Origin of the sequence: Ensifer sp. LC384 (assembly GCF_001695865.1) — a bacterium.
Classification (GTDB): Bacteria; Pseudomonadota; Alphaproteobacteria; order Rhizobiales; family Rhizobiaceae; genus Ensifer.
Genome location: NZ_MBST01000003.1, coordinates 1 through 56491, shown reverse-complemented (window position 1 = coordinate 56491; position 56491 = coordinate 1). Strand labels below are relative to the sequence as shown.

Annotated in this window: 56 protein-coding genes and 3 pseudogenes (1 of these 59 cut by a window edge); 40 read left to right on the top strand and 19 right to left on the bottom strand. The window is 62.3% G+C overall.

What is annotated here, in order from left to right; all coding sequences use genetic code 11:
* The 10 genes from BC363_RS04505 to BC363_RS04460 all read left to right on the top strand — a co-directional run.
* On the top strand, positions 1-1158 hold the 3' portion of the coding sequence (locus BC363_RS04505; protein ID WP_065785691.1) for an amino acid ABC transporter permease. Its footprint begins 498 nt before the window's first position; 1158 of the gene's 1656 nt are visible here — the last part of the coding sequence; its start codon lies off the left edge, out of view; its stop codon occupies positions 1156-1158.
* Positions 1159-1183: 25 nt separating this feature from the next.
* Positions 1184-1846: an SDR family oxidoreductase gene (locus tag BC363_RS04500; RefSeq protein WP_065785849.1), complete on the top strand. Its 663-nt coding sequence runs from the start codon at positions 1184-1186 to the stop codon at positions 1844-1846.
* A gap of 17 nt (positions 1847-1863) precedes the next feature.
* Positions 1864-4896, top strand: coding sequence for an aminotransferase class III-fold pyridoxal phosphate-dependent enzyme (locus BC363_RS04495; RefSeq protein ID WP_065785690.1), 3033 nt, complete (start codon positions 1864-1866; stop codon positions 4894-4896).
* Positions 4897-5098: 202 nt separating this feature from the next.
* On the top strand, positions 5099-6247 hold the full coding sequence (ugpC, locus tag BC363_RS04490; RefSeq protein WP_065785689.1) for a sn-glycerol-3-phosphate ABC transporter ATP-binding protein UgpC: 1149 nt from the start codon (positions 5099-5101) through the stop codon (positions 6245-6247).
* Between the two features lie 20 nt (positions 6248-6267).
* Positions 6268-7500 carry a sugar ABC transporter substrate-binding protein gene (locus BC363_RS04485; protein ID WP_065785688.1) on the top strand — a complete coding sequence of 411 codons (1233 nt, stop codon included), beginning with the start codon at positions 6268-6270 and terminating at the stop codon, positions 7498-7500.
* 19 nt (positions 7501-7519) lie between these two features.
* Positions 7520-8476 carry a sugar ABC transporter permease gene (locus tag BC363_RS04480; protein WP_065785687.1) on the top strand — a complete coding sequence of 319 codons (957 nt, stop codon included), beginning with the start codon at positions 7520-7522 and terminating at the stop codon, positions 8474-8476.
* Positions 8469-9281, top strand: coding sequence for a carbohydrate ABC transporter permease (locus BC363_RS04475; RefSeq protein ID WP_065785686.1), 813 nt, complete (start codon positions 8469-8471; stop codon positions 9279-9281). The genes BC363_RS04480 and BC363_RS04475 overlap by 8 nt, the downstream gene beginning before the upstream one ends.
* 3 nt (positions 9282-9284) lie before the next feature.
* Complete coding sequence (locus BC363_RS04470; protein WP_065785685.1) at positions 9285-11033, top strand: trehalase family glycosidase; 1749 nt, start codon at positions 9285-9287, stop codon at positions 11031-11033.
* 80 nt (positions 11034-11113) lie between these two features.
* A complete protein-coding gene (locus BC363_RS04465) occupies positions 11114-12148 on the top strand; it encodes a LacI family DNA-binding transcriptional regulator (RefSeq protein ID WP_065785684.1) in 1035 nt (344 codons plus the stop codon).
* A 128-nt stretch (positions 12149-12276) separates the two neighbouring features.
* A complete protein-coding gene (locus tag BC363_RS04460) occupies positions 12277-14289 on the top strand; it encodes a beta-galactosidase (protein WP_065785848.1) in 2013 nt (670 codons plus the stop codon).
* 45 nt (positions 14290-14334) lie between these two features.
* Here BC363_RS04460 and BC363_RS04455 read toward each other — a convergent pair whose 3' ends face one another.
* The 5 genes from BC363_RS04455 to BC363_RS04435 all read right to left on the bottom strand — a co-directional run bounded on the left by BC363_RS04455 (position 14335) and on the right by BC363_RS04435 (position 18417).
* Positions 14335-14829, bottom strand: coding sequence for an SRPBCC family protein (locus BC363_RS04455; protein ID WP_065785683.1), 495 nt, complete (start codon positions 14827-14829; stop codon positions 14335-14337).
* A gap of 1 nt (position 14830) precedes the next feature.
* Positions 14831-15214 (bottom strand): metalloregulator ArsR/SmtB family transcription factor, encoded by a 384-nt coding sequence (locus BC363_RS04450; RefSeq protein WP_141690218.1) that lies wholly within the window; start codon positions 15212-15214, stop codon positions 14831-14833.
* A gap of 343 nt (positions 15215-15557) precedes the next feature.
* Positions 15558-16763 (bottom strand): 3-oxoadipyl-CoA thiolase, encoded by a 1206-nt coding sequence (gene pcaF / locus BC363_RS04445; protein WP_065785682.1) that lies wholly within the window; start codon positions 16761-16763, stop codon positions 15558-15560.
* On the bottom strand, positions 16764-17546 hold the full coding sequence (locus BC363_RS04440) for a CoA-transferase subunit beta (RefSeq protein WP_065785846.1): 783 nt from the start codon (positions 17544-17546) through the stop codon (positions 16764-16766).
* A 10-nt stretch (positions 17547-17556) separates the two neighbouring features.
* Complete coding sequence (locus BC363_RS04435; RefSeq protein ID WP_065785845.1) at positions 17557-18417, bottom strand: CoA transferase subunit A; 861 nt, start codon at positions 18415-18417, stop codon at positions 17557-17559.
* Positions 18418-18669: 252 nt separating this feature from the next.
* Between BC363_RS04435 and BC363_RS04430 the strand changes: the two genes are divergently transcribed.
* Positions 18670-19425 carry an IclR family transcriptional regulator gene (locus tag BC363_RS04430; RefSeq protein ID WP_065785681.1) on the top strand — a complete coding sequence of 252 codons (756 nt, stop codon included), beginning with the start codon at positions 18670-18672 and terminating at the stop codon, positions 19423-19425.
* Positions 19426-19451: 26 nt separating this feature from the next.
* Positions 19452-19607: pseudogene (locus BC363_RS33235) on the top strand (sulfite oxidase-like oxidoreductase); the annotation flags it as partial.
* 80 nt (positions 19608-19687) lie between these two features.
* On the opposite strand, the gene BC363_RS04425 reads toward BC363_RS33235, so the two are convergent.
* The 3 genes from BC363_RS04425 to BC363_RS04415 all read right to left on the bottom strand — a co-directional run bounded on the left by BC363_RS04425 (position 19688) and on the right by BC363_RS04415 (position 21250).
* On the bottom strand, positions 19688-19891 hold the full coding sequence (locus BC363_RS04425; RefSeq protein ID WP_065785680.1) for a hypothetical protein: 204 nt from the start codon (positions 19889-19891) through the stop codon (positions 19688-19690).
* 422 nt (positions 19892-20313) lie between these two features.
* Entirely contained in the window at positions 20314-20775 is a 462-nt protein-coding gene (locus BC363_RS04420) for an acyl-CoA thioesterase (RefSeq protein WP_065785679.1), read from the bottom strand.
* A 196-nt stretch (positions 20776-20971) separates the two neighbouring features.
* Positions 20972-21250 carry a GNAT family N-acetyltransferase gene (locus tag BC363_RS04415; RefSeq protein ID WP_065785678.1) on the bottom strand — a complete coding sequence of 93 codons (279 nt, stop codon included), beginning with the start codon at positions 21248-21250 and terminating at the stop codon, positions 20972-20974.
* 392 nt (positions 21251-21642) lie between these two features.
* Here BC363_RS04415 and BC363_RS04410 point away from each other — a divergent pair, with 392 nt between their 5' ends.
* From BC363_RS04410 to BC363_RS04385, 6 genes are all read left to right on the top strand, one after another.
* Positions 21643-22902 carry an ABC transporter substrate-binding protein gene (locus tag BC363_RS04410; protein WP_065785677.1) on the top strand — a complete coding sequence of 420 codons (1260 nt, stop codon included), beginning with the start codon at positions 21643-21645 and terminating at the stop codon, positions 22900-22902.
* A 189-nt stretch (positions 22903-23091) separates the two neighbouring features.
* Complete coding sequence (locus BC363_RS04405) at positions 23092-24015, top strand: sugar ABC transporter permease (RefSeq protein WP_065785676.1); 924 nt, start codon at positions 23092-23094, stop codon at positions 24013-24015.
* Between the two features lie 2 nt (positions 24016-24017).
* On the top strand, positions 24018-24887 hold the full coding sequence (locus BC363_RS04400; RefSeq protein WP_139110235.1) for a carbohydrate ABC transporter permease: 870 nt from the start codon (positions 24018-24020) through the stop codon (positions 24885-24887).
* Positions 24888-24892: 5 nt separating this feature from the next.
* Entirely contained in the window at positions 24893-25954 is a 1062-nt protein-coding gene (locus tag BC363_RS04395) for an ABC transporter ATP-binding protein (protein WP_065785675.1), read from the top strand.
* Positions 25955-25961: 7 nt separating this feature from the next.
* The gene (locus BC363_RS04390) at positions 25962-26711 is read left to right on the top strand and encodes an SUMF1/EgtB/PvdO family nonheme iron enzyme (RefSeq protein WP_065785674.1); all 750 of its coding nucleotides are present in this window, start codon (positions 25962-25964) and stop codon (positions 26709-26711) included.
* On the top strand, positions 26690-27688 hold the full coding sequence (locus BC363_RS04385) for a ScyD/ScyE family protein (RefSeq protein WP_065785673.1): 999 nt from the start codon (positions 26690-26692) through the stop codon (positions 27686-27688). The genes BC363_RS04390 and BC363_RS04385 overlap by 22 nt, the downstream gene beginning before the upstream one ends.
* A 131-nt stretch (positions 27689-27819) precedes the next feature.
* Here BC363_RS04385 and BC363_RS04380 read toward each other — a convergent pair whose 3' ends face one another.
* A complete protein-coding gene (locus BC363_RS04380; protein WP_202618540.1) occupies positions 27820-29055 on the bottom strand; it encodes a sugar MFS transporter in 1236 nt (411 codons plus the stop codon).
* A 411-nt stretch (positions 29056-29466) separates the two neighbouring features.
* Positions 29467-30354, bottom strand: a complete 888-nt coding sequence (locus tag BC363_RS04375) for a helix-turn-helix domain-containing protein (protein WP_065785671.1) — start codon at positions 30352-30354, stop codon at positions 29467-29469.
* A gap of 114 nt (positions 30355-30468) precedes the next feature.
* Here BC363_RS04375 and pobA point away from each other — a divergent pair, with 114 nt between their 5' ends.
* On the top strand, positions 30469-31641 hold the full coding sequence (pobA, locus tag BC363_RS04370; RefSeq protein ID WP_065785670.1) for a 4-hydroxybenzoate 3-monooxygenase: 1173 nt from the start codon (positions 30469-30471) through the stop codon (positions 31639-31641).
* Here the strand turns inward: pobA and BC363_RS04365 are convergent.
* Positions 31620-32174 (bottom strand): GNAT family protein, encoded by a 555-nt coding sequence (locus BC363_RS04365; RefSeq protein ID WP_083223649.1) that lies wholly within the window; start codon positions 32172-32174, stop codon positions 31620-31622. The two genes, pobA and BC363_RS04365, sit on opposite strands and share 22 nt — an antisense overlap.
* Positions 32175-32261: 87 nt before the next feature.
* Complete coding sequence (gene pcaQ, locus BC363_RS04360; RefSeq protein ID WP_065785842.1) at positions 32262-33188, bottom strand: pca operon transcription factor PcaQ; 927 nt, start codon at positions 33186-33188, stop codon at positions 32262-32264.
* A gap of 93 nt (positions 33189-33281) precedes the next feature.
* On the opposite strand from pcaQ, the gene pcaD reads away from it, so the two are divergent.
* The 5 genes from pcaD (at position 33282) to BC363_RS04335 (ending at position 37039) form a co-directional block, all read left to right on the top strand.
* Entirely contained in the window at positions 33282-34094 is an 813-nt protein-coding gene (pcaD, locus tag BC363_RS04355) for a 3-oxoadipate enol-lactonase (protein ID WP_065785669.1), read from the top strand.
* Entirely contained in the window at positions 34087-34491 is a 405-nt protein-coding gene (gene pcaC, locus BC363_RS04350; RefSeq protein WP_053250145.1) for a 4-carboxymuconolactone decarboxylase, read from the top strand. The genes pcaD and pcaC overlap by 8 nt, the downstream gene beginning before the upstream one ends.
* 12 nt (positions 34492-34503) lie before the next feature.
* The gene (gene pcaH, locus BC363_RS04345; RefSeq protein WP_065785668.1) at positions 34504-35253 is read left to right on the top strand and encodes a protocatechuate 3,4-dioxygenase subunit beta; all 750 of its coding nucleotides are present in this window, start codon (positions 34504-34506) and stop codon (positions 35251-35253) included.
* The gene (pcaG, locus tag BC363_RS04340; protein ID WP_065785667.1) at positions 35253-35867 is read left to right on the top strand and encodes a protocatechuate 3,4-dioxygenase subunit alpha; all 615 of its coding nucleotides are present in this window, start codon (positions 35253-35255) and stop codon (positions 35865-35867) included. Before pcaH ends, pcaG begins: the two co-directional genes overlap by 1 nt.
* A 116-nt stretch (positions 35868-35983) precedes the next feature.
* A complete protein-coding gene (locus BC363_RS04335) occupies positions 35984-37039 on the top strand; it encodes a 3-carboxy-cis,cis-muconate cycloisomerase (protein WP_065785666.1) in 1056 nt (351 codons plus the stop codon).
* Between the two features lie 122 nt (positions 37040-37161).
* Here BC363_RS04335 and BC363_RS04330 read toward each other — a convergent pair whose 3' ends face one another.
* Genes BC363_RS04330 through BC363_RS04320 form a run of 3 tightly spaced genes read right to left on the bottom strand, consistent with a single transcriptional unit; the run spans position 37162 to position 38784 of the window.
* Positions 37162-37491, bottom strand: coding sequence for a tetratricopeptide repeat protein (locus BC363_RS04330; protein ID WP_065785665.1), 330 nt, complete (start codon positions 37489-37491; stop codon positions 37162-37164).
* 33 nt (positions 37492-37524) lie between these two features.
* Positions 37525-38115 (bottom strand): flavin reductase family protein, encoded by a 591-nt coding sequence (locus BC363_RS04325; protein WP_065785664.1) that lies wholly within the window; start codon positions 38113-38115, stop codon positions 37525-37527.
* 60 nt (positions 38116-38175) lie between these two features.
* Positions 38176-38784 (bottom strand): superoxide dismutase, encoded by a 609-nt coding sequence (locus tag BC363_RS04320; protein WP_065785663.1) that lies wholly within the window; start codon positions 38782-38784, stop codon positions 38176-38178.
* Between the two features lie 105 nt (positions 38785-38889).
* On the opposite strand from BC363_RS04320, the gene BC363_RS04315 reads away from it, so the two are divergent.
* Entirely contained in the window at positions 38890-39576 is a 687-nt protein-coding gene (locus BC363_RS04315; protein ID WP_083223648.1) for a metalloregulator ArsR/SmtB family transcription factor, read from the top strand.
* 112 nt (positions 39577-39688) lie between these two features.
* Here BC363_RS04315 and BC363_RS04310 read toward each other — a convergent pair whose 3' ends face one another.
* Both BC363_RS04310 and BC363_RS35035 read right to left on the bottom strand, forming a co-directional pair.
* Positions 39689-40456 (bottom strand): SDR family NAD(P)-dependent oxidoreductase, encoded by a 768-nt coding sequence (locus BC363_RS04310; RefSeq protein ID WP_065785662.1) that lies wholly within the window; start codon positions 40454-40456, stop codon positions 39689-39691.
* Position 40457: 1 nt separating this feature from the next.
* A complete protein-coding gene (locus BC363_RS35035; RefSeq protein WP_161952434.1) occupies positions 40458-40619 on the bottom strand; it encodes a hypothetical protein in 162 nt (53 codons plus the stop codon).
* A 143-nt stretch (positions 40620-40762) separates the two neighbouring features.
* On the opposite strand from BC363_RS35035, the gene queC reads away from it, so the two are divergent.
* The 9 genes and pseudogenes from queC (at position 40763) to BC363_RS04270 (ending at position 48137) form a co-directional block, all read left to right on the top strand.
* Positions 40763-41473, top strand: coding sequence for a 7-cyano-7-deazaguanine synthase QueC (gene queC, locus BC363_RS04305; protein ID WP_065785661.1), 711 nt, complete (start codon positions 40763-40765; stop codon positions 41471-41473).
* Positions 41473-41829: a 6-carboxytetrahydropterin synthase QueD gene (queD, locus tag BC363_RS04300; RefSeq protein ID WP_065785660.1), complete on the top strand. Its 357-nt coding sequence runs from the start codon at positions 41473-41475 to the stop codon at positions 41827-41829. The genes queC and queD overlap by 1 nt, the downstream gene beginning before the upstream one ends.
* Complete coding sequence (gene queE, locus BC363_RS04295) at positions 41826-42554, top strand: 7-carboxy-7-deazaguanine synthase QueE (protein ID WP_065785659.1); 729 nt, start codon at positions 41826-41828, stop codon at positions 42552-42554. The genes queD and queE overlap by 4 nt, the downstream gene beginning before the upstream one ends.
* A gap of 96 nt (positions 42555-42650) precedes the next feature.
* Positions 42651-42884: pseudogene (locus BC363_RS35775) on the top strand (glycosyltransferase family 2 protein); the annotation flags it as partial.
* A gap of 475 nt (positions 42885-43359) precedes the next feature.
* Positions 43360-44532: an ABC transporter substrate-binding protein gene (locus BC363_RS04290; RefSeq protein ID WP_065785658.1), complete on the top strand. Its 1173-nt coding sequence runs from the start codon at positions 43360-43362 to the stop codon at positions 44530-44532.
* 276 nt (positions 44533-44808) lie between these two features.
* Positions 44809-45675 carry a branched-chain amino acid ABC transporter permease gene (locus BC363_RS04285; protein ID WP_065785657.1) on the top strand — a complete coding sequence of 289 codons (867 nt, stop codon included), beginning with the start codon at positions 44809-44811 and terminating at the stop codon, positions 45673-45675.
* Positions 45676-45677: 2 nt separating this feature from the next.
* Positions 45678-46676, top strand: a complete 999-nt coding sequence (locus tag BC363_RS04280; protein ID WP_065785840.1) for a branched-chain amino acid ABC transporter permease — start codon at positions 45678-45680, stop codon at positions 46674-46676.
* On the top strand, positions 46676-47440 hold the full coding sequence (locus BC363_RS04275) for an ABC transporter ATP-binding protein (protein ID WP_065785656.1): 765 nt from the start codon (positions 46676-46678) through the stop codon (positions 47438-47440). The genes BC363_RS04280 and BC363_RS04275 overlap by 1 nt, the downstream gene beginning before the upstream one ends.
* Positions 47421-48137, top strand: coding sequence for an ABC transporter ATP-binding protein (locus tag BC363_RS04270; RefSeq protein ID WP_065785655.1), 717 nt, complete (start codon positions 47421-47423; stop codon positions 48135-48137). The genes BC363_RS04275 and BC363_RS04270 overlap by 20 nt, the downstream gene beginning before the upstream one ends.
* Before the next feature lie 179 nt (positions 48138-48316).
* Here BC363_RS04270 and BC363_RS04265 read toward each other — a convergent pair whose 3' ends face one another.
* Positions 48317-49003 (bottom strand): GntR family transcriptional regulator, encoded by a 687-nt coding sequence (locus BC363_RS04265; RefSeq protein ID WP_065785839.1) that lies wholly within the window; start codon positions 49001-49003, stop codon positions 48317-48319.
* Positions 49004-49208: 205 nt separating this feature from the next.
* Here BC363_RS04265 and BC363_RS04260 point away from each other — a divergent pair, with 205 nt between their 5' ends.
* The 6 genes from BC363_RS04260 (at position 49209) to BC363_RS04235 (ending at position 56223) form a co-directional block, all read left to right on the top strand.
* Positions 49209-50252: a 4-hydroxythreonine-4-phosphate dehydrogenase PdxA gene (locus tag BC363_RS04260; protein WP_065785654.1), complete on the top strand. Its 1044-nt coding sequence runs from the start codon at positions 49209-49211 to the stop codon at positions 50250-50252.
* Positions 50253-50326: 74 nt separating this feature from the next.
* Complete coding sequence (locus BC363_RS04255; protein WP_065785653.1) at positions 50327-51313, top strand: tripartite tricarboxylate transporter substrate binding protein; 987 nt, start codon at positions 50327-50329, stop codon at positions 51311-51313.
* 105 nt (positions 51314-51418) lie between these two features.
* Complete coding sequence (locus tag BC363_RS04250; RefSeq protein ID WP_065785652.1) at positions 51419-51919, top strand: tripartite tricarboxylate transporter TctB family protein; 501 nt, start codon at positions 51419-51421, stop codon at positions 51917-51919.
* A 35-nt stretch (positions 51920-51954) separates the two neighbouring features.
* On the top strand, positions 51955-53511 hold the full coding sequence (locus BC363_RS04245) for a tripartite tricarboxylate transporter permease (protein WP_065785651.1): 1557 nt from the start codon (positions 51955-51957) through the stop codon (positions 53509-53511).
* Between the two features lie 41 nt (positions 53512-53552).
* Positions 53553-54491, top strand: coding sequence for a sugar phosphate isomerase/epimerase family protein (locus BC363_RS04240; RefSeq protein WP_065785650.1), 939 nt, complete (start codon positions 53553-53555; stop codon positions 54489-54491).
* Between the two features lie 13 nt (positions 54492-54504).
* A complete protein-coding gene (locus BC363_RS04235; RefSeq protein WP_065785649.1) occupies positions 54505-56223 on the top strand; it encodes a dihydroxyacetone kinase family protein in 1719 nt (572 codons plus the stop codon).
* Between the two features lie 87 nt (positions 56224-56310).
* Here BC363_RS04235 and BC363_RS04230 read toward each other — a convergent pair.
* A pseudogene (locus BC363_RS04230) lies at positions 56311-56491 on the bottom strand (acetyltransferase); the annotation flags it as partial.

The following is a 56491-nucleotide window of genomic DNA, read 5'->3' as shown; positions in this document are numbered from 1 at the left end:
CCATTGGATAGTCCATTGCGCCGTATCGGGCGCTGGATCCTCGGCGTCGTCAACGGCGCCGGATTGGTTTTCATCTTCTTCTTCGCGCATATCGCCTTTGCCGCGGGCGTGGCGACCACCATCCGCGCGGCGATTGCCGCCTATATTCTGGCCGCGGTGATGGGGCTCGTCTGGGTCGGTCTCTTGCAGTTGCGCTCGACGGTGCGCACCAGCCTCTATTTCGCCGTGGCGACGCTGATTCTCGCGCTCGTAGCCGCCTGGTTCCTGCTGCAGCCGCGCGACACCTACGTGCTTGCCGGTTCGCTCGACGGCAAGGTCGGCATCGTCACCAACACGCCGGCGGGTCTCATCAGTGCGGTACGGTTCGGCCAGTATGACGGCGCCCCGCAGACGGAGACGCCGGTGCGCACCTTTGTTGGCCCGACCGAGGCACTCGCCTCCATGGCCAAGAACGAAGGCGTCAGCGCCGCCCTGCTGCCGGTAGCCTCGGCGCCTGAAGATCTGCCGGTGCTTTGGAAGACCGAAGCGCTCAATGACCGCGATCGCGCGACCGGCATCACCGTTGCGGTGCTTGCGATCATTCTCGGACTTCTGACGTTCGGCGGCTATCTGCACCAACGCCACCCGCTGGCCGTCGGCTCCGAATTCATCGTCGATACCATTCGCGGCATTCCGATGCTGGTCATCGTGCTTTATGTCGGCTTGCCGCTCAGCGGCGCTTTGAAGGACGCCACGCAAGGCGTGCTCGATCCGCCCAATCTGGTACGCGGCATCGTCGCCATGGCGCTGGCCTATTCGGCCTATCTCGCCGAAATCTTCCGCTCCGGCATCAACGCCATCCCGGTCGGCCAGGTGGAGGCGGCGCGCAGTATCGGCCTCAATCGCTGGCAGACGGCGCGGCTCGTCATTCTGCCGCAGGCTTTCAGGATCATCATTCCGCCGCTCGGCAACGAACTGATCGCGATCCTCAAGGACACCTCGCTGTTGTCAATCCTGTCGATCCGGGACATCACCCAGCGCATGCGCGAGTTCCAGTCGGCGAGTTTCCTGCCGTTCGCGCCCTATAACTCCGCCGCGATCTTCTACATCTTCCTGACGCTCGCCGCGGCAAGCCTCGTGAACATGGTCGAGAGAAAATATGACATCAAGCATCGATAAAGCGGCGAAACAGACCCGCCGCACCGTGCTGATCACCGGCGCCTCGCGTGGTCTGGGTCGCAAACTCGCGGAGCTTTATGCGGCCGGTGGCTGGCGGGTCATTGCCTGTGCCCGAGGGGAAGCGACTTTCGACGGTGCGATTGAAGCGCTGTCGCTCGACGTCTCCGACCCTACGTCAATCGCAGCCCTCGGCAGCGCGCTTGAAGGCGTGGCCATCGACGTTCTGATCAACAATGCCGGCATCCGTGGCGACATCGGCGGGCTGGCAACGCTCGACTGCGACGATTTCGTCGCGGTGATGCGCGTCAACGCGCTGGCGCCTCTGCTTCTGGCGCGCGCCCTGCATGCGAACCTCCTTGCCGGCGAGAGCCGGATCATCGCCAACATCTCCAGCCGCGCCGGCTCGCTTGCCGAAGGCACGCTCGACGACGATGACGGCGACTACGCCTATCGCTGCTCGAAGGCGGCGTTGAACATAGCGACGGTGAAGCTGGCGCAAGACTTCCGCAAGGACGGCATTGCCGTTTTGTCGCTGCATCCCGGCTGGGTGAAGACCGACATGGGCGGGGACGAGGCGAATGTTCCGGTGGCAACCAGTGCCGCCGGGTTGAAAGCAATGATCGACGAAGCGGACATGGCCGATAGCGGCAGCTTCCGCAGCTACGACGGACGACGGATTTCATGGTGACGGGACAAGCAGCGGGCATGACACAGAATGACTTGAACGCAGAGCAGGAACTGGCGGCAATCCGGGCACTGCTCATCGAGGCCTACGGCATTGAAGGGGACGTGTCGCCACTGCCGGGCGAACACGACCTCAACTATCGCATTCGTGCGCAAGACGGCGAGCAATATCTCCTGAAGCTGCACGCGCCAGGCGATGCCGATGACCTCGACATGCAGGTCGCGGTGCTCGACCAGCTTGCGAAAACGGCGGCCGACCTGCCGGTCTCGCGGCCAGTGCCTAGCCGCGCCGGTGCGGCAACCGTCAAGGCGACGGTCCGCGGTGAGCGCACCGCGCGGCTCCTGACCTGGTTGCCGGGCGATATCTGGGCGAAATCTGCCTCCCGCGGTCCGGCGAGCGCGGAAACGCTCGGACACCTGCTCGGTCGGCTCGATCACAGCCTCAAGGGCTTTGCCCATGCCGGCACGAAACGCGTCTATGCCTGGGATATCGGCCGCGCCGATATGCACTTGCAGCATGTGGATCTGATCGAAGGCGACGACAAGCGGGCCGCGGTTCGCGCCATCCTCGAACGGTTCGCTTCGTCGGTTCTTCCGAGCCTCGAAGGCTGCCCGCGTCAGGTCATCCATAACGATGCCAACGACTACAACGTGCTGCTGGTCGATGAGGGGCATGTCAGTGGGCTCCTGGATTTCGGCGATATGGTCGAGACCTGGCGCGTCGTCGAGATTGCCGTCGCTGCGGCCTATGCGCTGATCGGCACGGCGGATGCGGTCGGCACCATCGTGGTGCTCGCGGGCGCCTATCACCGCCCGAACCCGATCAGCGAGACCGAGGCCGGCCTGATCTTCGACCTCGTTCGCACGCGCTATGCCGTCAGCATGTGCATGGCGGCCAAGCAGATCCGCGACAACCCTGAGAATACGTACCTGCTCGTCAGCCAGGAGGATGTCTGGCGCGAGCTTCAACGTCTGGAGCGCGAGAACCGCACGATTGCCATTGCCCGCATCCGCGACGCCTGCGGCTTTGCGCCGATCGCACATGCGGCTGCCGTCGCGCGCTGGCTGGAGCAGAATGCCCATCACTTCTCCGCCATCGTCAAGCCGTCGGTCGCCAAGCCCGAAGTCGCCGTCTTTGATTTCTCTGCATCCGGTCCCGAGGCAGCGCAGTGGGCGACACTGGACGCCAGGGGTGCCGAGGCGCGGATTGTGGCCCGTATCCGCGAGCAGAACGCGGATTTCGGCATAGGCCTTTATGGCGAGGATCGCGCGATCTATCAGGGCGAGGCCTATGAAACGGCAATCGCCGGCGAGCGCCGTTCGATCCATCTCGGCGTCGACATCTTCGCGCCGGCATTGGAGCCGGTACATGCGCCATTCGCCGGCAAGGTCGCCTTTCTTCACGACGATGCCGTCGCCTTCGGTTTCGGCCCGACGGTCCTGCTGGAACATGCAACCGATACAGGCGACATCTTCTGGACGCTCTACGGCCATCTGTCGCGCGACACTATCGCCACGTTGGCGATCGGCCAGCGCATTGCCACAGGCGAGAGGTTCGCTACGCTTGGTGCCACTGAGGAAAACGGCAACTGGGCGCCGCATCTTCATTTCCAGCTGGTGACTGACCATCTCGGTCTTGAGGGACGCATGTTCGGCGTCGGTGTCCGCGATCAGTGGCAGGTCTGGCGCGATGTCAGCCCCGATCCGAGCGTCGTGTTTGGGTTGCCTGTACCAGCCTCCGTTATCGTGGCGCGCGACAAGGATTTTCTCGTGCGCGAGCGTCATCGGCGCATCGGCCGTTCGCTCAGCATCGCCTATAGAGCGGCACCTCTGAAGATCGTCGGCGGCGAAGGCGCCCACCTGATCGACGAGGATGGCACACGCTGGCTCGACATGGTCAACAATGTCTGCCACGTCGGCCATTGCCATCCGCGCGTCGTCAAGGCGGCGCAAGCGCAGATGGGGCGGCTCAACACCAATTCCCGTTATCTGCACGATTCGCTGGTCGAATATTCGCGGCGGCTAGCCGCACAGTTCCCCGACCCGCTCAACGTCTGCTTCTTCGTCAATTCCGGCAGCGAAGCCAATGACCTGGCGCTCAGGCTTGCGCGCGCCTACACGGGAAACCGTGACGTCATCACCGTCGATCACGCCTATCACGGGCATCTGTCGAGCATGATCGACGTCAGCCCCTACAAGTTTGCCGGCAAGGGCGGCGAAGGGCGTCCCGCCCACGTGCAGGTGGCGGAAATGCCGGATCTCTATCGCGGCCGTTATCGCTACGGCGACGTTGAAGCCGGCCATAAATATGCCGACGATGTACGCAATCAGGTGCTGGCGCTGGCCGCCACCGGCCGTCGCCCGGCGCTGTTCTTCAGCGAAGGCATTCTGGGGACCGGCGGGCAGCTGACATTGCCGGAAGGCTATCTGCACGAGGCCTATGCCCATGTGCGCGCCGCCGGCGGCCTGTGCCTGGCCGACGAAGTGCAGGTCGGCTTCGGCCGTGTCGGCAGCCATATGTGGGCGCACCAGACGCAAGGGGTGGTCCCTGATATCGTCACGATGGGCAAGCCGATCGGCAACGGACACCCGATGGCCGCCGTCGTCACCACCGAGGCGATTGCCGCATCCTTTGCCAACGGCATGGAATACTTCAACACCTTCGGCGGCAATCCGGTTTCGGCCGAGATCGGCCTTGCGGTGCTGGACGTCATTCGCGACGAGCGGTTGATGCACCATTGCCAGGTCGTCGGCGACCGGCTGATGGACGGCGCCCGTGCGCTGGCAAAGCGCCATGCCATCATCGGGGACGTACGCGGCTACGGTCTTTTCAACGGCATCGAATTGGTGCGCAACCGCGAGACTCTGGAACCGGCCGCAAGCGAGCTTGACTTCGTCATCGCCGAAATGAAGCGCAGGCACCGGATCCTGCTCAGCAGCGAGGGGCCGCACCACAACGTGCTGAAGGTCAAGCCGCCGGCACCGTTCAGCGCCGCCGATTGCGACCATTTCCTTGATGCGCTCGACGAGACGCTCGGGCGCCTAAACCATTGATCCAGAAGCGGTACGGCCGGTCATGCACCGGCCGTATCGGTTTTATGCCCCTTGTCGTGCACAGCAATTTCCCCGGGGTCGATTTTTCCTCTTTACAACGAAGTTAAACGTTTTTATCGTTCATATAAACGTTTAACACGAGCGTGTGGTAAGTTGGCCGTCGAGCCTTGTGCCGCAACGTTCGCCATCAGGGGAGGGCCCGTTGGCAGCTATCCGTATTGAAAATCTGCGCAAAGGCTTTGGTTCGCTCGAAGTCTTGAAGGGCATCAATCTCGATATCGCCGACGGCGAATTCGTCTGCTTTCTCGGGCCGTCGGGTTGCGGCAAGAGCACGCTTCTGCGTTCGATCGCCGGCCTGGAAGAACTCGATTCCGGCTCGATCCGTCTCGGCGATCGCGATATCACCGATCTGCGCTCGGCCAAGCGCGATATCGCCATGGTCTTCCAGAATTACGCGCTCTATCCACACATGAACGTGCGCAAGAACCTGTCCTTCGGTCTGGCGCTGAACGGCATGAAGCGCGACGAGATCGAGCGCCGCGTCAATAACGCTGCCGACATTCTGCGCATCTCCGAGCTTCTGAACCGCAAGCCCCGCCAGCTTTCCGGCGGCCAGCGCCAGCGCGTCGCCATCGGCCGTGCGATCGTTCGCGAGCCGAAGCTGTTTCTGCTCGATGAACCGCTGTCGAACCTCGACGCCGGCCTGCGCGTCACCATGCGCGTCGAGCTTGCCGCACTCCATGAGCGCCTTGGCGTCACGATGATCTACGTTACCCACGATCAGGTCGAGGCGATGACGCTCTCCGACCGCGTCGTCGTCCTGGACAAGGGCAAGGTCAGCCAATTCGGCACGCCGCTCGAACTCTTCTACCAGCCGGCGAACCTCTTTGTTGCCGGCTTCATCGGCTCGCCGCGGATGAATTTCGTCACCGCAAATCTGGTCCGTCAGGACCGTTCCGAATTGACGCTTGCCAGTGGCGGCCTGGTGCGGGACCTGGCGCTCGAAACCCTATCCTCGGCCGTCATCGCCAAGGATAAGCCGGTGACGATCGGCATCCGCCCGGACAAGCTCGAGCTGGTTTCGCCTGAGGAAGCGCACTTGATCGGCGATGTCCGCCTGGTCGAGCGCCTCGGCACCGAGAGCCATGTTCACATCGGCCTTGAGAACGGCGCTGACATGACGGCAGTCGTGCGCGGCACGCACCCGGTCGCCAACCGCGAGCGCATCCATCTGCGCATTCCGCCCGAGCATTGCCATCTGTTCGATGCGGACGGGAAGGCCATTGCCAGGGCGCTCGATCCCGAGACGCAGATGCTGATCAATCAGGAAAAGAGCAAAAGGGTCGCGTGACCCGAATGAGGAGGAGAAGCATGCAGAACAAGACGAAGTCGCTCATCGGCTCGCTCATGGTATTGGCGATGACCGGAGCTGCCACGGCCCGCGCGGAAGAGACCTTGCGCTTTGCCACCTGGGACACGGATGAAAGCCTGGCCATCCAGCAGGCGATCGCCAAGAAGTTCGAGGAAACGCACCCGGGCGTGAAGGTTCAGGTCGAGCCTTACGCGGATGGTTACGATCAGAAGCTGATCGCCGCCTTCGGTGCCGGCAGCCCGCCCGACGTCATGTATATGTGGAATTTCCCGCAGTATTACACCTCGCTGATGCCGCTCGACGACCTGATCGCGCGCGACGCCGCCGAGGTGAAACCCGACGACTTCCCCAAGGGTCTGATGAACACGACGCGCGTCGAAGGCAAGACCTACGGCATGCCGTCGGGCTTCACCACCCAGGTCGTCTTCTACAACAAGGACATGTTCGCCAAGGCCGGCGTCGAAGAGCCGAAGGATGGCTGGACCTGGGACGACCTGCGCGCCAAGGCCGCCAAGTTCCGTGACGAGAAGAACAAGGTCTACGGCTTTGCCGTCGACGCCAAGCCCGATCCTTACGATTTCGAGCAGTTCCTGTGGTCGAACGGTACCAAGTACATCTCCGACGATGGCAAGCAGATCGACGGCTACATGAACAGCGATGCGGCCGCCCAGGTCCTCGACATGTTCGGCGACATGGCCAAGACGCAGGAAGCGATCACGCTCAACCTCGGCGACGACACCTCGGGCAGCACGCTGTTCAAGGGCGGCAAGATCGCCATGTTCCAGAGCGCCATGTGGTCGAAGGCAGGCATCGATACCGCCGGCTTCAAATATGGCGTCGCACCGCTGCCGAAGTTCGGCGACAAGACGGCGCATTCCGCGCTTGGCGTCTCGGCGATCTCGATCGCCAAGGATGCGGCGCATGCCGACCTCGCCTGGGAGTTCGTCAAGTTCTTCTCCTCACCTGAAGCCGTTGCGATGCGCACCAACGACCTGCCGGTTCGCACCAGCGTTGCCGAAGAAAAGGGCATGACCACGGACCCGATCTACAAGCCGTTCTTCGACGTTCTCGCGACTTCGAACACCGAAACCCATGCGTTCCTGAAGAACGCCAACTGGGGCAAGGTGCAGGACAATCTCGCGCGCGCCATCGAAGCAACGATGATCGATCAGGGCAACGCCAAGCAGCATCTGGATGATGCGGTCAGCCGTTCCAAGCGGTTGATCAAGTAAGCGAAGGGAGTACGGGGAGATGGATATGACCTATGCCGGGGCAGAGCCCAAGGTGGCAAGGCGCAAGCGCTCCGCCATCGCGCACTATGCAGCGCCCTATCTGTTCATCTCCCCGTGGATCCTCGGGTTCCTGTTCTTCACGCTCGGCCCGCTCGTCTTCTCCCTGACGATGAGCTTCTACGATTGGCCCGTGGTCGGCGAGCGAACCTTCGTCGGTCTCGACAACTACCGTTCGATGCTGTTCGACGATCCGCAGTTCTGGGAGAGCCTCTGGATCACGGTGAAGTTCGCGGCGATCTATGTGCCGTTCAACATCATCATGTCGTTCCTGCTGGCGCTGATGCTGCACAACATCACCTTTGCCAGCGGTTTCTTCCGCACCGCCTTCTATCTGCCGAGCGTCATTTCCGGCGTCGCCCTGGTGACGATCTGGAGCTGGATCTACAGCAAGGAATACGGCCTCCTGAACTTCATGCTGTCGCTCGTCGGCATCGACGGGCCGAACTGGCTCGGCGACCCGAACCTGGCGATCGTCGCGATCATCATCGCCAGCCTCTGGGGGCTCGGCGGCACCATGCTGATCCTTCTGACCGGCCTGAAAGCCATCCCGAAGGAGCTGTACGAGGCGGCGACTGTGTCGGGCGTTCCGGGCTGGGCGCAGATGCTGTTCATCACCCTGCCGATGCTCGGGCCGATGCTGCTCTTCACCTTCATCACCTCGATCATCTCCGCCTTCCAGCAACTGACCATCGCCCTGCTTCTGACCAAGGGCGGTCCGCTCGGCTCCACCTATTTCTTTGCCATGTATATCTACGACAACGCCTTCAAATATTTCGATATGGGTTATGCCGCCGCGGGCTCTTGGGTGATGTTCATCATCGTTTTGGCTCTCAGCCTCGGCGTCATGCGCTGGTCGGCCGCCTGGGTCTACTACGAAGGCGAAGTCCGCCAGAACGATGGAGAAGGCCATGCGTAAGACGCTGCTTTATTCCGCGCTGATCCTGCTCTCGGCGCTTTTCATCGCGCCGTTCTACTGGACCTTCATGACGGCGATCAAAAGCACCGCCGACCTTTACCAGTTCCCGCCGGTCTTCTGGCCGTCGGAGTGGCATTGGGAGAACTTTGCCGCTGCCTGGAACAAGCAGCCCTTCGGCACCTATCTGAGCAACTCGGTCATCGTCGTGCTGTTCTCGACCATCGGGCAGCTGATCTCGAGCTCGCTTGTTGCCTATGGCTTCGCCCGCTTCCGCTTCCCCGGTCGCGATCCGCTGTTCATCGTGCTTTTGGCCACCATGATGATCCCGTGGGACGTGAAGATGATTCCGCTCTACATGGAATTCAACATGCTGGGTTGGATCAACACGCTGAAGCCGCTGATCGTGCCGGCGTATTTCGCCGACGCCTTCTTCGTCTTCCTGCTTCGCCAGTACATCATGACTGTGCCGATGGAGATCGACGAAGCGGCGCGTATGGATGGGGCCAACGCCTTCGACATCTATTGGCGCATCCATCTGCCGCTGATGATGCCGGCGCTGGTGCTGGTCGGCACCTTCCACTTCATGAACGCCTGGAACGACTATCTCGGTCCGCTGATCTTCCTCAACGACCAGTCGAAATACACGCTGACGCTCGGGCTTTCGATGTTCAAGGGGCTGCATGAGGTCGACGTTACCTCGATCGCCGCGATCACGGTGGTCCTCTGCCTGCCGCCGCTCGCGCTCTTCTTCGTCGCCCAGCGCTACATCATGGACGGCGCGGTCGGCTCGTCGGTGAAGGGATAAACGATGCTGTTCGATATCGATCATATCCCCTTCAGTCGGAGGGGGCGGTTTCTGACGCTTTCGATGATGAAGGTGCCGGGTGGCGACGGCGCGCGTGCGCTTTATCTCCGCTTCGTTGCCGGCGGTGACGAGCGGCCCTCGCTTGGGCGCCTCTGCCGGGTCGAGTTCCTCGACGCTTCGGGCAAGCCGGCGCAGGCGACCTTCGAATTGACGCCGGAGCGCCTGGTTGCCCGCATCGGCACGGGATCGCTGACCTTCGTCATCGGCGAAGGCGAGCGGCTGCATGTCCGTGGTGAGAACGCCGGTGTGCGCTTCCATCTCGAAGGGTCGCGCTATGACTATGTTTATCGCACGCCGGCGGGCGTCGATTGCCTGGTGGCCGCCGTCGAAAACGTCAAGTTCATCCCCCGCGCGGTGTCGGGCGCCCTTGAAGTCTCCGGTGCCTGGCAGCGCGACCACTCGGCCGACGTCTCCTTCGCCTTCACGGGCACAGGCGTTTTCGAGGGCAATGTCGACTTCTTCCGCACTGTGCCGCCGACAACGCCGCTTGAGAGCTTCGCCGACGCGCTTTCCGGCGTCACTGTCGAGTTCGAGCAGTGGCATGGAAATGTGCCGAGCGGCGCGCGCGGACAGGACGAGGCGCATCGGCTGGCAAGCTATCTGCTGTGGGCAAACGGCGTTCCGGTCGGCGGTCAGCTGACACGGCCGGCGATCTACATGTCCAAGAACCACATGATCAACATCTGGAGCTGGGACAACGCCTTTTCAGCATTGGGTGTGGCGGCTGTTGATCCCGAACTCGCCTTTGATCAGTTCGCCGCGATTTTCGACCATCAGGACGCTTCCGGCCTTCTGCCCGACTACATCAACGATCGCGACGTGCTCTTCGCCTTTACCAAGCCGCCGGTGCATGGCTGGGCGGTGTCGCTGATCGCGGCAAGGCACCCGGATTTCCTGACGGCGGAGCGCAAGGCCTATCTGCGCGATGCGATCGGCAGGCAGGTCGATTACTGGCTGACCTACGCCCGTGCGAACGCAACGTCGCTGCCGAGCTATTTTCACGGCAACGACAGCGGCTGGGACAATGCGACCTTCTTTGCCGAGGGCGGTCCGGTCATCTCGCCCGATCTGCCGGTGTTCCTCATTCTAGCCTGCGAGGCGCTTGCGACCTTGCTTGAGAGCGATCCGGCGCGTGGCGCGGAATGGAACGCCAAGGCGGATGCTTTGCAGGCGCTGCTGTTTGATCGCCTCTGGACCGGTGAAACCTTCGGCGCCCGGCTCGCCGGTGCACCGGATCGGGTTCTGCCGGGCGAAAATCTGATCCAGTTCATGCCGCTGCTGCTTGGCACGCGTCTGCCGAACGAAATGCGCAAGAAGCTCGTTGCCCGTCTCGTCTCGGGCGGCTTCGTCACCGCCTGGGGGCCGGCGACGGAAAGCCCGAAAAGTTCGTTCTACGAGGATGACGGTTACTGGCGCGGACCGATCTGGGCACCGACGACATTGCTCCTCTGGGATGGTCTTCGTCGGCAAGGGGAGATTGAGCTGACGCGCGAAATCGCGGAAAAGTTCTGTTCACTTGCCAGCAAAAGCGGTATGGCCGAAAACTTCGATGCGCGGTCGGGGAGGGGCCTTCGCGATCGGGCGTTCGCCTGGACATCCGCAGTCTATCTCCTGCTGGCGGCATCGCTCAGCACAGAGCGGGATGAGGAAAGTGTGTGCGGTTTTCCGCCCGCATCCCGCTCTAACTTATGAGGATCGATCACGTTTATGATTTTGGGTCGAGCCGACCCAAAATCATCGTGATCTAGCAACCCGTGACGAGCCAAGACGCCATGCAGAGACCGACGATCAAGACCATTGCGCAGGAAACGGGGCTGTCGATTGCCACCGTTTCGAAGGCCCTGAAGCATTCGCCTCAGGTTCGCCCGGAGACGCGCGCGATCGTGATCGAGGCCGCGGAGCGCGTCGGCTACGAACTCAACATGCATGGCGTGCAGTTGCGCACCGGCAAGACCTATCAGGTCGCGGCGATCATGACGGCGCCCGGCCCGAAGCAGAACGAGTGGGAAGGCGTGGAATACGCCCAGCTCTTGAGCGGCATTTCCTGGGCGCTGGAAGACAGCCCCTATCGGGTCTCGCTCTATGCAGTCAGGAATTTCGAGGAAAGCCGGGCGGTCATTAAGCAGATCGTCTCGCTGAAGAAGGCCGACGGCATCATCATCTCGGGCACGCGCGCCGACGATCCGCGTATCCGCACGATGCAGGCGGCGGACTTTCCCTTCGTCACCTATGGCACGAGCATTCACAACGCGCCGCATGCCTATGTCGATGCCGACAACGAGCAGATGATCCGCGTTTCGATGGCGAGACTGATCGAGCGCGGCCACCGCCGCATTGCCCTGCTCAACCCATTGTCGGATCTAAGCTATGGCATAACCCGGTTTGAAAGCTACAGGCGCGCGCTCGAAGTTGCCGGCCTGCCCTTCGACCCGGCTCTGGTCGCGCATGGGCGGCTGACGCCGGCCTTCGGGCGGGAAAACGTGCTGACAATGTCGGATCTTTCCAATCCGCCGACCGCCTATATCTGCGCCAATGAGGCCTCCGCGCTCGGCGCCTTCTCGGGCTTCCACGAACGCGGCCTCGTGCACGGCCGCGATGCAGTCATCAATGCTACCGACGATCTGAACGTCAGCCAGTATTTCGCGCCGCCGATCACCACCTACTACCTGCCGATCAGCGAACCGAGCAGCCTGCTCGGAACCTACATCCTTCGCCGGATGGAGGGAGAGCCGCCGGAGGCGCTGCAGACGCTGCTGATGCCGAAGCTGATCGAGCGTTGCGACGACCGCCTGCCCCCGAGACGCTGAAGACGAAGAACGACCCGACGGCAACACGACTGCGCCTGGTGATATAAACGTTTATATCTCCAAGGGCGCTCGCATCGAAGACGAAGTGCCGGGTGAAACCGGCCAAAAGCATGACGAAGGACCCGATCTTGCATATGCCCCTGACGAGACCGAACCGTTTCAACGCCGACCAGCAGGAGACCGATATGCTCGAACTCGGCGTCTGCTACTATCCGGAGCAATGGCCGCGCGAGAAATGGGAAGAGGACGCCCGCCGCATGGTCGAGCTCGGCCTGACTTGGGTGCGCATCGGCGAATTCGCCTGGGCGAAGATCGAACCGAGGTCCGGTGAGTTTCATTGGGAGTGGCTCGACGACGCGATCGACGTGCTCGGCAGCGCCGGCCTGAAGGTCATTCTCGGCACGCCGACCGCCGCGCCGCCGAAGTGGCTGATCGATCGCCACCCCGACATCCTGCCGGTCGACGTCAAGGGCGTGGTGCGCAAGTTTGGTGCCCGGCGCCATTATTGCTTCTCCAGTCGCACCTACCGTGCCGAGGCCGCACGCATCTGCGAGGCCATGACTGAGCGCTACGGCAAGAACGCCTTCGTCCATGCCTGGCAGACGGACAACGAATATGGCGACCACGATACGATCTACAGCTATTCGGACGAGGCCGAGCGGGCGTTTCGCCTGTGGCTCGCCGAGCGCTACGGCACGACGGACGAGCTGAACCGGGCCTGGGGAACGGCTTTCTGGGCAATGAACTACAACAGCTTCGACGAAGTCGAGCTGCCGAACAATCTCGTCGAGGAGCCGAGCCCGACGCATATCGTCGACTTCATCCGCTTCTCGTCCGACCAGGTGAAGAGCTTCAACAAGGCGCAGGTCGACATCATCCGCAAGCATTCGCCGGGTCGTCCGGTGACGCACAATTTCATGTCGCAGAACACCGACTTCGATCACTACAAGGTCGGCGAAGACATCGATGTCGCGTCCTGGGACGTTTATCCGATGGGCGGGCTGTTGAACGGCCGCCTCTCGCCGGAGGACAAGGGGCGCTATCTGCGTGTCGGCGACCCGGACCAGCCGGCCTTCAACCACGATCTCTACCGTGCCGTCGGCCGCGGCCGCGTCTGGGTGATGGAACAGCAGCCGGGACCGGTCAACTGGGCAGCGCACAACCAGTCGCCGGCCGACGGCATGGTGCGGCTCTGGACCTGGCTTGCCTATGCGCATGGCGTCGACATGGTCTCTTATTTCCGCTGGCGGCAGGTGCCGTTTGCGCAGGAGCAGTTCCATGCCGGCCTGCTTCTCCCCAACAGCGAGCCCGACCAGGGCTATCTCGAAGTGGCTCAGGTTGCAGAGGAGATGAAGCGGCTGCCGAAGGGCGAGGCCCGCGGCAAAGCCAAGGTCGCGATCCTGCTCGACTACAACTCGCGATGGGCGACGCGCGCCCTGCCGCAGGGCCGGACCTACTCGGCCTCGGCGACGGCGCTCGACTGGTATTCGACCGCCTCGCGCCTCGGCGTCGACGTCGATTTCATCGGCCAGCACTCCGACCTTGACGGCTACCAACTGGTGCTGGCGCCAGACCTTGTCATCGCCACCCAGACCTTCGTCGAGAAGCTGGCGAAGTCGCAAGCCAAGGTGTTGTTCGGACCGCGCAGCGGCAGCAAGACCGAGGACATGCACATTCCCGAGGGATTGCCGCCGGGACCGCTCGCGGCACTCATCGACGTCAGTGTCTCCCGTGTCGAGTCGCTGCCGGAATTCCATGGCGAGGCGGTGCTTTACGGCAACGAGACCTATCCGGCCGGCATCTGGCGGGAAACCGTGCGCACGAGCGAGACGGTGCTGGCGACCTTCGAAGGGGAGTACCGCAATGGCGCACCGGCACTCGTCGGGAACGACAAGGCACGCTATATGGCAGCGGCTGCCCGTGGCGATCTGCTCAAGAAGGCGATCAATGACGCGCTGGGCTGGGCTTCGGTCGAAGCGCTCGCCGATCTCGGCGATCTGCGCATCGCCCGCCGCGGCAAGCTCAACTTCGCCTTCAACTACGGCAAGGGGGCGGCCGAAGTGCCGGCCGGCGCCGGCGCGACCTTCCATGTCGGTGCACGCAAGCTCGGTCCCGTCGACGTCGCGATCTGGACGGAATAAATATCGGGCCGTGGGCGGATCACTCTGCCCACGGCCGTTGCATGACTATTTTGCAAACTCGGTGGTGAGAATTCCCTCGAGGCGGTCATAGCCTATGGCAATGCCGCTCTCCATCGGCGACTTGAGGACGGCATCGCGCGTCTCCGTCGAGGAGTAGACGACGGCAGTCGTCACCGTGGTGCGCCCGCCGTCCTCGACGAAGTGCGTGGTCACCAGCGTCTGACCACCGGTCCAGTCCTCGTCAAAGAGTTCCTCATGCACGATCCGGTCCGGCGCATCGATCTCGCGATAGGTACCGCCCATGCCCATCTCGGTGCCTTCGGTGCTCTTCCAGACATAACGGAAGGTTCCGCCGGGTCTGAGATCGATCTCGCAGACGGGCAGGGACCAGCCGTCAGGGCCGGTCAGCCAGCGCTTGACGAGAGCCGGCTTGGTGAAGGCGTCGAAAACCAGCGGACGCGGTGCGTCAAAGCTGCGAATGATGCGAATTTCGCGGTCGCCATGGGCGGTGACGGTCAGTTTGTTCGATGCGGCATTCATGTCATTCCTCCTTCGTGGTGAAATCGGTGGGTTGCGCGGCCGGCGCCTGTGTCGCACCGCTGGCCTTCAGTTCCTCAAGCAGCGTGTCGAGCCGGGAAAAATTCGCCTCCCAAAGCTTGCGGTATTCCGCCAGCCAGTCGGTCGCCTCAGTGAGCGGATGGATCTCGATACGGCAGGGTCGGCGCTGCGCGTCGCGGCTGCGCGAAACCAGCCCGGCGCGTTCCAGGACCTTCAGGTGCTTTGACACCGCCGGCTGGCTCATGGCGAAGGGTTCCGCAAGTTCCAGAACCGACGCCTCGCCTAGAGCAAGACGGGCAAGGATGGCGCGCCGTGTCGGGTCGGCGAGAGCCGCAAAGGTTGCGTCGAGGCGTTCGGATGGGATCATTTATATAACCAAATAGTTTTAGAACGTGTTGGTTATCTTATGATGTCGTACGAGAGTCAATACGCAGCCTGGGAACGCGATGACATAGGTCCCGCCCATGGCGGGCCAGGTTCATGTCAGGTGCTGGCGAATGGTTCGGTGTGTGGATGTCGAAACAACGGAACCGCGTTCCGCTTCTTCGTCACGATGCCACTGCAGCTGATCGTCGTGGCGCGGCGCGAACGAGAGTCGTGTGAGGGGAAAAGGGGGAGCCGTCATCGAACGGCTCCCTGTCTGACTTTCAGTTCCGCTTGCTGCGCATGCCGTTGCCGCAAAACCGCTGCACACTTTTGCGCGGCATGCTTCAGACGCGCTCGAGCGCCACCGCGATGCCCTGGCCGACGCCGATGCACATGGTTGAAAGGGCGTAGCGGCCGCCGGTTTCTGCGAGCTCAAGCGCCGCTGTTCCGGTGATCCGGGCGCCGGACATGCCGAGCGGGTGACCCAACGCTATGGCGCCGCCGTTGCGGTTGACGCGGCCATCGTCGTCGGCAATGCCGAGATCGCGCAGCGTCGCCAGCCCCTGCGAGGCGAAGGCCTCGTTGAGTTCGATGACATCGAACTGCTCCTGCGTCAGGCCGAGACGCGCCATCAACTTCTTCGAGGCTGGAGCCGGGCCGAAACCCATGATGCGCGGCGCAACGCCGGCGGTTGCTCCGCCGAGGATGCGGGCGATCGGCCTGAGGCCGTATCTTTTGGCCGCCGCCTCGGAGGCGATGATCAGTGCTGCTGCGCCGTCATTGACGCCGGATGCATTGCCGGCGGTGACCGTCCCGCCTTCCTTCTTGAAGGGTGTGCCGAGCTTGGCAAGCGCTTCCATCGTCGTGGCGCGAGGATGCTCGTCTCGTTCGACGACAGTCGGATCGCCCTTGCGCTGCGGGATGGTGACGGCGACGATTTCCTTTGCCAGGCGGCCGTTGCTCTGGGCGGCCGCTGCCTTTGCCTGGCTGCGCAGCGCAAAGGCGTCCTGATCTTCGCGGCTTACCTTGAAGTCTTCGGCGACGTTTTCGCCGGTCTCCGGCATGGAATCGACGCCATATTGCTTCTTCATCAGCGGGTTGACGAAACGCCAGCCGATAGTGGTGTCATAAATCTCGGCGTTGCGCGAAAAGGCGCTTTCCGCCTTCGGCATGACAAAGGGCGCCCGCGACATGCTTTCCACGCCACCGGCAATCATCAGCTCGGCTTCGCCAGACTTGATGGCGCGCGCGGCCGTGATGACGGCATCCATGCCCGAGCCGCAGAGGCGATTGATGGTCGTGCCCGTTACGCTTGCCGGCAGCCCGGCCAGAAGCAGCGACATGCGCGCGACGTTGCGGTTGTCTTCGCCAGCCTGATTGGCGCAGCCGAAGATGACGTCATCGACCGCTTCCCAATCGAGCGACCGGTTACGTTCCATCAGCGCCTTCAGCGGGATTGCGCCGAGATCGTCCGCCCTGACCGAGGAGAGCGCGCCGCCGAAGCGGCCGATCGGTGTGCGGATGTAATCGCAGATATAGGCATCGGCCATTTATGCGGCCTCCTTGTTGCCCTGGTGGGCCTTCTTTGTGCGGGCATTGATGTCGCGAAGCGTCGCCAGTTCGATCTCGGTCGGCACCGGTGTGTCGATCACGTCTTCGGCGAACTTGATCGGCCAGCCGCAGTTGTCGACGATCTGCTCGCGCGTCACCCCTTGGTGGATCGAAACGACCGTCAGCTCCTTGGTTACCGGATCGGGCTCCAGAATGCAGAGGTCGGTGATGATGCGGGTCGGCCCCTTGGTCTTCATGCCGAGGCGTTCGCGATGATCGCCGCCTTCGCCATGGCCCATCGAGGTGATGAAGGGCAGTTTTTCGACGAAGCCGCGTTTGGAGAGCGCCATGGTGATGAAGATGCGGCCGCAATTCGACGCGATCTCCGGAGCGCCGCCGCCACCGGGCAGGCGGACCTTCGGATGGTCATAGGGACCGACGACCGTGGTGTTGAGGTTGGCGAATTTGTCGATCTGCGCGCCGCCGAGAAACCCGGTGGTGATGCGGCCGCCCTGCAGCCAGTAGCGAAACATCTCCGGCACGGAGACGGTGAAGAGGGCGGTATCGCAAAGCTCGCCGTCGCCGATCGACAGCGGCAGCACGTCCGGTTTGGTGCCGACGGTTCCGCTTTCGTAGATGAGGGTGATATCGGGCGCGTGTGTCAGCCGCGCCACGTTGCAGGCGGCCGATGGCGCACCGATGCCGACAAAGCAGACGTCGTCGTTGGATAGCTCGCGAGAGGCCGCGATGGTCATCATTTCGTTGGGGGTGAAATCGGTCATCATCGCCTCCTCAAGCGGCTTTCGCCGGCTTCTTGCCGGCGTGTCGTGCAAAATCTTCCGGCCCAGCCTCGAGCACGTTCTCCTTGATCCAGGCGGTAAAGCTTTCGCGGTCGCGGGCGATTTCATCCCAGCCGATGTAGAAGGCATTCGAGCGTGGATAGTAGCCGTGGGCGTAGGAGGGGAAGGCGCCGCCCGGTACCTGTGAGACCGCGGTGACAGCCCAGGTGGGCAGGACAACCGAGTTGGGCGACGGTGGTGCAAGCTCGTCGACGATTTCCTCGACCGTGACGATAGAACGTCTGGCCGCAAGCACCGCCTCCTTCTGCACGCCGACGATACCTTCGAGCAGCACATTGCCCTTCCGGTCGGCGCGCTGGGCATGGATGATGGTCACGTCGGGCCGGATCGCCGGAACGGCGGCAAGCACTTCTGAGGTAAACGGGCAGGTGACCTGCTTGATGTTCGGGTTCACCTTCGGCAGGTCGGCGCCGATATAGCCGCGCAGCATCGCAAACGGCAGGTTGGCGGCACCAGCCTCGTAGGCATTGGCCATCGCCGCATGGGAATGTTCTTCGATTTCCAGCGGGCGCGGCCACTGGTTTTCAACCGCATCGCGGAAGCGGTGCAGGGAGCCGACACCCGGATTGCCGCCCCAGGAGAATTTCATGCCACGCGCAGCGCCGACGCCGATCAGCTGATCATAGAGAATGTCCGGCGTCATGCGGACGAGAAACAGGTCCTTGCGACCCTGGCGGATCACCTCATGTCCAGCGGCATAGGGGATCAGATGGGTGAAGCCCTCCATGGCAACGGTGTCGCCATCTCTGACATTGTCGCCGACGGCCTCGGCGAGTGAAACGATCTTCGCCATGTTTCCTCTCTTCTGATTTGAGCGCTGCCGCCAAGTCGGCGGGAGCATGGTTGTCTGCCGGCGGATGGAAAGAGCCGTCGCGTCGTCTCCGGTGGTCTCCATTGCTCGAGCGTGAGCCGGCGGGAGGCCTCCCCTTGCCTGCGATGGCCCGAAATAGGCTCTCAAAAAAGCCGAGCGTCAAACACTTTGTGCGTTATTTGACATTTGTTCGTATATCGCACACGATGAATGCTGTTAGATTGGGGAAGAACGATGAGAGAAACCGATTTCGTCAGCGGTTTTGCCCGCGGGTTGACCGTCATCGAGGCATTTGGCGAGACGCAGCAGAAGTTGACGATCACCGAGGCGGCAAAGATCACCGGACTGGACCGGGCGACCGTACGCCGATCGCTGCTGACGCTCTCGGAACTCGGCTATGCCGACTACGACGGAAAGTTCTTTTCGCTGACGCCGAAGATCCTGCGGCTCGGGCATGCTTATCTCTCGGCGACGCCCTTGCCGGCGATTGTCCAGCCCTATCTCGACCAGCTCTCGGAAAGGGCCGGACAGAGTGCCTCTGCCTCGGTGCTCGACGGCACGGAGATCGTCTACATCGCGCGCGCCTCGCAGAGGCGGGTGATGTCGATCAGCCTGATGCCGGGCTCCCGGCTTCCCGCCTATTGCGCCTCGATGGGGCGCGTGTGGCTCGCCGCCTTGCCCGAGCCGCAGGCGAGGGAGGTGCTCGCCCGCTCCGACCTCAAGGCGAACACGCCTTACACGAGGACTGACACGGAGGAACTGATGGCCGAGATCGGCCGCGTGCGCCAGCAAGGCTATGCCATCATCGACCAGGAGCTGGAAATCGGCCTTTGCTCTATCGCCGTTCCGCTTCAAAACGACCGCAACCAGATCGTGGCGGCACTCAACATCGGTGCGCCGGCCGCCCATGTGCCGGCTGCCGAAATGGTCGAGCGCTATCTGCCGCTCCTCAAGGAGACGCAGGCGGCCTTGCGGATCGTGTTGCGCTGAAGCGTGTCGCGCAAAAGTGTTCAGCGGTGCGGCTCGTCGTGCCGCATCGCTATCTCTGGAAGGGCGCGAAATGGCGGACGCGCATTGATTTTCGAGCCGGCGACGAGGCCGGCTTCTGGGAGCGCAATGGTTACCACATGCGTGGCGACCCCTGGCTTGAGGAGCGTTATTCCGCTGACTGACGACCGGGCGTTGTTCTCGGTTTAGCGAGGCGCCCGTTGCGCTCCGCTATCCGCCGCAACCGGGGGCGAGGTAGCAGGCTTTACTTCATCAAATCCATATGCTGTTCGGCCCGGGCCTTGATCAAAGGGTCAAGGTCCGACTTGTAGGGCCCGTATTTCGTGAACATCTCGTAGGCCTCGCGCGGCGGAATGCCGGACGCCCGGATGAAATCCTCCAGATCGTAGCGGACCTCGCCGTTGGCGACACCCTCTGTAAACTGAAGTCCCGTCTGCGATGTGGACATTTGAATCTCCTATATCTGGAGCCCGCAACGACGGTGTTGGTTTCCCGCGGCGGCAGGCGTTGCTAGGTGGCTTCGCTTGTTCACGAAAACGGCGCCAGATGCAGAACTCGGCGCGATGACTTTGAACGCGTCACTGTGGTCTTCAGAATGCGGTGGCGTGCTCTCGGCAAATATACGCGGGAACCACGCCGCCGAAGATGCCGAACATACACTAAGGGCTTCAACAGGTTTGAGGGGTCAGCCGCCGCCTGCCCATGCTATGAGGCGTGCCACTCGGCCTGGCATTCAACTTCGGCGGCGAAACATACACCATCAAGCTGCCGGCCCAAACACAGGAGTGGTCTTTACAGGGCATTGTTGCAAAAAGTGACCTTGGCTCCGACGCAGGGCGAAACCGATAAGTGAGGGCACGGAATGGGCGGTCAGCATTCGGTGGGCGAACCGGCGGCTTGAAAGCGGGCCTCGAACTCACGCCGCAAATTTCTCCTGACTTCCGCCGCACGCTGGCGTCGCTTTCGGATGCTGGTTACGGGACTATAAGGCGGAACATTGGTCGGACGCCCCTCGGCATCGACGGCAACCATGGTGAAATAGCAGGAGTTCGTGTGTCTGCGCTCGCCGGTCCGGATGTTTTCTGCTTCGACGCGGATCCCGACTTCCATCGAGGTTCGCCCGGCATGATTGATCGAGGCGCGAAAGGTCACCAGTTCCCCGACATGGATTGGCTGGCGAAAGACGACCTGGTCCACCGACAGGGTCACCGCATACTCCTGCGAATAGCGCGAGGCGCAGGAAAACGCGACGCGGTCGAGAAGATTGAGCAGGGCGCCGCCGTGGACCTTGCCGCTGAAGTTGGCCATGTCGGGCGTCATCAAGACGACCATTTCAAGCTCGCTGGTGTCATGCCCGGCTTCCACGGCAACTCCCTCTAAGATAATCGCAGCCCTTCTGGACCGATGCACGGGCGACGATGCCAGCATTCCAAGCCATGGTCCAGCGGTCAGTGAGGCGTCCGGCTCGCTCGGCAACCGTAGGACCGAAGCTGGCCAATCGCACGCGGCGGGCCAGCATGGTCGACATCTAACCGTCGAGCATCGTGCTATATTCCGGATGCTTTACCGCGAAGGCGGCCATGAACGGGCATTTGGCGATAATGCGAGCTTGCCTTTGGCGGAGCGTCTCGAAGACCTCACGGGCCAGCCGTGTGCCGATGCCCTGTCCGGAAAGCGCCGGCGGAACCTCCGTATGGGTCAGGACGATCCTGCCGTCCTCCTTGCGATAATAGGCAACAGCCATCTCGCCGCCGATGGCAAGCTCGAAGCGTGATGCCGCGACATTTTCCCGAAGTTGATCGTGCATTTCCTATCTCCAATCGCACCGGGGATGATCCGGATCTCGGCCGGTACAGTCCCTGCATTCCTATCGATTGAGATCACATTCCGACCTGGGCGAACGTAAGACGGTGTTCGGGAATTGAGAATTGCGATGTTGTCCTGCCAATTCCGAACCTCCTTGATCACGCAGGATGCAATCGTAGCGAACGCTAATGCAACCTCTCTAATTAATGCTCCTGATGTGGTAAAATCGGCTTTGGGAGCAGCGTCGGCACGAGGAAATGCCGGACAACGTTTCAACTTGTCGCATGTCGGTTCGCATGGACGTTGAGATCGCATCTCCGCCATGCCGGATAGGGTGAGGTCCCCCTACGCGAAAGTGGCCTTTCGATAACAACTGGGAATGGGAGGTGTACAATGGTTCGCAAACTGTTTCTCACCTTGGCTGCTGCAGCGTCTGCAATTGCAATCGCTGGAGCCGCGTGGGGCGACATTACGATCCTCGTGCCGTCGGGCAGCGAGGGCGACGGCCTTAGAGCCGCCGCCGCCGACTACTCGAAGATGAAGGGCGCAAAGGTGGAGGCCGTCCAGGCGCCTTATGCCAATGTTTTCGAACAGGGCGCCAATGCTGGCGCTACCAAGTCTGGCGTCTTCGATATCATCCTGATGGACGACCCGTGGATTCCGTTTTTCGCCGAGAACGGACATCTCGAGGATCTGACGGCTTTCTTCAAGAACGCCGGAATGGAGGGACCGGACAGCGATTTTCTTTCGAAGTCGCTAGCGGTATGCCGCAACCCCTACAATACAGGACCCTATGTGTGCCTGCCCTATGTCGGGAACGCGCAGATGTTCTTCTACGACGCCGCCAAGTACAAGGAAGCCGGGGTCGAGGCCCCGAAGACCTGGGATGACGTGCTGAACGCAAGCCGCAAGCTGACCGAAGGCGGAGGTGGCCGTTACTTCGGCTACGTCTTCCGCGGCGGCCAGGGCAATCCCGTGGTTGCCGATTTCATGCCGATCTTCTGGTCCTATGGCGCCGATCTGTTCAATGCCGACCGAACCAAGGTAACGATCGACACGTCTGAAGGGGCCACGGCCATGAAGACATTCATGGCGCTGCGCGACGTCTCGCCGAAGGGAGTCGAGAGCTACAATGCCAACGAGGTCGGCACGGCGCTTGCCGCCGGTGCGGCCGCCTCATCGATCAACTGGCCGAATTGGGTTGCGACCTTTGAAGATCCGAGCCAGTCGAAGATGGTCGGCAAGATCTCTTACAGCCCCATTCCCGCTGGAACGAAACCGGGCAGCTCGGAAATTGGCCACTGGACCATGGGCATAATGGCGGCCTCCAAGAACAAGCAGGAAGCCTTCGACTTCATGGTGTGGGCGACCTCGCCGGAGCAGATCAAGATTTCCGCCACGCGCGGCAATCCGCCTGTCCGAGCCTCGGTCTTCACCGATCCGGAACTGACCTCGCAGGAACAGTTCCGGCATTATCCGGTCTTGATGGAGGCGATCCAGGCCTCGACGCCTCGTCCACGTCATCCGAAGTGGCCGGAGATCGAGAATGCCTTCGGCATAGAGCTTTCCAAGGCCGTCGCGGGTACGATCACACCGGAAGAGGCTCTTAAAAACGCCCAGGCGGCAGTCGAACAGATCACCGGGCTTAAATAGGCAGCGGCTCGTGCGGAGCGGGGTCTTCGGACCCGCTCTCGTGTCACGGCGCCGGCAATCGTCTGCGGTGAGCATACCGCTTTCGAGTGGAATGACTGAAAGCGGATGAGATGCCCTAGATTCAAGGTGCCCGATCGTCCTCAGCGCGTTCAATTGAACGCGCTGAGGACGATCGGGCGGGAGGGACCAATGTTGAAGTCCGAAAAGGAAACATTGGCCGCGCAGCTTCGACCAGGTGGTGGTTTGGAGCGGTGGGCAGAGCGCCATTTGCGCTTCCTCATGCTTGCGCCGACGATCCTGATATTGCTCGGGCTGACGATCTTTCCCAGCCTCTACATGTTCTATGCCGCGGTTCACAAAATCAGCCCGAACCCCGATCTGCCCTGGGAGTTCGTCGGCGCCGACAATTTCGCCCGACTTCTTTCCGACACCCAATTTCACGTTGCGCTCTGGAACACGACCGTCTTCACCGTCGTGGCAGTGACGACCGAATTCCTCCTCGGTCTCGGCCTGGCTCTGCTCCTCGATAAATTCATCCGCCGGCTGACCTTTCTGAAAACTGTCCTGATGGTTCCCATGATGCTGCCGCCGGTCGCCGTCGCGATCACATGGAAGCTCATCTATGAGCCTCAGTTCGGCGTCCTCAACGAAATCATGTATCGCCTTGGCCTTCCATTGCAGGCCTGGGCGGGTGACGTGAACCTCGCGATGTTCTCGATCATCGTCGCCGATGTCTGGCAATGGACACCGTTCATATTCCTCCTGATGCTGGCGGGGCTAGCCAGCCTGCCGGTCGAGCCTTACGAGGCCGCAGCACTCGACGGCGCCTCGTCCTGGCGGCAGTTCTGGGATCTGACGCTGCCGTTCCTCAAACCGGTCATCGCCATTGCCTTGCTCCTGCGCGTCATGGATGCGCTGCGTCTCTTCGATCTGGTCTTCATTCTGACGGGAGGAGGCCCGGCCGACCGGACCAAGGTCTTGAGCCTCTATATCTATCAGGTTGCCTACCGTTTCGCCGATCCCGGCTACGCGGCGGCGATATCGCTGTTCGTGCTGTTCGTGACGATCGTTCTCAGCACCTGGTTCATGAAGCGCATGCGGCTGGCGGAATAACCATGACGATAGCGACAACCATACAAGCACACAGCCGCGCCAGGGAGGTGTTCATCCGTCTGGCGGCCTATCTGACGATCCTTGCCGCGCTGGTCATCACGCTTTTTCCCGTCTATTGGATCGCGGCGAACTCGTTCAAATTTGATATCGACATCTTCGCCGTGCCGCCGGAGTGGCTGCCCCGGAACCCGACGCTGAAGCACTATGACGAGGCGTTCATCCAGCGCCCGTTCTTGCGCTACGCACTGAACAGCTTTCTCGTGGCCGTTGGAACGACCATCGTTTCCGTGGTCTTCGGCACCATGGCCGGCTATGCCTTGGCGCGGTTCAGTTATCCGTGGCAGTGGCGAAAGCAGATCTCGTTCTGGATACTCTCGACGCGCATGATGCCTCCTATCGTCAGCATCATTCCGCTCTACCTGTTCTTCAACTACTTCGACATGCTCAACACGAAGTCGGCGCTCATTGTCGCCTACACCGCCTTCAATCTGCCGTTTGCGACCTGGATGATGAAGAGCTACTTCCAGGACCTGCCGGTCGAGCTGGAGGAGGCCGCGATCGTCGACGGTGACACGCGGTGGGGTGCGTTCCTGCACGTGGCGTTGCCTCTCGCCAGGCCGGGGCTTGCTGCCACCGCCATCTTCTGCCTGATCATCTCGTGGAACGAGTTCCTGCTTTCCCTCATCATCACGCTCACCGAGCAGTCGCAGACCCTGCCGATCGGCATTGCCGGGCGGGTGACGCAATACAGCACCTATTGGGGCGAAATCAGCGCGGCGGGCTTCATGGCCTGTGTGCCGATCGTCATCTTCGCCTTCATCGTCCAGAAGCATCTCGTCCGGGGACTGTCCCTGGGCGCCGTCAAAGGTTGAGACCTATGGCGTCCGTCACGTTCATCAACGTCTCTAAGAAGTTCGGCGAGTTCGTCGCCGTGAGCAATTTCAACCTCGAGATCAAAGACAAGGAGTTTCTCGTTCTGCTCGGACCCTCCGGTTGCGGCAAGACGACGACAATGCGCATGGTCGCGGGTCTCGAGGAGGCCACGTCCGGCGATATCTACATCGAGGCCGACCGCATCAACGGTGTCCTGCCCAAGTACCGCGACGTCGCGATGGTCTTCCAGTCCTATGCCTTGTATCCGCACCTCACTGTCGAGGACAATATCGGCTACCCGCTGAAGATCCGCAAAGTGCCCCCGGCCGAATACAAGCGTCGAATAGCCGAGGTCGCGCGGCGCGTGGAACTCGACTCGATGTTGTCGCGTCTGCCGAAGGAGCTCTCCGGTGGCCAGCGCCAGCGCGTCGCACTCGCCCGCGCCATCGTCCGCACGCCACGTGTCTTTCTGATGGACGAGCCGCTTTCCAATCTCGATGCCAAGCTTCGCACCCAAATGCGCGCGGAGCTGAAACACCTACAGCATGAGCTGCAGGTTACGACGATCTATGTCACCCACGACCAGATAGAGGCGATGACACTCGCTCACCGCGTGGCCGTGATGAACAAAGGCGTGATCGAGCAGCTCGGAACGCCGAAGGAAATCTACAACGATCCGCGCACCCTCTTCGTTGCCGGGTTTATCGGCTCGCCGCCAATGAATCTGATTCCGGGGGAAGTGAAAAACGGTGTGTTCGTTAGGGCCGGCCTCAGGGTGGCGGGTCTCGGCCGGGCAGACATCTCGCGCGCCGTCCTCGGTGTCCGCCCAGAGGATGTCCATGCGGCCGGAGCCGAGGATGCCGACATCAATCTGGTCGCGCCGATCTATTCGGTGGAGCTCACCGGCGAGAACACGCTTGTCAGCCTGCAATTGGGCGGCCAGCTGATGACCTTGCGCGCCGACAAGAACTTCGCAGGCCAGATCGATCAGCGGATCGGCGCGAAGGTCGCGACAGACCGCGTGTTTCTGTTCGACGGAGAGACTCAATACCGTGTCGACTTCTGACATCTGGATGGTGATCGTGATCACCGTGACATTCCGCGCGGCCGCGGCCGATGCCGGCGGCCCCATCGACGGCAATCCGCTGATCGAAATTCCTGCCGGCGCGTTCGTCTTCGGTCGCGACGACGGCCCCGAAAACGAACGCCCGCGCCGCGTGCTGGAGGGTCGGGCGTTTGCGATCAACCGTACCGAGATCACGAACCGGCAATACGGACGCTTCGTCGGTGAGACCGGTCACCGCCCGGCCTTCTACGCAAATCACCCGGTTCTGGGATCGGACAACCGGCCGGTCGTCGGGGTGAACTGGGGGGACGCCGATGCTTTTTGCCGTCACTACGGGTTGGCGCTGCCGTCGGAGCAACAATACGAGAGAGCGGCACGCGGAACGGCGGGCAGCGCATTTCCGTGGGGCTCGGCCCCTAGGGACTTGGTGCGGGCAAATTCCGGCGCAGATATCTGCTGCTCCGGCGACGCACGCGACGGTTATCCGATGACCGCGCCAGCGGAGTCCTTCGCTGATGGCGCAAGCCGAGAGGGTGTCCTCAATCTCGTCGGCAATGTCTGGGAGTGGACCAGCGATATTTACGCGCCCTACGAAGGTTGGCCCGCCGCGAAAGGCGCGGGACTATACCGGGTGCTTCGCGGTGGCTCCTGGAACAGCGATGCACGCCACCTTACGACGACCTATCGCCTCGCCTATAATCCGGAATTCCGTTTCTCGGCCAATGGTGGCTTCCGATGCGCCCGCTCCGCGACTTGATATTCGCTGCTGGTCTTCTGCTCCTGGCAGCCGGCGCCGGCGCCGAGCCGGCAGTGGCGCCCGGCTACCGGCTAGAAACCGCCCGCATGCCGGGCGCCGCGTTCGCCGGCATGTCGCGCGACGGCGAGGCCCTGCTCGTCACCGATCTCGCCAGCGGTCGGCTTTACCGCCGCGGCGCCGAGGGTAAGCTCGTCGCGTTCGGTCCGGTCTTTTCGCATGGCCTCGACGTGATCGGCGACCCGACCGGTCCCTACCGTGTCGCGCGCGCCGGCGACGTCCTCGTCGTCGCCCAAGGGTGGACGCCTGCCAACTCCGACGCAGGCCCCTATGACCACGCCCTCATAGCGATCGATGGCGCTGGCGCGGTCCGCGTCATCAGCAGCGATTTCTGGAACCCGTTCGACTTCATCGTGGCGGGCGGCACCTACTACGTGATCGATGCCGCGCGAAACAGTGTCGAACGGGTGCAACCGGACGGTAAGAAGAACACGATCATGACGTTCCGCCGCATGGACGAGGCGGCGACGGCGCTGCAGGATCTTTCACCAACGGAGTTCGCGAAAGGGAACAGCTATGAGGTCGATGCGGTGCCGACCGGAATCGCGCTGCGTGACGGGCGCCTCTATGTCGCGCTGTTCGGCGGCTTTCCCTTTCTTGCCGGTGCCGGAAAGATTGTCTCGATCCCCGAGGCCGGCGGCGCGTCAAGGCCGCGGCTCGACGTTGAAGGGTTGAATGCGCCCGTGGCTGTCGCCTTCGACAGCGATGGGGAGATGCTTGTTCTCGAACACGGCGTCTACGATCAAGGGGAAGGCTTCCGGAAGGGCAGCGGTCGATTGCTCAGGCTCGACACACGGACGGGCCGGCGAAAGATCATTCTCGACGCCCTGACCCGACCGGTGTCCGTCCTTGTCTGGGACGAGCGACGGCTCGTCGTTTCCGATCTGGGCGGCAACCTCCATTTTCTGACACGTGAATAGGCGCACTGACCACCAGAAAATGCTCATCGGCCGATGCGGCCGCACCACAGACGGGCGGGCACCGAGCATTGAAGAGATGGTGGCAAAGACGTGTCGCCGTCAGTGCGGCGACACGTCTTTGCCCGTTCAAGTCAGGTGGGCCTGTGTCCCCTCAGTCCGTAGAAGGCGATATAGGCATAACAAGCTACGGGCATCAGGAAGGCGAGGTGAATGCCGATCGTGTCGGCAAGGGCGCCTTGCAACAGCGGGAGCAGTGCGCCGCCGACGATCGCCAGGCACAGGATTCCGGAGCCTTGGCTGGTGTATTTTCCAAGTCCGTAAAGCGCGAGGCTGAAGATCGTCGGAAACATGATCGAATTGAAAAGCCCGATCGCCAGCACCGACCACATTGCAGTGTCGCCATTTGAAAAGACCGTCAGCAACAGCAGGGCAATGGCCGCGGCCGCGTTGAGGGCGAGCGCTTTGCCGTCGTTGACATAACGCATGGCGACCGCGCCGATAAAGCGACCGACCATGGCGCCGCCCCAGAAATAGGAAACGTAATGCGCGGCCTCGGCCTCGGAAAGACCGGCGATGTCAGGCTGGCTGAGGAAGTTGACGAGGAAGCTGCCGATACTCACTTCGGCGCCCACATAGAGGAAGATGCCCACTGCGCCGAGCACCAGGTGACGATAGTGCCAAGCCGATTTGCCATCGGTGATGGGCTCGATCTCGTCCTGAACGTCGACGCTTGGCAGCTTCAAGGCTGCGAAAAGGGCTGCAAGCAGCAAAAAGGCGGCGGCCAGCAGCATGTAGGGCGCTTTGACGGCATTTGCTTCCGCCAACCGCATCACCCCGAGTTGCGCGGGCGCGACATCCGTCGTGGCAACGGTCGCGGCCGACAGGATCAGCAGTGCGCCGAACATCGGTGCGAGTGTCGTGCCGAGCGCGTTGAATGCCTGGGTCAAGGTCAGACGGCTTGCGGCGGTATCCGGTGGGCCAAGGACGGTCACGTAAGGGTTGGCCGCGACCTGCAGCAAGGTGATGCCGGATGCGAGCACGAACAAGGCGCCGAGGAAGAGCGCATAGAGCTGATAGCTCGCGGCTGGAACGAAAAGCGCGCAGCCGATCGCCGCAATCACCAGGCCAAGGACGATGCCCCATTTATAGGAGATGCGTTTGACCAGCGCGCCAGCAGGCAAGGACACGATGAAGTAGGCGCCGAAGAAGCAGAACTGAACCAGCATCGACTGTGTGTAGTTCAGTGCAAAGACATTCTTCAGGTGCGGTATGAGAATGTCGTTCAGACACGTGATGAAGCCCCACATGAAAAAGAGGGACGTAAGGGCGAAGAGGGCGAATTTGTAACCGGTTGCGCCGGATTCCATGGGCGGAGCCGCGCCCGCGGCTTGAGCGCCGGTGGTGATGATACCTGCCACTGTGATAACCTTCTGTTGTTGTTGACGCCGGGGACGTTGCTTGGGAACCGTCGAAGGACGAGCCGGCGGCAGCCCGGGAGACGCTTGGGAGGCATGAAGACCCCTGGGGCTGCGGGGCGCTATATACAGCGAGATATCGATTTTGGTAGCGTTTAAGCGATTTCTACTGCGTATTATGATCGATTTTTGAACGGGCGACACAAGTGCCGAACGGATATTAAGCCGGTGCTGCCGCCGCGTTCTATCGCGGTTCTCTGCATCGGCGAGATCATGCCAGTGCTCCGTGCCACCAGTGACACAAGTCTTGCGCGACCGCCTCATTTGACGGTGGCCGGGATGGTCGCACCATTTGGTCAGCGCTCAGGCTCCCAGTTTCTCCCGTTCTGCAAGCCGCCACGCCCTGGGCGTCATTCCGGTCTGGCGCAGGAAGAAGCGCGAGAAATAGGCGGGATCGGCAAAGCCGAGCCGGAAACTGATCTCCTGCACGCTGCCACGGGTGAAGACGAGCTCGCGCCGCGCTTCGTCGGTCAGCTTGCGCGCGATGATCTCGTGGGCGCTTTGGCCGGTGACGCTGCGGGCGATACGATTGAGATGCGTCGGTGAGAGGCCGAGTTCGCGTGCATAAAACGCGGCCGGCTTGTGCGAGCGATGGTGTTGCTGGACGAGGCCCAGGAAATGTTCGACGCGTCGCTCGTTCTCCGTGTCGGCGGCATCATCCTCGACGGGGTACGCTTCATCGAGGCGGGCGCCCAGCGTCAACGCCGACGTCAGATAGGCATCGAGCAGGTCTGTGCGGTGGCTCCGGTTGGCTTCCCATTCCGCACCCAGCCGGGCAAGGGTCGATGCCACATAGCGGCCGTCGTCATTGTCGTCGAGGCGGGTAAGACGTGGCGTCGCCATCCAGGCGCCGAGACGGCTGCGTTCGCCGGGCGATACCCTGAGATGCGAGGCGAGAACGGTGAACACGAACCCGTCGATATCGCGGGAGAAACGGAAACCATGGCTGGTCGATGGCGGCACGGTGATCATCACCGGTGGGCGAATAGCGTGCACCCTTTCGCCGAACACCGCATCTCCCGATCCGCCGGCAATGTACAAGATCTGAAAGAAGCTCTCGTGCCGATGCAGCCCGATCTCCCAATGATGCAGGCTGCTGCGCGACGGGATCGTTTCGCAATGCAGCCAGAAATCGGGCCGTTCTCGCAACTCTTCACCGTAAAGCTCGTAGGTCGGGACCGCTCTTTTCATCACGTGCATCCATTGGCGCTGTTCGATTAGTGCAATTTCTTGACCAAAATGTCCATTGAGCCGGATGGCTTGCCCGCGCAGAGTTTTGTCATAAGCCAGTTTCGGGAGGAAAGCATGCGCACACAGGTTGTCATCATCGGTTCGGGCCCATCGGGCCTTCTCCTCGGGCAATTGCTAACCGGTGCCGGTATCGACAACGTCATCCTCGATCGCGTCAGCAAGGATTACATTCTCGGCCGCGTGCGGGCTGGCGTGCTCGAGGAGGGAACCGTCGGCCTGATGGACCGGGCGAAGGCCGGCGCCCGCATGCATGCCGAAGGCCTGCCGCATGACGGCTTTTCGTTGGCCTTCGATGGTCGGGATCATCGTATCGACCTTTACGGCCTGACCGGCGGCAAGCGCGTGATGGTCTACGGCCAGACGGAATTGACGCGCGACCTGATGGAGCAGCGGGCGCTGACCGGCGCGCCATCGATCTACGCGGCGGCAAATGTCGCACCGCATGATTTCGATGGGCAAAACCCCTATGTGACCTATGAACGGGACGGCATAAACCAGCGTATCGATTGCGATTTCATTGCCGGCTGCGACGGATTTCACGGGATAAGCCGAAAGTCCGTTCCTGAAAAGGCGATCCGCACCTTCGAAAAGGTCTACCCCTTCGGTTGGCTCGGCATTCTTGCCGATGTCGCGCCGGTCAGCCACGAACTGATCTATGCCAATCATCCGCGCGGGTTTGCGCTTTGCTCGATGCGTTCGCAGACCCGCAGCCGATATTACCTGCAGTGTGCGCTCAACGAAAAGATCGAGGACTGGACCGATCAGCGCTTCTGGGACGAACTCAGGCGGCGGCTGCCGGCCCACCACGCCGAGGCGCTCGTAACCGGGGCGTCGTTCGAAAAATCGATCGCACCGCTTCGCTCCTTCGTTGCCGAGCCGATGCGTTTCGGGCGGCTGTTCCTGGTCGGAGACGCCGCCCATATCGTGCCGCCCACCGGCGCCAAAGGCTTGAACCTTGCGGCAAGTGACGTGCACTACCTCTTCGAAGGGCTGCTGGAACACTATCAGGACCGTTCGAATGCCGGTGTCGACGCCTATTCCGCGCATGCGCTGGCGAGGGTGTGGAAGGCGGTGCGTTTTTCCTGGTGGATGACAACCATGCTTCACCGCTTCCCTGATACCGGCGATTTCGACCAGAAGATCCAGGAGGCCGAACTCGATTATCTCACCCATTCGCGCGCCGCCGCGACGGCGCTTGCCGAAAACTACGTCGGGCTGCCGTTCTGAGGCAGGCTCTTCGCGGAGAGATCGCTGCGCAGCATGCCGTAGATGGCGGTGTCCCACCTGACATCGCCAACTCTCGCTGAAGACCGCCGCACACCTTCCTCGATAAAGCCGAGTTTGAGATAGGTGCGGATCGCCGCCGTGTTGAACGTATAGACGTTGAGTTCCAGCCGCTCGAAGATCGGGTTCGCGAAGAAACGCTCTATGATGCACTGGAGAAAAGGGTGGGCGAGGCCCAGTCCGCGAAGCCGTGGGTTGATCGCCACGCGGCCGAGACGGCCGACGCCATTTTCCCAGTCAAGTGCGATCTGGGCGTGACCGGCAAGATTGCCATCGACAATGCCGGCAAACATCCATCGCGCCGGCTCGTTCCCGGAGGTCGAAGCCTGCATCTCCTCGAGCTGCGTCGCGTCGAACGGAAAGCGAAGTCCCGGTCCACCCCATTGGGTCAGCGCTGCGGCGGTCGGGAACCAGTCCAGCATGTCGGCAATGTGGTGTTTGGCGAAGATTTCGAGCTGCACTGGAACGGTCCGCATGGTGTTTCAGCAAAATGATTGGGGCCGCAATCTCGGCTGACGAGGAGGTTTTGTAAAGGGCGGCGGGTGTCGACTGCCGGACCGCCGTCACGGTTTCGGGGCGATGTCCGATGCCGCCTCGCGGATGGTCTGCATCAGGATGGAAAGCGGCAGCGATGGAACGGCGTCGGCGCGCATCGTCAGGCCGACCGGGCCTCTGGTTTCGCTGGTGTCGATCGGCAGGACCGCAAGCGTGCCATCCTCGATATCGCTGGCGACGACACCCGCAGAAATGATCCAGATTGCATCGCTGGTGCGCACGAAGGCGCGGCCGAAGGCATCGGAAACCGTTTCGATCTGGTTGGGCAGGCCCGGTATGCCGTTGGCGATCAGAAAGTGTTCGACGAAGGGGCGGATGATGGAGGCGCGCGTCGGCATCAGCACCGGGTAGTCACCAAGATGGGCGAAGGCCGATTGCGCGTCCGAAAGCAACGGGTGCCCCGCACGCACGGCGAAGACCACCTGTTCGGAATAGAGATGCTCGAAAGAGAAGCCGGTCATCTTCTCCGGCGCCGCCAACCGGCCGACGACGAGGTCGAGGTCGCCGACCCGCAACTGTTCGAGAAGGACGGCATTCTCGCCGGTGACGATCTTGATGCGGGCGCCGGTGTCCTCCTCCAGGAAGAGCGACATCGCCCGCGGCATGATCCGCGTCGAGACCGTCGGCAATGCGCCGATCCGCACCGGCACGCCATCGCCGGAGCGCTCCTGCGAGACGGAATCGAGGCCCTGGCGAAGCGCGGTCAGCGCGGCACCGGCGTGGCGAAGAAAGACCTCGCCATAGCGGGTGATCTTGATGCCGCGCCCCTCGCGCTCGAAAACGGCAACGCCCAGAACCTCTTCCAGCTCGCGGATCGTCTTGGTGACGGCGGGTTGGCTGACATGCAGGAGTTCTGCCGCCTTCATGACGCTCTTCTGCCTCGCGACCTCGACAAAAGTCTGCAGATGACGAAACTTGACCCGGGCGTCGTTCATGGAATTCATAACTCTTGAGTTAATGGAATGCCGTGAAATATCATTTTACCTAACCAGATTAAACATACAATTTGGTTGCAGAGGAGAAGTGCCGTGCAGTTTGCCCGCATCAACGACATCACCATCCATTATCAGGTCATCGGCGCGACGGCCGAGCGGCCGGTGCTGGTCTTCGCCAATTCGCTCGGCACGGACTTTCGTATCTGGCGTGATGTCATCGTGCGTCTTGCCGGCGAATACGCCATCGTCCTCTACGATAAGCGCGGCCACGGTCTCTCCGATATCGGCCCTGTCCCTTACGCGATCGAAGACCATGCCAATGACCTTGCTGGCCTTCTCGACATGCTCTCGGTCAGCCAAGCGATCATCTGCGGTCTTTCGGTTGGCGGATTGATCGCCCAGTCGCTCTATCAACGGCGCCCGGATCTCGTGCGCGCCCTCGTTCTCTGCGATACCGCCCACAAGATCGGCACGCCGGAAATGTGGGCGACGCGCATTGCCGCCATCGAGGAGCACGGCATCGAGGCGATCGCCGACGGTGTGCTGGAGCGCTGGTTCACGCCGGCTTTTCGCAGGCCCGAGAACACCGCGCTTCCCGGCTACAGAAACATGCTGATCCGTCAGCCGGTCACCGGCTATGTCGCCACCTGCGGCGCGATCCGCGACGCCGATTATACCGAGGCGGCGGCCCGTATCGCGGTGCCCGTCCTTTGCGTCGTCGGCGACCAGGACGGTTCGACGCCGCCGGACGTGGTGCTTGCCACGGCGCGCCTCATCCCCGGCGCACGCTACGAAGTCATCCGCGATGCAGGGCACATCCCTTGCGTCGAAAACCCGGAAGCCCTGACCGCGGTGCTGCGCGCCTTCTTCGAAATTGCAATGCATGGAGACAAGAGCCATGAGTGATGCCTTCGCGCCCTCCGACCGCTATCGCCAAGGCATGGCGACGCGGCGGGCCGTCCTTGGCGACAACCATGTGGACCGCGCGCAATCGGCCTCGACCGATTTCGATCGGCCGTTCCAGGACCTGATCACCGAGGCCGCCTGGGGGCACGTCTGGTCACGGCCGACCTGGACGAAAAGGGAGCGATCGATCGTGACGATCGCGCTTCTGGCCGCACTCGGCCAGGACGAGGAGGTGGCCATGCATGTGCGCGCCACCGCCAATACCGGTGCCAGCCGCGACGACATCTGCGAGGCGCTGCTGCATGTGGCGATCTATGCCGGCGTTCCGGCCGCCAACCACGCGATCAAGATCGTCAAGCAGGTCTTTGCGGAAATGGACGCCGGCAAGGCGGCCTGACGGGAGTAACAGATGTCCGACAGAGCAAACAGGAAGTCCGAAACCGGCGCCTTCTTTCCCCGCGACAGAAACTGGCATGCGCCGGCGCTGACCCCAGGTTACAAAACCTCCGTGCTGCGCTCGCCGCAGAAGGCCCTGCTGTCGCTCGACGGCACGATCTCCGAAATCACCGGACCGGTGTTCGGACATTCGATGCTGGGCGAACTCGACAACGATCTCATCCACAACTTCGCCAAGCCGGGTGAAAGCGCGATCGGAGAGCGCATCATCGTTCACGGACGGGTGCTAGACGAGCGTGGACGGGCCGTTCCGGGCGCTTTGCTCGAATTCTGGCAGGCCAATGCCGGCGGCCGCTACCGCCACAAGAAGGAAAGCTATCTCGCAGCACTTGATCCGAATTTCGGCGGCTGCGGCCGCACGATCACCGACGACGATGGGTTCTATTCCTTCCGCACGATCAAGCCCGGCCCCTATCCCTGGCCGAACGGCGTCAACGACTGGCGTCCGGCCCACATCCACTTTTCGGTTTTCGGCCACGGCTTTGCGCAGCGGCTGATCACCCAGATGTATTTCGAGGGCGATCCGATGATCTGGAAGTGTCCGATCGTCAACACGATCGCCGATCGCCGCGCGATCGAGCAACTGATCGCGCCGCTCGATTGGGCAAACACCATCCCGATGGACGCGCGGGCCTACAAATTCGATATCGTGCTGCGCGGTCGCCGCTCGACGATGTTTGAGAACCGCATGGAGGGCAACTGATGGTCCAGGCGCTCGGCACTCTCAAGGAAACGGCGTCGCAGACCGCCGGTCCCTATGTGCATATCGGCCTCACGCCGAATTTCTGCGGCATCGACGGCGTCTACGATGCCGACCTCGGTACAAAGATGGTCAGTGAGCGGACGCTCGGCGAACGCATCACCGTCAGCGGCCGTGTGCTCGATGGTACCGGAACGCCGCTTAGGGATGCGCTGGTCGAAATCTGGCAGGCGGATGCCGCGGGTCTCTACAATTCCCCGTCGGAAATGCGTGGCGCGGCGGATCCGACGTTTTCCGGCTGGGGACGGTGCGCGACCGGTGCCGAAGACGGCCTTTTTCGTTTCGAAACGATCAAGCCGGGCCACGTTCCCTTCAAAGACGGCCGGCCGATGGCGCCGCACATCACATTCTGGATCGTTGCGCGCGGCATCAACATCGGCCTGCACACGCGGATGTATTTCCCCGACGAGGCGGAGGCGAATGCCGCCGATCCGCTGCTTTTGCGCGTCGAGCATCGCCATCGCGTTGCAACGCTTGTCGCAGCCGGCAGCGCCCCTAATTATATCTTCGACATTCACCTGCAGGGTGAGAAGGAAACGGTCTTCCTCGACATCTGAAACCGGAATGTCACGCAGAGACTGTTCCGTTGCATCCTGGTGCGTGGACGTCTCGAAGCAGAACGTGGCATTCCGTCTAAACGCGAACGGGCATCGCGACAACCATCGGGGGGACTATGACCTATTCCGCTTTCGATCATCCCTATCTCTCCGGCCTTCTGGGCGATGAGGCGGTGGCTGCCGAGTTTTCGACTGCTGCCGACATTCACGCGATGCTCTCCTTCGAGGCGGCGCTGGCGCGCGCTGAGGCGATCCACGGCGTCATCCCGAAAAGTGCCGCTGATCGCATCACCGAGGCCTGCCGCGGCTTTTCTCCCGATGTGGCCGCGCTCCGGCGGGCCATGGCCATCGACGGCGTCGTTGTTCCCGAACTGGTTCGCCAGTTGCGGGCAGTCGTCGGCGGCGAAGCTGCGGCGCACGTGCATTATGGCGCCACCAGCCAGGACGTCATCGATACGAGCCTGATGTTGCGCATGAAGGCTGTTGCCGAACTCTTCGCCACCCGTCTTGGCGATGTCGTGTCGGTGCTGGAGGAATGCGACGATCAATGGGGCGAGCGGATGTTGATGGGCCGCACGCGCATGCAGGCGGCGATACCGATCACGGTGTCCGATCGGTTGCGCACCTGGATCGAGCCGCTGCTCGATCACAAGGACCGGCTCGAGGCGATGGACCGTGACCTCTTCGCGATCCAGTTCGGCGGCGCCGCGGGCACGCTCGACAAGCTGAAGGATAAGGCGGACGATGTGCGCGCCACGCTTGCCGAGGAACTGGCGCTTGCCGATTTTCCGCAATGGCACAGCCAGCGTTCGGAAGTCGCCGATTTCGCCAACGCGCTGTCGCTTGTCACAGGCAGCCTCGGCAAGTTCGGGCAGGACATTGCGCTGATGGCGCAGCAGGGTGACGAAATCGAACTTGCGGGCGGCGGCGGATCGTCGGCGATGCCGCACAAGCAGAATCCGGTCGCTGCCGAGGTTCTGGTGGCGCTTGCGCGTTTCAATGCGACGCAGCTTTCCGGCGTCCACCAGGCGCTGGTGCACGAGCAGGAACGCTCCGGTGCCGCCTGGACGCTCGAATGGCTGATCATGCCGCAGATGGCAGGAGCAACCGCGGCGGCTCTGCGCCTCGCAGCTGAGCTTGCCGGCAACATCAGGCGGCTCGGCTCCGCCTGACGCTTAAAGCGCGTTGCGATCCCTCAGATTCGCATTCTGCGCTTTAAGCTATTGTTTTTTGCGCATGTCTTCCTCGCAAAACCGCTGCACACTTTTGCGCGACATGCTTTGAGTAGTTACGGCTACCCTTTGTTCGCAGCCACGCACTGCTTGTCCAGCCGCTTGAGGAAGACCGTGATTTCGCGCGCGACCTGCAGGTCGCCTTTGTTCTCGGCGACGGCGCGTCCCTCTGTCCAGATGCGCCGCGCTTCGTCGATACGATTGAGTTTCAGCATCGCGGCCCCGCTCAGTTTCCAGGCGGCCGAATAGGTGGGGTCATGTTCGATCGCGCGCCTGAGATGGACAAGTGCTGTCTCGGCATCCGCTTCCTGCAGACAGATGCTGCCGAGGGTAAAGCGCAGCAACGCATCGTCACGACCGTCGTCCAGAAGTTTTTCAAGCACCTGTCGCATGGCAGCTCCCGCATGGGTATCCGTTCGCACCGTTCAGATCGTCGGGCACGAGGCGCCCGATGGCAATGGATGCCCGCCTGATGTGGCGGCAAAGGGCGGCGATCTCTCAAGTGCCTGGTATTGCCGCTCGCTCCAGAGCAGCGGATCTGCATAGGCGGCGGTTTCGGTGGCGATGATCGTTCCGACACAGAGCCGGTGGTCGCCGACAAGGATAGAGGCGCTGAGCACGCAGTCGAGCCCGGCGGCAGCACCGAGAAGGCGCGGTCGGCCGGACGGCCACTCCGCCCATACGCCGACGAGATAGCGGCTGGCTGCCGCGACCCTGCCGGCGAATGCGTCAGCAACCAGTTCCTGTCCCTGAGCGAGCATCGCCAGCGAAAAACCACCATGTCTGGAAATGGTGCCCGCCAGCGCGCTGTCGGCCTTGATCGAAACGACGATCGATGGCGGGCTTGCGGAAAGCGAGAAGACGGCCGTCGCCGTTCGACCCAGGCATTCAGCGCCGCTGCCCGAACTGACGACGCAGACGGTCGACGCCAGTCGCGCCATCGTGTCGGCGAACTGCGGTCTGGGAACGGCGCGCTCGGCATGGGCGGTGATATCGACGGCGGCAAGCTTGGTCATGGGTGCAATCCGGCTGAGATATGGTCGGGGCGCCGCCGGTGCGGCGCCACGGCAGGCGTGTCAGGCAGACTTAAGCTCCGCCTCAGCGAACTCGTAGTTCGCCAGTCGGTCGAGGAAGTTGCTGACATAGTCGGGACGGCGATTGCGGTAGTCGATGTAGTAGCTGTGCTCCCAGACGTCGAGACCGAGCAGCGCCTTACCCTCGTTGGTGGCAACCGGGTTTGAGCCGTTGGCGGTCTTCGTCACCTTGAGCTTGCCGCCGGCGTCGAGCACGAGCCAGGCCCAGCCGGACCCGAACTGGCCGGTCGCCGCCGTCTTGAACGTGTCCTTGAAGGCGGCGACGCTGCCGAAGTCTTCTGTGATCTTCTTTTCAAGGCCGTCCGGAATGCGACCACCCTTGGGAGAGAGGTTGTTCCAGAACAGGATGTGGTTCCAGTGCTGCCCGGCATTGTTAAAGACGGGCGCCAGCTCGGCCTTGCCGTTGGCATGGCGAATGATGTCTTCGAGTGAAAGCCCGGCAAGGGCCGGATCCTTTTCGACAAAGCCGTTGAGTGCGGTGACGTAGGCCTGGTGATGCTTGCCGTGGTGGAATTCCAGCGTCTCGGCGCTCATGCCGCCTTCGGCCAAGGCGCCGATGGAAAAGGGAAGGGAGGGGAGTTCGAAAGGCATGGTTGAAATCCTTTTCAGCCGGATGGAACGCAGCGAATGTCTTGTGCGAAAACCATCAGACGTGTATTTAACAAGATAATTCTTTGTAAATCTCCGGGCGATAATATGTCAAGCGATCACTTGTTAAATCCGGATCAAAGCCAGGGCCGTTCGCCGGGCGAGCGGATACTGCTGGCGCTGAAGCTGCATGGACCGCAGACGTCGCCGGCGCTTGGCAAGCGCCTGTCGATAACCGGCGAGGCAGTGCGTCAGCAACTGGTGCGCCTTGCGGAGGACGGGTTTGTAAACTCCTGGTCGGAGGCACGCGGCGTCGGGCGTCCCTCGCAGTTCTGGGGACTGACCGCTTCGGGCCATGCCGAGTTTCCCGATACCCATGCGGAGCTGACAGTCCAACTGCTGCGCACCATCCGCCAGACGCTGGGGGATACGGCGGTCGATCGCATCATCGCCGCGCGCGAGGAGGAGACGCGAAACGGCTATCGTGCGGCGCTCGCTGGCGCCGGAAGCCTGCGGGACCGGGTGGAAAAGCTCGTTCGCTTGCGAACGGCCGAAGGGTATATGGCGGGATATGAGGAGGCCGGCGACGGCACCTTTCTCTTCGTCGAGAATCATTGTCCGATCTGCGCCGCCGCGGCCAGTTGCCAGGGCTTTTGCCGGGCGGAGATCAATATCTTCCGCGATATTTTGGGCCAGGACGTTGCGGTCGAGCGCACCGAACATATTCTCTCCGGTGCGCGCCGTTGTGCCTATGTCATTGTGCCAGCGACGCAAGGCAATCATCCAGGCGCCTGATTTCCCGGCTGGTTTGCCGGGAAATGCCGACGGTGCCGTGCGGACGCCGTAACGCTCGCAACTCGCGCACAGGCAAGGAATCGCGCAGGGGCGCGGCCGGCCACGTCAGATCTCAGCGCGCGCCCATTCGCAACGCGCCGTCAAGGCGGATGACTTCGCCGTTCAGCATCCGGTTCTCGCAGATATGCTGGACAAGGGCGGCAAACTCCTCGGGCTTGCCGAGACGTTGCGGGAAGGGAACGCTCTTGCCGAGCGTTTCCTGGACGTCCTGCGGCATGCCGGCCATCATCGGCGTTTCGAAGATGCCCGGTGCGATCGCCACGACACGGATCCCATGCCGTGCGAGTTCGCGGGCAATCGGCAGCGTCATGGCGACGACACCACCCTTCGAGGCGGAGTAGGCGGCCTGTCCGACCTGGCCGTCGAAGGCGGCGACGGAGGCCGTGTTGATGATAACGCCACGCTCGCCGTCTTCGCCGGGAGCCTCCATCTCCATCGCAGCAGCAGCCAGTCGGACCATGTTGAACGTGCCGACGAGATTTATTCCGATCGCGCGCGCAAAGCTCTCGAGCCGATGCGGGCCGTCGCGCCCAAGCACCTTTTCGCCCGGCGCGATGCCGGCGCAATTCACCAGCCCGTGGAGATGGCCGAACGTATCGACGGCTGCGGAGACTGCGGCGGCGCCGTCGGCCTCGCTGGTGACATCCGTCTTGACGAAAAGGGCGTTGCGTCCAAGCGCCTCGGCCATTGCCCGCCCGGCGTCTTCGTTGATATCTGCAAGGACGACGCGAGCGCCCTTGCCGTGCAACAGGCGGGCAACGCCGGCACCAAGGCCCGAGCCGCCCCCGGTGACAATGAAGACTTTCCCGTCGATCAGCATTTCAGAACTCCTCCAATACCAAACTCCGCCGCCGATCGGTGCTTGTCGCCAAAGTCACGGTGACGGGGTCCACTGCCATCGGGCGTGAGGTTAGCGTCTTTGAAACGCGGCGGAAATCGGCCGGAGCGATTTTTGATTTTGCGCTGCGGATAAAATCGCCCATCCGTCTTTCCCATCGTCGGGAAAGGCTGCGCCTCCGCCATGCGCAAGGCTCGGCGCTGAGGGCTGGTCAAAAGGGCGCGGATGGCTTAGAAGTGGTCCGCATCCGGTCGCAGCCCACCCGGTCAAAACAAGGGATCCACAATTATGAGAACTATCGTCATCTGCTCCGGCGGATTGGACTCCGTTTCGCTCGCCTATAAGATCGCGGCGGAACACGACCTCGTCGGCCTTCTTTCCTTCGATTACGGCCAGCGCCATCGCAAGGAACTCGACTTCGCCGCCGCCTGCGCGCGGCGGCTTGGCGTCCCACACCAGATCATCGACATTACGGGCGTCGGCCGGCACCTGACCGGATCGGCACTGACCGATGATGTCGAGGTGCCCGATGGCCATTATGCCGAGGAGACGATGAAGGCGACGGTCGTGCCGAACCGAAACGCCATCATGCTGGCGATCGCCTTCGGCCTCGCCTCGGCGCAGAAGGCAGAGGCCGTTGCCGTTGCCGTCCATGGCGGCGACCACTTCATCTATCCCGATTGCCGGCCGGGTTTCATAAACGCGTTCCAAAAAATGCAGGACGAGGCGTTGGACGGCTATGACAGCATCCGGCTGCATGCGCCCTATGTCGATGTTCCGAAAGCGGCGATCGTGGCCGATGGCGCCAAGCATGGCACGCCCTTCGGCGAGACCTGGTCCTGCTACAAGGGCGGTGCGCACCATTGCGGACGCTGCGGCACTTGCGTCGAGCGGCGCGAGGCCTTTCATCTCGCCGGCGTTGATGACCCGACCGAGTATGCCGATCCGGACTTCTGGCGGGCCGCCACCAGCCGCTTCTCGGCAGAGGCGGTTCGCTGATGTACCGCATTACCAAGGAGTTCCACTTCTCCGCTTCACACCAGTTGAGCCATCTGCCCGCCGATCACCAATGCGCGCGGCTGCACGGCCACAATTACATCGTCGAGGTCGAGCTTGCCGCTGCGGATCTCGATGAAAACGGCTTCGTGCGGGACTATCATGACCTGGCTCCACTGAAGCGCTACATCGATGGCAGCTTCGACCACCGCCATCTCAATGAGGTCCTTGGTCACGACCGGGTGACGTCGGAGTGCCTTGCCCGGCATTTCTACGACTGGTGCAAGGAACGGCTGCCGGAAACGTCGGCCGTTCGCGTGAGCGAGACGCCAAAGACCTGGGCGGAATACCGGCCATGACGGGCGCGGCGATCCGCGTCAGCGAGATCTTCGGGCCGACAATCCAGGGTGAGGGCGTGTTGATCGGTCAGCCCACGGTGTTCGTGCGCACCGGCGGCTGCGACTATCGCTGCTCCTGGTGCGATACGCTGCACGCCGTCGACAGCGACTATCGCGAGCAGTGGCGGCCGATGTCGGTCGAGGAAATCTGGGAGGAGGTGAGGCGGCTCTCGGGCGGCGTGCCGCTGACCGTCTCGCTTTCCGGCGGCAACCCCGCCATCCAGCCGCTCGGGCCCCTGATCGATCGCGGCCATGCTGAGGGCTATCGCTTCGCGCTCGAGACCCAGGGCAGCGTCGCCAGGGATTGGTTCGCCGATCTCGACGTCCTGGTCCTCAGCCCGAAACCGCCGTCGAGCGGCATGGAAACCGATTTCGCAAAGCTCAACGACTGTCTTTCGATGGCGATCGGGCGGCCCATGACAGTGCTCAAGATCGTCGTTTTCGACGATCGCGACTATGTCTATGCCAAAGACGTGGCCCGGCGTTATCCGTCGCTGCCGGTTTACCTGCAGCCGGGAAACCACACCCCGCCGCCGCCGGAGGACGACAGCGCGGCGGTGGACATCGACGGTGTGATGAACCGCATGCTCTGGCTGATCGACAAGGTGACCGGCGACAAATGGTTCGATGCAAGGGTGCTGCCGCAGCTGCATGTCTTGCTGTGGGGTAATCGACGAGGCGTCTAGAGCGCGGAAAGCAGCGTCCATAAATCGGGCGGCCTTCGGTCGCCCGCCTCTACCAGTCAATGCGTGGCGCCGACCTATCACCGCTCACACCGGAATATGTTAAAAATAACTGCCATATTGCCCGCCAAGCCGATAGTCCCCTTGAACAGCATTGATGTCCCGCTCGTGTTCATCACGCACAACGACATGGCGCTCCTGCCTTCCTTCCTGAAACACTATCGCAAGATCGGGGTAACGCGCTTCATATGCGTCGACGATGTTTCGAATGACGGCACGAAGGAGTATCTGCTCGAACAGCCAGACATCGACGTGTGGACGTCGAACATCAGATTGATTGAAGGACGATCCGCGTGCCCAGGTACGACGGGTCCCTGCCTAGTCTATCCTGAGACCATTTCGATCTTCAAAACATGTCGATACCCTATCGCGTGCGTCGCACCTTCCGGCCCGTCTCCAAGCACGCGGAGACCCGCGCATCGAGCAATGAGCAGGAAGCGCAACCTGCCGCACATTGCATCGGGAGGTCAGCGCCACCCCATGGGCTTCCGCCCAAACGGCACATGATAATGTTCCCATGCCTATTTTGGGATCGTGGCTTTAACGAGCGTATCTTTGTGCATCAGCGCGCACCACGTTTAACAACGTGGTCAAGACCAAGACGAAACATAACTGCTGAATTATGGTTTGCCGCCCATTTTTCATTTTTACATCACCGTTTCGCGTGACAAACTGACAGGCATCAAATTCGGATTGCTTTGCAATGACGGTGCCGGGTCGGGAGTGGACGGTGCCATAGGGAGGAAACATGAAACGAACCATTCTGGCCGCGCTTGCGGCCTTGGCAATGAGCGGCGCAGCCTATGCGGACACGATCAAGATCGGTGTCGTCGGACCCTTTTCCGGTCCCTTCGCGCTGCAGGGCAAGAACTTCAAGGCTGGCATCGACGCCTATATGGCGGTCAACGGCAGCAAGGTCGGCGACGATGATATCGAGATCATCTATCGCGACGTACCGCAGGCCGACCCGGCGCAATCCAAGGCGCTTGCCCAGGAGCTGGTCGTTAGGGAAGGCGTGCAATATCTGGCCGGCTTCTATTTCACGCCCGATGCAATGGCCGTCACCCCGCTATTGGAGCAGGCGAACGTGCCTCTCGTGATCATGAACGCTGCGACCTCGGCGATCGTAACGAAGAGCCCGCTGGTGGTGCGTACCTCGTTTACGACCTGGCAGACGTCTACGCCGATCGCCAAGGTGGCGAAGGATGCCGGCGTCTCCAAGGTCATCTCGGTGGTCAGCGACTATGGTCCGGGCGTCGACGCGGAAAACGCCTTCAAGGCCGGGTTCGAAGCTGCGGGCGGCGAGGTCGTCGAGGCGATCCGCATGCCGCTTGCCACCAACGACTTCTCGCCGATCATGCAGCGCATCAAGGATTCGGGCGCCGAAGGCGTCTTCGCCTTCCTGCCGTCGGGTCCGACCACGCTCGGTTTCGTCAAGGCCTATAATGAAAATGGCCTGAAGAGCGGCGGCATCAAGTTCTTCGCTCCGGGCGATCTGACGCAGGAATCCGACCTGCCGGCGCTCGGCGAAGCGGCTCTTGGTGTTCAGACGACGTTCCACTACGCCGTTTCGCACGTTTCGCCGGAAAACAAGGCCTTTGTCGAAGCGGCCTCGAAGGCCATCGGCAATCCGGCCGAACTCTCCTTCCCCTCGGTCGGCGCCTATGACGGCATGCATGTCATCTACAAGATGATCGAGGCAACCGGTGGCGAGCAGGACGCACAGAAGGCTGTTGATGCGGTCAAGGGGCTTTCCTGGACGAGCCCACGAGGGCCGGTTTCCATCGATCCCGAATCGCGCCACATCACGCAGAACATCTATCTGCGCGAAGTCGCCAAGGCTGATGACGGCACCTACTACAACAAGGAAGTTCAGACCTTCGAGAAGCAGGGCGATCCCGGTCTTGCGGCCCTGAAGTAGACGCTTTGGCAAATGCGGGCGCCGGTCGAGCGCCGCCCGCATTGCCCGCAACATACCGGGCGGCCGCGGCTTGACCGATCGGGACGCCCCCAAAGCACTCCCGCGAACGGTGCGATTGCGGTTTTCCATCCGGGAGTGCCAAATAGAGAGATGGAGCGTTTCCGTGCCGCCGTTTAAAGCGGAGCGATCCAGGCGCGCGCGGTTGATTGTTGGTGACGGGGCAGACCCGTCTCGCCGCGCCACCGCCAGCGATAACGAAAGGCATCGGACAGCCCCATGCAAACAGTCTTCAGCATAGCGATCGATGCCCTTGCCTACGGCATGGTGCTCTTCGTCATTTCCATCGGGCTTTCCGTGACAATGGGGCTGATGCGTGTCGTCAATCTCGCCCATGGCGCCTTTGCCATGATCGGCGGTTACATCGCCTCCTATGCAGCGCGCGATCTTGGCCTCGCCTATGGCTTTGCCATCGTGCTTGCCGTCTTCGGCACGATCCTGATCGCCATTCCGATCGAGCGCCTGCTTTACCGGCGCATCTACGGCGCGCCGGAACTGACCCAGGTGCTGATGACGATCGGCATCACCTTCTGCATTATCGGCATCGCCAACTACGTCTTCGGCCCGACGCTGAAGACCGTGCCGCTACCCGCGCAACTGCAAGGCTCCGTCGATCTCGGTTTCCGCGCCATCGCCACGCATCGGCTCTTTGCGATCCTATGCGGTCTCGCCGTAGCGGCAGCCCTCTGGTATGCGATCGAAAGGACTGCGTTCGGCGTGAAGCTGCGCGCCTCAGTGGACAATGCGGCCATGGCCGCCGCCCTCGGCGTGCGCACCGAGATCGTCTACGCCGTGAGTTTCGCGGTCGCGGTCGGCCTTGCCGCATTCGGCGGGGTTGTGGGCGCTGAACTTCTGCCGGTCGAGCCCTATTATGCGCTTCGTTACATGGTGACGTTCCTGGTCGTCGTGTCCGTCGGCGGTGCGGGCTCTATCCCCGGCGCACTCGTCGCCTGTCTGCTGCTTGGCGGCATTGACACGACCGGCCGTTACCTGATGCCCGAGTTCGGCGAATTCTTCTTCTATCTGGCCGTCATCGCGATCATCTGCGTCTTCCCGCGCGGACTTGCCGGGAGAGCCAAGGGATGACCATGACCACCACCAACGACTTGACCACGCAGACACCGGCCAAGCGCCGTTTTGGCGGGAGCGACCTGATCGGCCTTGGCGTCATCCTGGCGCTTGCCGTTGTCGGTTACTTCCTGTTCCCGACCAATCTGGCGCTGCTCACGCGCATCATCGCCCTCGCGCTTTTGGTGCTCTCGCTTGATCTCGTTACCGGCTATTGCGGCGTAGCGACGCTCGGGCATGCAGCCCTGTTCGGCGCCGGCGCCTATGCCGCGGGGATTGCCTCGGCGCATTACGGCATCAACGATCCGCTTTCGATGCTCGCCTTCGGCATCGTCGCCGGCGCCGTTGCCGGCCTCGTTTGCGGCGCGGTGATCCTGCGCGCCCACGGCCTGCCGCAACTGGTGCTGTCGATCGCCCTCATCCACCTGTTCCATGAGTTCGCCAACAAGGCGTCGTCCTGGACCGGCGGCAGCGATGGCCTCTCCGGCATTGCCCCGAGCGCGCTGCTTGGTCTCTACGAGTTCGACCTGTGGGGCCGCACGGCTTACGTCTTCGCCGTCGTGCTGCTGGCGTTGGTCTTCGCGCTCCTACGGCTGATCGTGCGTTCGCCGTTCGGCATGCTGTGCCGGGCGATCAAGGAAGATCCGATCCGCATCCGCTCGATGGGAGCATCGCCCAAGGCAGCACTGATGAAGATGTATGTCATCTCCGGTGCCGTCGCCGGCGTCGGCGGGGCGCTCAACGCCATCTCGACGCAGGTTGTCGGTCTCGACAGCTTGTCCTTCACCATGTCGGCAGAAAGCCTGGTGATGCTTGTTCTCGGCGGAACCGGCTCGCTCTTCGGTGCGCTGACGGGCACCATCGTCTTCATGTTCTTCGAAGACGTCGTTTCCGCCGCGAACCCGTTCCATTGGCTGACGATGGTCGGCGCTCTGCTGATCGCCGTCGTCCTCTTCGCGCCGAAGGGGCTTTACGGAACGGCAGCCGCCATCGTTGCCCGCCGCCGGGAGGCAAAGTGATGCAGCCCATCTTTGAAGTTCGCAACCTCAAGCGCGCCTTCGGCGGCCTGGCGGTCACCAATGACGTGAGCCTCAGCATGGCGCCGGGTGACCGCGTGGCACTGATCGGCCCGAACGGCGCCGGCAAGACCACGTTCGTCAACCTGGTGACCGGCAACCTTGCCCCTGATTCCGGCGAGGTTCGCCTTGGCGGCGAGGCGGTCACCGGCATCGATGCCATCGGTCGGGTGAGGAGGGGGCTCGTGCGCTCCTTTCAGGTCACGCGTCTGTTTCTCGACATGACGCCGGCCGAGCACGTTGCGCTCGCCGTGCTGCAGCGTGATGGCCGCTCGGGCCGCCTGTTCGGTAATTTCCTCTCGATGCCTGATGTGATGGATGAGGTCGGTCAACTGCTCGGCAAGCTCGGCCTTCGCGATCTGATGCATCGCAAGGTCAGCGAAATCGCCTATGGCCAGCAGCGCCTGCTTGAAATCGCCGTGGCGCTTGCCTTGAAGCCGAAGGTTCTTCTGCTCGACGAACCGGCAGCCGGCGTGCCGCAGAGCGACACCGGGCGCATCGAACAGGCGCTTTCCGACCTGCCGGCGGATCTCGCCGTGCTGATGATAGAGCACGACATGGATCTGGTTTTCCGCTTTGCCAAGCGCGTCGTCGTCCTGGCGGCCGGCGCCATCATCTTCGACGGTTCGCCGTCGGACGTCACCCAGGATCCGCGGGTGCGAGAAGCCTATCTGGGGAGCTATGCCAATGCCAGCCACGCCGCTTGAGGTAGAAAACCTGTCGGCCGGTTATGGACCGACGCGGGTGCTCGAAGACATTTCGTTCTCGGTTCCATCAGGTGCGCGCCTTGCCGTTCTCGGCCGCAACGGCATGGGCAAGACCACGCTGCTGGCAACGCTTGCCGGTCAGACGAAGCGCTATGACGGCCGCATTCGCATCGGCGATACGGATGTGACCGGTATACCGAGCGCTTCACGTGCCCGCAAAGGCCTGGGCTTCGTGCCGCAGGCGCGCTGCGTGTTTCCGACGCTGACGGTCGAGGAAAACCTGTTCGTCGGCCTCAAGGACCGGCCGAAGGCTGCGCTGCAGGAAGCCTACGATATGTTTCCGCGGCTTCACGAGCGGCGGCGCAACCTCGGCAGCCAGCTTTCCGGCGGCGAACAGCAGATGCTGTCGACCGCCCGCTCGATCCTCGGCCGTCCGTCGATCCTGCTGCTCGACGAGCCGCTCGAGGGTTTGGCTCCGGTGATCTGCGAAGAGCTGATGAAAGCCTTTGCCGAACTCGCCAAGACCGGCGACATGACGATCGTGCTGGTCGAACAGCGCATCCAGAGCGCCCTGGATTTTGCCGATCAGGTCATCGTGCTTGAGCGCGGACGCGTCGCCTGGGCCGGCACGCCGCAGGCGCTGTCAAGTGACCACGACGCCGTTGAGCGATTGCTTGGCGTCGGCGGGCTTCACTGAACCAGTAGGGCCAAATCTCTCTTCGGAGTTAGATCTTTGCCGATGCGACAACTCTATGTGTCTCATGTCGGCACGCTGCCTATTGCCGCACGTTGATCGCATCGGCGCACGCAGTAATAGCGAACGGGCCTGCCGGACCGAACCGGACGGCGTCAGCCGATCATCGCGTGCTGGCGCCGTTATACCGAGGCGCGCACGCGCTCCCAGGCGTTCATCAGGTGGCGGCCGAGCACTTCGGATAGTTTGGCCTTGTCGCGGGCTTCGAGCGCGACGATCATCTCATCGTGCTCGGCGACGGCGGCCGCCCACTTTTCCGGGCCCTCGTGGCCGATGAAGCGGATGCGCTTCAGCCGTGTCTGCAGGACGCCATGCATGTCGGCGAGCGCCGCATTTTCGGCGAGCTGGACGATCGCCGAGTGTATCTGCTGGTTGAGCTTGTAGTATTGCAGCCGGTCGCCGACCTTGTAGCGGCGGACCATTTCGTCATGCAGAGCGCGAACCTCGGCGATGCCGGCGTCGCTCGCTGCTTCGCAGGCGAGCTTGCCCGCAAGTTCTTCCAGTGTCTGCAGCACCGTCAACATGTCGTGCACGTCCTTGGCGCTGAAGCGCTTTACGACGGCACCGCGACTGGGCACGAGTTCCACTAGCCCCTCGCTCGCCAAGTATTTGATGGCCTCGCGCAAGGGCGTGCGGGAAACGCCGAGCTGCTCGCCGAGCTGGCCCTCATGCAGGCGCGTGCCGGGCGAAAGGTCACCTTCGATGATCATGTCGCGCAGGTGGCTGACAAGCGTGTCATGCAGAGCCGTCCGCCTGATCGGGCCGGGGCCACCGTCGGCGCGTCTCTCCAGTGGTGTGATTTCGTTCATCATTTCGCTTCTGCACTTGGCGGCCGCGTGTCGGCCATCCGTTCCCCGTGAGTGCCGATTGAATCAGCACTGTCTGATTGAAGCATGGCGACAGGGCTCGCCATCGTCAACAGAAAATGCTGCATACAGAATACAAAAGACTTGATGCAGAATTTTGAATAACGTATGACAGCCTGCGAAAAGCATGAAGTGGAGGACATCTCACATGACGACCAATGGTGCTGCCGGTAACGGCGCGCGTCCTGTCATCGCGCTCGCCATGGGCGATCCTGCCGGCATCAGCCCCGAGCTGACGGCGCGGCTGCTGGCCCTTCCCGATATTCGCGAAGCGGCGCACATCATCACCATCGGAGATCGCCGCATTTTGGATGAGGGCGCCAAGGCCGCCGGCCTGACGCTTGATCTTGAATCTTCGACACTTGAGGATCTCGACAAGGCCGGAACCGACCGCCACGTCTTCGTCGATCTCGGTCATCTCGATCCGGCAGATGTCGATCGCGGCGAAGCGACGCTCGCCGGCGGCACGTTTGCAACGCGCAACTTCCGCACGGCGCTGGAGCTTGCGCACGCCGGCAAGGCCGAGGCCGTCTGCTTCACACCCTTCAACAAGAAGGCAATGCGCTTTGCCTATCCCGGCTATGACGACGAGATCCGTTTCGTCGCCGACGTGCTCGGCTTTACCGGCAAGGTTCGCGAATTCAACGTCCTCGAGAAGGTCTGGAATGCGCGTGTCACCTCGCACATCCCGCTCAAGGAAGTGGCCGACAATCTCTCGGTCGAGGGCATTCTTGCTGAAGTCGAGCTGACCCAGGCCTGCCTCAAGGAGGCCGGCTACGAAGAGGCGAAGATCGCGATTGCGGGTCTGAACCCGCATGCCGGCGACGGCGGCAGCTTCGGCATGGAAGAGATCGACATCATCGAGCCGGCGGTCGAGAAGGCCAAAGCGCTCGGCTACAACGTCGATGGTCCGTTCCCGGCTGACACCGTTTTCGTTCGTGCGCTCAAGGAGGGCTTCAATGCCGTCCTGACGATGTACCACGATCAGGGCCAGATCGCGATGAAGCTGATGGGCTTCGACAAGGGTGTGACGATGATGGGCGGTCTGCCGTTCCCGCTCTGCACCCCAGCTCACGGCACTGCCTATGACATTGCCGGCAAGGGTATCGCCGATGTCGGCGCAAGCCGCGAGGCACTTCTGCTCGCAGTCCGCATGGCGAAGAAAAAGGCTGCCCTTTCGGCTGCCGCCTGAATTCGCACGCTTTCAAGCACTACCGGCGCAGGAGGAGGTCTTGCGCCGCATTTCACTCAACGGGAGGATTGGACATGAAGAAATCCGTTTCTATCGCATGCATCATGGCAGCCGCATTCGGCGTTGCCGCTCCGGCGTCGGCCTTCGAGCCCGACCGTCCGGTTGAATTCGTCGTCACGGCTGGCCCGGGCGGCGGCACGGACATCTTCGCGCGCACGATTCAGGCGATCATCGGCAAGTACGAACTGATGAAGGCGCCGGTTGTCGTCACCAATAAGGGCAGCGCCGGCGGCGCCGAAGGCTTCGTCTACACGGCGACCAACAAGGGCGACGCCTACAAGCTGGCATTCGGCACCAACAATGCCTACCTGCTGCCGGTCCGCGCCAAGGTGCCTTACAAGGCCGGCGACCTGACACCGGTTGCAGCGCTTGCTTCCGACGAGTTCATTCTCTGGGTCAACGGCAAGGCGCCTTACGCAACGGCTGCAGACTTTGCTGCCAAGGCCAAGGAAGGCGGACTGAAGATCGGCGGAAGCCAGTCGAAGGACGTCGACCAGATCCTCACCTCGATGATCAACGAGGCGACCGGCGCGACCATCAACTACATCCCGTTCAAGAGTGGCGGCGAAGCGGCTGTTCAGCTCGCCGGCGAACACCTCGACGCCAACGTCAACAACCCGAGCGAAAACCTCGGTCAGTGGCAGGCCGGCATGGTCAAGCCGCTTTGCGTCTTCAAGAGCGTCAAGCTGACGAACGACGCCAAGGTTGCCGGCGACAAGGGCTGGAGCGACATCCCGACCTGCAAGGAATCGGGCATTGCCATCGACAACTACTCCATGCCGCGGACCGTCTGGCTGCCGGCCGGCGTTGAACCCGATGCCGTCAAGTTCTACGCGGACCTGATGCGCAAGGTTTCCGAGACGCCGGAGTGGGCGAAGTATCTTGCCGATACCTCGCAGTCTCCCGCTTACATCGCTGGCGACGACTTCAAGGCCGCCATCGAGATGGACGGCGCCGCAGTCGGCGAAGTTCTGAAGCGCGAAGGCTGGCTCGCCAACTAAAATAGGCGATATATCGGGACGGGCGCTTCTATAGCGCCGCGCGTCGAGTCTGACGCCTAGAGGACGCTTCAGAGCGCCCGTCAACCGGTTCGAAAGGTCACGATCATGAGTGAGAACAGTGCGAATGGGCTTTCCCGCTTCGCGGTGGAGCTTGGCGTCGCCACGTTAACGGGTATCTTTGGTGCTGCCATCTGCTACGGCGCCGTCGATATCGGCGCCGGATGGAGCGATTTCGGCCCCGAAGCCGGCTATTTTCCCTTTTACATCGGTGTTCTGATCATTCTGGGAAGCGTTGCGAATGCCATCGGTGCATTCGTGAAGCACCGCGGCACGGGCGATATCTTCATCGATGGTGCCCGCGCGCGCGTCGTTGCCTCATTCCTCTTGCCGCTCGTCGCCTTTGCCGGCGTCTCCGCCTGGCTCGGGCTTTATGTCGGAACCGCGCTCTACATCGCCGGCGCGATGCTCTTCCAGGGGCGTTACAAGTGGTGGATCGCGCTGCCTTCAGGCGTTGCCGTTTCGCTCTTCTTCTTCATCGTATTCGAGATCGGCTTCAAGGTTCCGCTTTTGAAGGGACCGGTCGAGGCCTGGTTCGGGATCTACTGATCCCGCCCGCTTAAAGTTTCCCCGGGAGGAATGACATGGAAAATATCGGTCTTCTGATCGATGGCTTCGGCCACATCCTCAGCTGGAATCACATCCTGCTGATGATGGTCGGCGTCACGCTCGGCATTCTCGTCGGCGTTCTGCCCGGCCTCGGCGCGCCCAACGGCGTATCGCTGCTGTTGCCGCTGACCTTCTCCATGGATCCGATCTCCGCCATCATCCTGCTCTCCTGCATGTATTGGGGGGCGCTGTTCGGTGGCTCGACGACATCCATCCTGTTCAATATTCCAGGCGAGCCCTCGTCGGTGGCGACCACCTTCGACGGCTATCCGATGGCCAAGGCAGGTCAGGCGAGCCGCGCATTGACGCTGGCTTTCGTCTCGGCCGGCATCGGCGCGCTTGCCGGTGTGGTGATGATCACGCTCCTGTCGGGCTGGGTCGCGAACTTCGCGCTGCGGTTCTCCTCGCCCGAATATTTCGCGGTCTACTTCCTCGCCTTTGCAAGCTTCATCTCGATGGGTGCGCAATCGCCGTTCAAGACGCTCGTCTCGATGATGATCGGTTTCGCACTCGCTTCCGTCGGCATGGACACGATCTCCGGCGATCTGCGCCTGACCTTCGACATCCCGACCCTGATCAAGGGCGTCAGCTTCCTGATCGCCGTCATGGGTCTCTTCGGTATCGGCGAACTGCTGTTGACGACAGAAGAGGGCCTGCGCTTCGAAGGCATCAAGGCGCGCGTCAAGCTCGCCGAAATCGGCCGCACCCTGGTCGAGATCCCGCGCTACTGGTTCACCATTGCGCGCTCGACCATCATCGGCATCTGGATGGGCATCACGCCAGCCGGCCCGACCGCCGCATCGTTCATGAGCTACGGTGTTGCCCGTCGCTCGGCGCGCGACGGCTCGAAGTTCGGCAAGGGCGACCCGCGCGGTATCGTTGCGCCTGAAACCGCCGACCATTCGGCCGGCACCTCGGCGCTGCTGCCGATGCTGGCGCTCGGCGTTCCCGGTTCGGCCACGGCCGCCGTGATGATGGGCGGCCTGATGATCTGGGGCCTCACGCCCGGCCCGATGCTGTTTACCGACCGGCCCGACTTCGTCTGGGGCCTGATCGCCTCGATGTATCTCGGCAACGTCGTCGCCGTCATCCTGGTGCTTGCCACCGTGCCACTCTACGCCTCGATCCTGCGCGTGCCGTTCTCGATCATCGGCCCGATCATCGTCGCGGTGATCTTCTCCGGTGCCTATCAGGTGGCAAATTCCGTCTCCGATATCTTTATGGTCATCGGCTTCGGTGTTCTGGGTTACGTCTTCAAGAAGCTCGATTATCCACTGGCGCCGCTGGTTCTCGCCATGGTGCTCGGCGACAAGGCCGAGGATGCCTTCCGCCAGTCGATGCTTCTGTCGGGCGGGTCGCTCAATATCTTCTGGTCGAATGCGCTGGTCTCGTCCTTGATGGCGCTTGGCCTGGCAATGCTGCTGTCGCCTGTCGTCTTCGGACTGATCGGCCTGGTTCGCAAGCGCAAGCACGATGATGCAGCATCGCAAAACGATGCAACATCGCAGGGCGACGGTAGCGCGGCGGCTTGACGGAGCCGCCGCACCAAACTTCAAGAAATCGGGGAAACGCCATGGCAAACGCGCCGCGTAAATGGAACCGTGACACCTGGCCGATCGCGGCTGCGATGATCCAGTATCCGAACCTGCTGGCAGACGGTCGCTCGGTTCAGGATCAGTCGATCGAGGAATGGGCGCTGACGCTTGATGACGTCGTCGATGCCGGCTTCACCGAACTCGACCCGACCGACAGCTGGATCCGGCTTGCGGATCTGTCGCCGGCACGGCTTGAGAGCTTTGTCGCCTTGACGCGTGATCTCGGCCTGACCATGCCGGCGATCTCCACATCGCGCCGTAGCGTCATCGATCCGGATCATGGCGACGACTATCTCGCCTATGGCCACCGGGTGATCGAAACGGCTGCGGCGATCGGGGCAGGCTCGGTCTCCTTCGGGTTCTTCGGTCCTTTGACCGATGCGCAGAAGAAGGCGCTGTGGTTCTGGACGGTCGACGGCGTCAAAAACCCTGATGACGCCGCCATCTGGCAGAAGGGCGTCTCGCGCATCCGCGAACTCGGCCGCCATGCCGAGGAACTGGGCATCGAGCTGGCGCTCGAAATGTATGAAGACACCTATATCGGCTCGGCCGACAGCACCGTGCGCTTCGTTACCGACGTCGGCCTGTCGAATGTCGGCATCAACGCCGACCTCGGCAACCTGATCCGCCTGCATCGTCCGGTCGAACATTGGCAGGAGATGATGGCGAAGGTTGCACCCTTTGCCAAATACTGGCACGTCAAGAACTACAACCGCACCGAGGACGAAACGTCGGGGCTGATCGTCACCCATCCGGCTCCGCTGGAGTTCGGCGTGATCAACTACCGCTCCGCCATTCGCATGGCGCTTTCCCACGGGTTCCAGAGCCCGTTCCTCTGCGAGCATTATGGTGGCGATGGCCTTTCCGTCAGCGCAACCAACCGGGACTATCTGAGGCGCATTCTGCCTCGCGACTAAGGAACAAGTAGCGATGACCACGATCTTTGACGCACCGGAAGATTTCGCCGCAACCGCGCTCGCCGGCTTCAGCTCCATCTATGCCCGCAATGTCCGTCTGGTGAAGGGCGGCGTCGTGCGCTCGACCAAGGTGCCGAAGGGCAAGGTCGCCGTCGTTATCGGTGGCGGCTCCGGCCATTATCCCGCCTTTGCGGGTTATGTCGGTCCCGGCATGGCTGATGCGGCCGTTGCCGGTGACGTCTTTGCCTCGCCGTCGACCGCTGCCGTTGCGCGCGTCTGCCGCCATGCCGACCAGGGCGGCGGCGTCCTGCTCGGCTTCGGCAACTACGCCGGTGACGTGCTCAACTTCGGCGTTGCCGCCGAGCGGCTTCGGGCCGAAGGCATCGACGTGCGCATCGTGCCGGTGACCGATGACGTCGCCAGCGCCGCGGCTGAAACGGCGCCTAAGCGCCGCGGGATTGCCGGCGATCTCGTCGTGTTCAAGATTGCCGGTGCGGCAGCGGAAGCCGGCCTGTCGCTGGACGAGGTCGAGCGCGTCAGCCGCCTGGCGAATGACCGCACCGTCTCCTTCGGGGTCGCTTTCGGCGGCTGCACGTTGCCGGGTGCCAACCATCCGCTCTTCACCGTGCCTAAGGGCAAGATGGCGCTCGGCCTTGGCATTCACGGCGAGCCGGGCATCAGCGAAGAAAAGATCGTTTCGGCAACCGAACTTGCGAAATTGCTTGTCGGCAAGCTGCTGGCGGAACGCCCAGCTGGAACCGAGAAGGTCGCGCCGGTGCTGAACGGCCTGGGTTCGACCAAGTACGAAGAGCTTTTCGTTCTTTGGGTCGCGGTCGAGAAAGAGTTGAAGGCGGCGGGCCTCGAAATCGTCGATCCGGAATGCGGCGAGTTCGTCACCAGCCTGGACATGCAGGGCTGCTCGCTGTCACTGCTCTGGCTCGACGAAGAACTTGAAACCTACTGGTGCGCGCCATGCGATGCACCGGTCCTGCGCAAGGGCGCGATCATCAGCGCCGAGCCGGCGACCGACACGATTTCCGACGAGGATGGCCCGGCGACCTTCGCCCCTGCCACTCAGGCCTCCCGGGAAGGCGGCAAGTGCATTGCCCGGTTGATCGGCAAGGTTGCCGATGCACTGAAGGCGGCTGAAGACGAGCTTGGCCGCATCGATGCCTTTGCCGGCGACGGCGACCATGGCCAGGGCATGCGCCGCGGTTCGGCGGCGGCGCAGGAGGCCGCAAATGCTGCTGTTGCAGCCGGCGCTGGCGCTGCCAGCGTGCTGGCAGCGGCGGGCGATGCCTGGGCTGACCGCGCGGGTGGCACGTCGGGTGCGATCTGGGGCCTGCTTCTTCGCTCCTGGAGCAACGCGTTTTCCGACGACGACAAGCCCTCGGATGCGGCCATCGTCGAAGGCGCGCGGCTCGCGCTCGAGGGCGTCACCCGTCTCGGACGGGCCCGCGTCGGCGACAAGACCCTGGTCGATGCGCTTGTGCCGTTCGTCGACACGCTGGAGCGGGAGTTCGAAAGCCACAGATCGTTGAACACGGCTTGGGAGGCAGCGGCCAAGGCCGCCACCGATGCGGCCGAAGCCACATCCGGACTGACGCCGAAGCTCGGCCGTGCACGGCCGCTTGCCGAAAAAAGCATCGGCCATCCCGATGCGGGCGCCGTGTCGCTGGCGCTGACCGCCCGCGTCGCTGCTGACTTTCTGAAGGAAACCGTCGACGCCTGATAGCGCCGTCCGGTCCATTCCTCGCAAAAAGGGCGCGGGTCCTCCCAACCGCGCCCTTTTTGTTGTCTTGTTCTGCTGCGTGCCAACTCACGTGTAGCGAACGAGAAATTCCTCGGCGGTCAGCTCGCGGAAATCGTCGAGCGCCTTGTGCAGGCGCTGATGGTCCCAATCCCACCAGGCGAGGTTGTCCATGCGTTCGCCAATACCGGCATTGAACCGGTCACGGATGAGCTTGGCAGGCACGCCGCCGACGATCGTATAGGGGGCG

Coding starts and splice junctions, on each gene's coding strand:
- BC363_RS04495 (WP_065785690.1), top strand. CDS start 1,864: ATGACACAGAATGACTTGAACGCAGAGCAGGAACTGGCGGCAATCCGG.
- BC363_RS04485 (WP_065785688.1), top strand. CDS start 6,268: ATGCAGAACAAGACGAAGTCGCTCATCGGCTCGCTCATGGTATTGGCG.
- BC363_RS04480 (WP_065785687.1), top strand. CDS start 7,520: ATGGATATGACCTATGCCGGGGCAGAGCCCAAGGTGGCAAGGCGCAAG.
- BC363_RS04475 (WP_065785686.1), top strand. CDS start 8,469: ATGCGTAAGACGCTGCTTTATTCCGCGCTGATCCTGCTCTCGGCGCTT.
- BC363_RS04470 (WP_065785685.1), top strand. CDS start 9,285: ATGCTGTTCGATATCGATCATATCCCCTTCAGTCGGAGGGGGCGGTTT.
- BC363_RS04465 (WP_065785684.1), top strand. CDS start 11,114: ATGCAGAGACCGACGATCAAGACCATTGCGCAGGAAACGGGGCTGTCG.
- BC363_RS04455 (WP_065785683.1), bottom strand. CDS start 14,829: ATGAATGCCGCATCGAACAAACTGACCGTCACCGCCCATGGCGACCGC.
- BC363_RS04450 (WP_141690218.1), bottom strand. CDS start 15,214: ATGATCCCATCCGAACGCCTCGACGCAACCTTTGCGGCTCTCGCCGAC.
- pcaF (WP_065785682.1), bottom strand. CDS start 16,763: ATGGCCGATGCCTATATCTGCGATTACATCCGCACACCGATCGGCCGC.
- BC363_RS04440 (WP_065785846.1), bottom strand. CDS start 17,546: ATGACCGATTTCACCCCCAACGAAATGATGACCATCGCGGCCTCTCGC.
- BC363_RS04435 (WP_065785845.1), bottom strand. CDS start 18,417: ATGGCGAAGATCGTTTCACTCGCCGAGGCCGTCGGCGACAATGTCAGA.
- BC363_RS04430 (WP_065785681.1), top strand. CDS start 18,670: ATGAGAGAAACCGATTTCGTCAGCGGTTTTGCCCGCGGGTTGACCGTC.
- BC363_RS04425 (WP_065785680.1), bottom strand. CDS start 19,891: ATGTCCACATCGCAGACGGGACTTCAGTTTACAGAGGGTGTCGCCAAC.
- BC363_RS04420 (WP_065785679.1), bottom strand. CDS start 20,775: ATGGTCGTCTTGATGACGCCCGACATGGCCAACTTCAGCGGCAAGGTC.
- BC363_RS04415 (WP_065785678.1), bottom strand. CDS start 21,250: ATGCACGATCAACTTCGGGAAAATGTCGCGGCATCACGCTTCGAGCTT.
- BC363_RS04410 (WP_065785677.1), top strand. CDS start 21,643: ATGGTTCGCAAACTGTTTCTCACCTTGGCTGCTGCAGCGTCTGCAATT.
- BC363_RS04405 (WP_065785676.1), top strand. CDS start 23,092: ATGTTGAAGTCCGAAAAGGAAACATTGGCCGCGCAGCTTCGACCAGGT.
- BC363_RS04400 (WP_139110235.1), top strand. CDS start 24,018: ATGACGATAGCGACAACCATACAAGCACACAGCCGCGCCAGGGAGGTG.
- BC363_RS04395 (WP_065785675.1), top strand. CDS start 24,893: ATGGCGTCCGTCACGTTCATCAACGTCTCTAAGAAGTTCGGCGAGTTC.
- BC363_RS04390 (WP_065785674.1), top strand. CDS start 25,962: ATGGTGATCGTGATCACCGTGACATTCCGCGCGGCCGCGGCCGATGCC.
- BC363_RS04385 (WP_065785673.1), top strand. CDS start 26,690: ATGCGCCCGCTCCGCGACTTGATATTCGCTGCTGGTCTTCTGCTCCTG.
- BC363_RS04380 (WP_202618540.1), bottom strand. CDS start 29,055: ATGGAATCCGGCGCAACCGGTTACAAATTCGCCCTCTTCGCCCTTACG.
- BC363_RS04375 (WP_065785671.1), bottom strand. CDS start 30,354: ATGAAAAGAGCGGTCCCGACCTACGAGCTTTACGGTGAAGAGTTGCGA.
- pobA (WP_065785670.1), top strand. CDS start 30,469: ATGCGCACACAGGTTGTCATCATCGGTTCGGGCCCATCGGGCCTTCTC.
- BC363_RS04365 (WP_083223649.1), bottom strand. CDS start 32,174: ATGCGGACCGTTCCAGTGCAGCTCGAAATCTTCGCCAAACACCACATT.
- pcaQ (WP_065785842.1), bottom strand. CDS start 33,188: ATGAACGACGCCCGGGTCAAGTTTCGTCATCTGCAGACTTTTGTCGAG.
- pcaC (WP_053250145.1), top strand. CDS start 34,087: ATGAGTGATGCCTTCGCGCCCTCCGACCGCTATCGCCAAGGCATGGCG.
- pcaH (WP_065785668.1), top strand. CDS start 34,504: ATGTCCGACAGAGCAAACAGGAAGTCCGAAACCGGCGCCTTCTTTCCC.
- pcaG (WP_065785667.1), top strand. CDS start 35,253: ATGGTCCAGGCGCTCGGCACTCTCAAGGAAACGGCGTCGCAGACCGCC.
- BC363_RS04335 (WP_065785666.1), top strand. CDS start 35,984: ATGACCTATTCCGCTTTCGATCATCCCTATCTCTCCGGCCTTCTGGGC.
- BC363_RS04330 (WP_065785665.1), bottom strand. CDS start 37,491: ATGCGACAGGTGCTTGAAAAACTTCTGGACGACGGTCGTGACGATGCG.
- BC363_RS04325 (WP_065785664.1), bottom strand. CDS start 38,115: ATGACCAAGCTTGCCGCCGTCGATATCACCGCCCATGCCGAGCGCGCC.
- BC363_RS04320 (WP_065785663.1), bottom strand. CDS start 38,784: ATGCCTTTCGAACTCCCCTCCCTTCCCTTTTCCATCGGCGCCTTGGCC.
- BC363_RS04315 (WP_083223648.1), top strand. CDS start 38,890: ATGTCAAGCGATCACTTGTTAAATCCGGATCAAAGCCAGGGCCGTTCG.
- BC363_RS04310 (WP_065785662.1), bottom strand. CDS start 40,456: ATGCTGATCGACGGGAAAGTCTTCATTGTCACCGGGGGCGGCTCGGGC.
- BC363_RS35035 (WP_161952434.1), bottom strand. CDS start 40,619: ATGGGCGATTTTATCCGCAGCGCAAAATCAAAAATCGCTCCGGCCGAT.
- queC (WP_065785661.1), top strand. CDS start 40,763: ATGAGAACTATCGTCATCTGCTCCGGCGGATTGGACTCCGTTTCGCTC.
- queD (WP_065785660.1), top strand. CDS start 41,473: ATGTACCGCATTACCAAGGAGTTCCACTTCTCCGCTTCACACCAGTTG.
- queE (WP_065785659.1), top strand. CDS start 41,826: ATGACGGGCGCGGCGATCCGCGTCAGCGAGATCTTCGGGCCGACAATC.
- BC363_RS04290 (WP_065785658.1), top strand. CDS start 43,360: ATGAAACGAACCATTCTGGCCGCGCTTGCGGCCTTGGCAATGAGCGGC.
- BC363_RS04285 (WP_065785657.1), top strand. CDS start 44,809: ATGCAAACAGTCTTCAGCATAGCGATCGATGCCCTTGCCTACGGCATG.
- BC363_RS04280 (WP_065785840.1), top strand. CDS start 45,678: ATGACCACCACCAACGACTTGACCACGCAGACACCGGCCAAGCGCCGT.
- BC363_RS04275 (WP_065785656.1), top strand. CDS start 46,676: ATGCAGCCCATCTTTGAAGTTCGCAACCTCAAGCGCGCCTTCGGCGGC.
- BC363_RS04270 (WP_065785655.1), top strand. CDS start 47,421: ATGCCAGCCACGCCGCTTGAGGTAGAAAACCTGTCGGCCGGTTATGGA.
- BC363_RS04265 (WP_065785839.1), bottom strand. CDS start 49,003: ATGAACGAAATCACACCACTGGAGAGACGCGCCGACGGTGGCCCCGGC.
- BC363_RS04260 (WP_065785654.1), top strand. CDS start 49,209: ATGACGACCAATGGTGCTGCCGGTAACGGCGCGCGTCCTGTCATCGCG.
- BC363_RS04255 (WP_065785653.1), top strand. CDS start 50,327: ATGAAGAAATCCGTTTCTATCGCATGCATCATGGCAGCCGCATTCGGC.
- BC363_RS04250 (WP_065785652.1), top strand. CDS start 51,419: ATGAGTGAGAACAGTGCGAATGGGCTTTCCCGCTTCGCGGTGGAGCTT.
- BC363_RS04245 (WP_065785651.1), top strand. CDS start 51,955: ATGGAAAATATCGGTCTTCTGATCGATGGCTTCGGCCACATCCTCAGC.
- BC363_RS04240 (WP_065785650.1), top strand. CDS start 53,553: ATGGCAAACGCGCCGCGTAAATGGAACCGTGACACCTGGCCGATCGCG.
- BC363_RS04235 (WP_065785649.1), top strand. CDS start 54,505: ATGACCACGATCTTTGACGCACCGGAAGATTTCGCCGCAACCGCGCTC.